This is a genomic window from Kitasatospora sp. NPDC057542 (assembly GCF_042801945.1).
Classification (GTDB): Bacteria; Actinomycetota; Actinomycetes; order Streptomycetales; family Streptomycetaceae; genus Kitasatospora.
The window spans coordinates 1-43,995 of sequence record NZ_JBHVFE010000017.1 but is presented as its reverse complement, the minus strand read 5'-3'; the positions used below and the strand labels follow the sequence as shown (position 1 = coordinate 43,995).

The following is a 43,995-nucleotide window of genomic DNA, read 5'->3' as shown; positions in this document are numbered from 1 at the left end:
CGGCGGAATCGTTTCCGCCGGGCCCTCCGGTGTTCCGGCTCTGTGGTGGGGCACCCGTGCGGGCGCCGACCGGGGGGTCGTAGGGTGAGCGGGTTCCGGATCGGGAGAAAGGTCGGTACGTGACTGTGGACGCCCCCCGCGTGGTCCTCGGCGTGAGCGGCGGGATCGCCGCCTACAAGGCGTGCGAGCTGCTGCGCCGCTTCACCGAGTCAGGCCACCAGGTCACCGTGGTACCGACCGCGGCCGCGCTGCACTTCGTCGGCGAGGCGACCTGGGCGGCGCTGTCCGGGCGCCCGGCCGCCACCGAGACCTGGGAGCGCGTGCACGAGGTGCCGCACGTGCGGATCGGGCAGCAGGCCGACCTGGTCGTGGTCGCCCCGGCCACCGCCGACCTGATCGCCAAGGCCGCCCACGGCCTCGCCGACGACCTGCTGACCAACACCCTGCTCACCGCCCGCTGTCCGGTCGTGCTGGCGCCCGCCATGCACACCGAGATGTGGGAGCACCCGGCCACCCGGGACAACGTGGCCACGCTGCGCCGCCGGGGCGTGATCGTGCTGGAGCCGGCCGTCGGGCGGCTGACCGGGAAGGACACCGGCAAGGGGAGGCTGCCCGAGCCGTCGGCGATCTTCGACGCCTGCCGGGCCGTGCTGCGCCGGGGCGGGGCGGTGCCGACCGACCTGGCGGGCCGGCACGTGGTGGTCTCGGCCGGCGGTACCCGGGAGCCGCTGGACCCGGTGCGCTACCTGGGCAACCGCTCGTCCGGCAAGCAGGGCTACGCGCTCGCCGTGACGGCCGCGGCGCGCGGGGCCAGAGTGACGTTGCTCTCGGCCAACGCGGAGCTGCCGGACCCGGCCGGGGTGGACGTGGTGCACGTCTCGACCGCGCTGGAGCTGCGCGAGGCGGCGCTGGAGGCGGTCCAGGACGCAGACGCCGTGGTGATGGCCGCGGCGGTGGCGGACTTCCGTCCCGCCGAGTACGCGACCGGCAAGATCAAGAAGGTCGAGGGGGTCGAGCAGGCGCCCGTCGCACTGGTCCGCAATCCCGACATCCTGGCCGAGCTGTCGGCCCACCGGGCCCGTTCGGGTCAACTCGTGGTGGGTTTCGCGGCGGAGACCGACGACGTGCTCGCCAACGGTCGCGCCAAGCTCGCCCGCAAGGGCTGCGACCTGCTCGTCGTGAACGAGGTGGGCAACGGCAAGGCCTTCGGCACGGACGTCAACGAGGCCGTGGTGCTGGGCTCGGACGGTAGTGAGACGGCCGTTCCGGTGGGCCCGAAGGAGGCGCTCGCGGACGTGGTCTGGGACCTGGTGGCAAAGCGGCTGGAAACGGGCGGCAACTGATCGGAACCGCTCGCGCGGCGGTCGAGAATTCCTGAAGCGGGTGACGTTCTCCGGAACCAGACCGTTAGACTCCAGGAATCAAGTCTTTCCGGAGTTCCCCGGTTCGCCCGGGGAACTTCAGTCAGCAGCCGCTGCAACCCCAGGGAGCGCTGTGTCTCGCCGCCTGTTCACCTCGGAGTCCGTGACCGAGGGACACCCCGACAAGATCGCTGACCAGATCAGCGACACCATCCTTGACGCTCTCCTGCGGGAGGACCCGACGTCCCGGGTCGCCGTGGAGACGCTCATCACCACCGGCCAGGTGCACGTGGCCGGCGAGGTGACCACCAAGGCGTACGCGCCGATCGCCCAGCTCGTCCGGGACAAGATCCTGGAGATCGGCTACGACAGCTCCAAGAAGGGCTTCGACGGCGCCTCCTGCGGTGTCTCGGTGTCCATCGGTGCCCAGTCGCCCGACATCGCGCAGGGTGTCGACACCGCGTACGAGGCCCGGGTCGAAGGCGACGAGGACGACCTGGACAAGCAGGGCGCCGGTGACCAGGGCCTGATGTTCGGCTACGCGTCCGACGAGACGCCCGAGCTCATGCCGCTGCCGATCACCCTGGCGCACCGCCTCTCCCGCCGCCTGACCGAGGTGCGCAAGAACGGGACCATCCCCTACCTGCGCCCCGACGGCAAGACCCAGGTCACCATCGAGTACGACGGCGACAAGGCCGTCCGCCTCGACACCGTGGTCGTCTCCACCCAGCACGCCAGCGACATCGACCTGGAGTCGCTGCTCACCCCGGACATCCGCGAGTTCGTGGTCGAGCCGGAGCTGAAGGCGCTGGCCGAGCAGGGCATCAAGCTGACCACCGAGGGCTACCGCCTGCTGGTCAACCCGACCGGCCGCTTCGAGATCGGCGGCCCGATGGGTGACGCCGGCCTCACCGGCCGCAAGATCATCATCGACACCTACGGCGGCATGGCCCGCCACGGCGGCGGCGCCTTCTCCGGCAAGGACCCGTCCAAGGTGGACCGCTCGGCCGCGTACGCGATGCGCTGGGTGGCGAAGAACATCGTCGCCGCCGGCCTCGCCCGCCGCGCCGAGGTGCAGGTCGCGTACGCGATCGGCAAGGCCGAGCCGGTCGGCCTGTTCGTGGAGACCTTCGGCACCGAGACCGTGCCGGTCCTCTCCATCCAGAAGGCCGTCTCCGAGGTCTTCGACCTGCGTCCCGCCGCGATCATCCGCGACCTGGACCTGCTGCGCCCGATCTACGCCCAGACCGCGGCGTACGGCCACTTCGGCCGTGAGCTGCCGGACTTCACCTGGGAGCGCACCGACCGGGTGGAGCAGCTGAAGGCCGCCGTGCAGGACTGACGTCCTCGGCTCCTGATCCGTAGCGCCCGAAGCGGCGTCCGCCCCCGAACGGGGACGGGCGTCGCTTCGTGCATTGTCGGTGTGACCTGGTAGTACTTGGTGGCGATGAGCAGCACAGGGGACAACGGGGCCGGCGAGCCGGAGCAGCTGGCGTTCATCCGGGAGACGGTCAAGCGGGCCAAGCCGCGCACCTGGCGCGGGGCCAAGCGGGCCGAGCACCTGCCGGTGGCCCGGGTCGTGGTGGACAAGGGCGTGCTCACCATCGACAAGTTCTTCGACTACGAGGTGCCGGCCGGCATGGCCGAGGAGGCCCAGCCCGGAGTGCGGGTGCGGGTGCGCTTCGGGGCACGGGTGGTGAAGGGCCAGCGCGAGGGCGGCGAGCTGCACGACGGGTTCATCGTCGCCCGGCTGGAGAAGAGCGACTTCCCCGGCCCGCTCGCCCCGTTGGCCCAGGTGCTCTCGCCCGAGCCGGTGCTCACCCCGCAGCTGCTGCGGCTGTGCCGGACCGTCGCCGACCGGTACGCCGGCACGCTGGCCGACGTGCTCCAGCTGGCCGTCCCGCCCCGGCACGCCAAGGCCGAGGCCGAACCCTCGCCGCCGCCACTGCCGCGCCCGGCCGCCCCGGCCCCCGGTGGCTGGCAGCGCTACCCGGCCGGGTCCGACTTCCTCGCCTCGCTGGCCGGGGGCGGTTCGCCGCGCGCGGTCTGGGCGGCGCTGCCCGGGCCCGGCTGGCCGTACGAGATCGCGCGGGCGGTGGCCGCGACGCTGGCGAGCGGGCGCGGGGCGCTGGTCGTGCTTCCGGAGGGGCGCTCGGTGGCCCGGGTCGACCAGGCGCTGACCGAGCTGCTCGGCCCCGGGATGCACGTGGCGCTGGAGGCCGACCTCGGCCCGCGCGAGCGCTACCGGCGCTGGCTCGCGGTGAGCCGGGGCTCGGTCCACGCCGTGGTCGGCACCAGGGCCACCATGTTCGCGCCGGTCCGGGACCTCGGGCTGGTCGTCGTCTGGTCGGACGGGGACGGCAGCCACAGCGACCCGCGCTCCCCCCACCCGCACGTGCGCGAGGTGGCGCTGCTGCGCGCCGCCGAGGAGGGCGCGGCGGTGCTGCTCGGCGGGCACGCGGTGACGGTGGAGGGCGCGCAGCTGGTCAGTACCGGCTGGGCGCGCCCGCTGGTCGCGGACCGGGAGACGGTGCGGCAGGTCGCGCCCAGGGTGCGGACCGTCACCGACCAGGACCAGCACCGGGACGCCGCCGCCCAGGCCGCCCGGCTCCCCTCGGTGGCCTGGGAGGCCGCGCGGGAGTCGATGGCCGCCGGGCACCCGGTGCTCATCCAGGTGCCCCGGCGCGGCTACGTGCCCCGGCTGGCCTGCGGGCGCTGCCGCACCCCCGCCCGCTGCCGGCGCTGTGAGGGGCCGCTGGAGGCGCCCTCGGCCGACGCCGCACTGTGCTGCGGCTGGTGCGGGGAGCCGGAGAACGACTGGCACTGCCCCGAATGCGGGTCCTTCCGGCTGCGGGCCCAGGTGGTCGGGGCCCGGCGGACGGCGGAGGAGCTGGGCAAGGCGTTCCCCCGCATCCCGGTGCGGACCTCGGGCCGGGAGGCGGTGCTGACCACCGTGCCGGACGAGCCTTCCCTGGTGATCTCCACGCCCGGCGCGGAGCCGGTGGTGGAGGGCGGCGGCGGGTACGGGGCCGCGCTGCTGCTGGACGGCTGGGCGCTGCTGAGCCGGCCGGACCTGCGGGCGGGGGAGGAAGCGCTGCGGCTCTGGCTCGCGGGGGCCGCGCTGGTGCGGCCCTCGACGGAGGGCGGGACGGTGGTCGTGGTCGCCGAGCCCTCGGCCCGTCCGGTGCAGGCGCTGGTGCGCTGGGACCCTCTGGGGCACGCCGGGCTGGAGCGGGACGAACGGGCGCAGCTGCACTTCCCGCCGGTGTCCCGGATGGCCTCGGTGAGCGGGAGCCCCTCGGCGGTGGCGGACCTGCTGAACCTGATCCGGCTCCCGGAGGGGGCGGACGTGCTGGGGCCGGTGCCGGTGCCGGCGCTGCGGGGGGAGGAGCAGGAACGCGCGCTGCTGCGGGTGCAGCCCGGGCAGGGGGCCGCGCTGGCGGCGGCGCTCAAGGCGGCGCAGATCGCGCGGATCGCGCTGCGGACGGCGGAGCCGGTGCGGGTGCGGGTGGATCCGACGGACATCGGCTGAGCGGCGGGCGGGGGCTTCGGCGCGGTTCGGGTGCGTGCTTCGGGTTCGGTGGCCCGGTGGCCTTCGTGCCCGGTGGCCCGGGGGGCTTCGTGCCCGGCGGTCCGGTGGGGCGGGGTGAGTGGGCCACCCCGCCCCGGACGGCCCGGCTGCGGCGGCTCGGTCAGCCGCGCAGCGGGATGCCGGGTCGGTCCGCCTGGGGGCGGTCGACGGGGGTGCTGCGGTCGGTCGTGCCGCGGTCGACGGGGGTGTGGTCCATCGGGCCGCGGTCCGTCGTGGTGCGGTCGATCGTGTTGCGGTCCAGGCTGCTGCGGTCCAGGCCGCCCTGGCGAGCCGCCGGGACGGTCGTGGCCAGACCGGTGCGCTCGGCGGCGGGCAGCTCCTCGGAGCGGTCCGGGCGGCTCTGGCCCGGGACGGCACCGCTCGCGGCGAGGAGCTCGCTGGTCGGGCGACGCATGCCGTAGCGCCGGTGCACGGCCTGCTTGGTGACCCCGAGGGCGGAGCCCACCGAGTCCCAGGAGAAGCCCAGCGCCCGGTCGAACTCGACCGCGGCCGCCACCAGGGTCTCCACGCTCTCCCGCAGCTCCTGCGCCAGACGCACGGTCGGCGCCGGCGCCCGCCCGTACACCACGAAGCCGGCCGAGGTGCTCGGTCGGCGCGGACGGTAGACGTTGCCCAGTTGCGCGGTGAGCGTCCGCAGCGCGTCGACCTGCCGCCTCACCCGCTCGATGTCCCGCACCAGCAGGTGCAGGCTCGCCCTCGCCCGGGCGTCGTGGTTGATCTGCTCGGCCATGGCCTACGTGCCACCTTCCGTACGGTTCAGCTCGGCCGGGGCGCGGTGTCCCGTGCGCCCGGCCCTGGTCAATCTCTCTTGACCAACGCCGAAGCGGGGGCCGGGGTAACGCCGCTCGGCACAGTCGGGCCGTGCCGGACGCCGATCCGGCCCCGGGGAAGCCCCCGGCGGACGGCCGCGCGGGTTGCATAGACTGGCGGGTGAACCAGCCCGACCGCAGCCCGCGCCCCTACGGACAGGAGCCCGTACCCCGTGGCGATCCAGCCGATCCGTCTCTTCGGAGACCCCGTCCTGCGGTCCACCGCCAAGCCGGTGACCACCTTCGACAAGGAACTGCGCAAGCTGGTCCGCGACCTCACCGACACCATGATGGACGCCCCCGGCGCCGGCCTTTCCGCGCCCCAACTCGGTGTTTCCCTGCGGGTGTTCACGTACCACGTGGACGGTGTCACCGGGCACCTGATCAACCCGGACCTGTCGCTGAGCGAGGAGGAGCAGGACGGCCCCGAGGGCTGCCTGTCGCTGCCCGGCCTGCGCTACGACACCAAGCGCTCGTACGGCGTGGTGGCCAAGGGCTTCGACATGTACGGCGATCCGGTGACCCTGGAGGGCACCCAGCTGCTCGCTCGGTGCATCCAGCACGAGACCGACCACCTGGACGGCATCATCTTCATCGACCGGCTCGACCGCGAGCAGCGCAAGGCTGCGTTGAAGGCGATCCGGGAGGCGGACTGGGGCGGCGGGCCGGCCCCGGTGGTCAAGGTCTCGCCGCACAGCACCTTCGGTTCCGCCCGCTGATCTCGGCCCGCTGACCTCCGCCGACTCCCGTCGGCTTCGCTGGTTTCTTGAACGTCCTTTTGCAGAAAGGCACTTGATGCGTCTCGTCTTCGCCGGCACCCCCGAGGTCGCCGTTCCCGCCCTGGATGCCCTGCTCGCCTCGGACCGGCACGAGGTCGTCGCGGTGGTCACCCGCCCCGACGCTCCGGCCGGGCGCGGGCGCAAGCTGGTTGCCAGCCCCGTCGCCCAGCGCGCCGAGGAGGCCGGGATCGAGGTCCTCAAGCCGGCGAAGCCCAGCGACCCGGACTTCGTCGCCCGGCTCACCGAACTCGCCCCCGACTGCTGCCCGGTGGTCGCCTACGGTGCGCTGCTGCGCCCCGGCACCCTGGAGATCCCCAAGCACGGCTGGGTCAACCTGCACTTCTCGCTGCTGCCCGCCTGGCGCGGCGCGGCCCCGGTCCAGCACGCGGTGATGGCCGGCGACGAGGTCACCGGCGCGTCCACCTTCCTGATCGAGCAGGGCCTGGACTCCGGCCCGGTCTACGGCGTGATCACCGAGGAGATCCGCCCGACGGACACCAGCGGCGAGCTGCTCACCCGGCTCTCGCTCTCCGGCGCGCGGCTGCTCGCGGCCACCATGGACGGCATCGAGGACGGCTCCCTGCACGCCGTGCCGCAGCCGGCCGAGGGCGTCACGCTCGCGCCGAAGATCACCGTCGAGGACGCGCGGATCGACTGGAACCACCCCGCGCTGCGGATCGACCGGGTGGTGCGCGGCTGCGCGCCGGCGCCGGGGGCCTGGACGGAGTTCCGGGGCGAGCGGCTGAAGGTCACCGGGCCGGTCAAGCTGCTGCCGGACTCCGCCGAGCTGGCGCCGGGCGAGGTCGCGATGGCGGGCAAGAACAGCGTCCGGGTCGGGACCGGCAGCCACGACGTCGAGCTGGGGGAGGTGCGTCCGCAGGGGAAGAAGGAGATGCGGGCCGCCGACTGGGCCCGGGGCGCGCGGCTGGAGGCCGGGGAGCGCTTCGGGGACTGACGCTCCGATTCGGCGCTACTGTTCGTTCGAGACCGTCCATGTTCGTCGGAGACCATCGAAGTTCGTCCGAGTTCGTCCGAGTTACTTCATCACCACCGTTCGTTTCATCACCACCGTTCGTTGATAGCCACCGCAGCACCTTGAGGCACCTGTGACCACCCCCAGCGCCAAGCGCGCCCCCCGCCCGCACCGCCGCCCGAAGAAGGACCCGGCCCGGATCGTCGCGTTCCGCGCGCTGCGCGCCGTCGACGAGCGCGACGCGTACGCCAACCTGATCCTGCCCTCGCTGCTCCGCGAAGCCGAGCAGAAGGGCATGGACCGGCGCGACGCCGCCCTCGCCACCGAGCTGGTCTACGGCACCCTGCGCCTGCAGGGCACCTACGACGCGATCATCGCCGCCTGCATCGACCGGCCGCTCGGCAAGGTCGACCCGCCGGTGCTGGACGTGCTCTCGCTCGGCGCGCACCAGCTGCTCACCACCCGCATCCCCAGCCACGCGGCCGTCTCGGCGACCGTCGAGCTGGCCCGGGTGGTGCTCGGCGACGGCAAGGCCAAGTTCGTCAACGCCGTGCTGCGCCGGATCAGCGCCCACGACCTGGACGCCTGGATCGAGCAGGTCGCCCCGCCGTACGACCGGGACGCCGAGGACCACCTCGCGGTCGTGCACTCCCACCCGCGCTGGGTCGTCTCCGCGCTCTGGGACTCGCTCGGCCGCTGGCAGCCCGACGCCTCCGGGCGCACCGCGATGGAGGAGCTGCTGCGGGCCGACAACGAGCGGCCCGAGGTCACCCTGGTCGCCAGGCCCGGCCGGGCCACCGTCGGTGAGCTGGCCGACGCGCTGCCGGAGGCCGAGCCGGGGCGCTGGTCCCCGTTCGCGCTGAGGCTCGCCGAGGGCGGCGACCCGGGCTCGGTCGCGGCGGTGCAGGAGAACCGGGCGGGCGTGCAGGACGAGGGCAGCCAGCTGGTCGCGCTGGCGCTGGCCTCGGCGCCGCTGGAGGGCCAGGACCGGCTCTGGCTGGACGGCTGCGCGGGCCCCGGCGGCAAGGCCGCGCTGCTCGGTGCGCTGGCCGCCGAGCGGGGTGCGGCACTGGTCGCGAGCGAGAAGCAGCCGCACCGGGCCCGGCTGGTGGCACGGGCGCTGGCGGGCAACCCCGGCCCGTACACCGTGATCGCGGCCGACGGGACGCGCCCGGCCTGGCGCTCCGGCGGCTTCGACCGGGTGCTGGTCGACGTGCCGTGCTCCGGCCTCGGTGCGCTGCGCCGCCGCCCGGAGGCGCGCTGGCGGCGCCGGCCGGCCGACGTCGCGGCCTTCGGCCCGCTCCAGCGGGACCTGTTGCGCTCGGCGATCGAGGCCACCCGGGTCGGCGGCGTGGTCGGCTACGCGACCTGCTCGCCGCACCTCGCGGAGACCCGGGCGGTCGTGGACGACGTGCTGCGGGGCGAGGGCGGCCGGGTCGAGTGGATCGACGCGCGCCCGCTGCTGCCCGGCGTCCCGGCGCTCGGCGACGGGCCGGACGTGCAGCTGTGGCCGCACCTGCACGGGACGGACGCGATGTACCTGGCGCTGCTGCGGCGCACCGCCTGACGTCGTTCCGATGTCGCCTCCCCGGCCGGGGCCGTCACCTCGGCCGGGGCCGGCGATCCCGGCCGTGTGCACCCTGATCTTCCTGCCTGCCTGCACCGGGGCGCTCCAGGCGGTCATCGGCGCGGCGGGCATCCTGTTCGCCGCCTGGCGGACGCCGCGGCGGTCCGGGCCGGAGGAGGACCGTCGGTGCGGGCCCCGGGGGGATGCGACGGCGTGCGGTGTGGTGACGGTCACGGCCGTGGGTGGCTTGCATCTCCCGCGGGGGGAGGTAGCAGGGTGGTGGCCATGAACGGCGACGTGACGTACACCATCGGTGAGCTGGCCAGGCGGACTGGGCTGACGGTCAAGACCGTCCGCTTCTACTCGGACCAGGGGATCGTGTCGCCGGCCGACCGCAACCCGGCCGGCCACCGGCGGTACGGCGCCGACGCCGTCGCGCGGCTGGAACTGGTCCGTACCCTGCGGGAGCTCGGGCTCGGACTGCCCGCGATCAGGCGGGTGGTGGAGCGTGAACTGACGCCGGCCGAGGTCGCCGCCGCGCAGGCGGAGGCGATCGACCTCCGGATCCGGGTGCTACGGCTGCGGCGGGCGGTGCTCGGGGCGGTGGCCAGGCTCGGGTCGACGCCTGAGGAGTTGACGCTCGTGCACCGGTTGGCCCGGCTCACGCAGGACGAACGGGGGCGCCTGATCGCGGAGTTCCTGTCGGGCGTGTTCGGCGGGACCGGTGGCGACGAGCGGTTCTCCGCCGTGGCGCGCTCGTTGACGCCGGAGCTGCCGGAGGATCCGTCGGTCGAACAAGTCGAGGCCTGGGTGGAGTTGGCGCAGCTGGCGGGGGACGCCGGGTTCAGGGCGCTGCTGCGCGGGCTCGCCCGGGCGGAGGCGGCGGAGGCGGTGGTGGGGGAGGCGCGGGCCGGCACGGGCTTGCCGAGGCCCGGACTGGCGGTGGCGGTGCGGGAGTTGGCCGGACCGGCGGTCGCGGCCGGGGTGGACCCGGGGTCGGCGGAGGCGGCGGCCGTCGTCGCGGAGCTGGTGGAGCGGTACGGGCAGTGGTGTGCGGGCGCGGTGCCGGGGGACGCCGGGGCGCTGCGCGACCGGTTGGCGGAGCGGCTGGGGGCGATGGCCGATCCGCGGCGGGAGCGGTACCTGGAGCTGCTGGCGGTGGTCAACCAGTGGGCTGCGCCGAAGAGTTGGGCGGCGGAGGTGGACTGGGCGGTGCGCGCCGTGGCGTGAGCCGGGTGCGGGGGCTGCGTGGTTGTGGCTGAGGTTGTTGCGGTTGCGGCAGTGGCTGGGCGGCTATCGGCGGGCGGGGTCGGGGAAGGTGGTGAGGAAGGCGTGGGCCTGGGCGCGGAGGTGGTCGACCGGCGGGTCCTCGCAGATCACCTCCAGGCCGAGTCCGGTTGCCCGGCCCAGGTCGTAGTAGGACTGGTAGGCGAGGTACGGGCGGTGGTCGTCGGTGGGGTCGAGGCCGACGGCGAAGGTCGCGAAGTGGGGCTGCGGCCCGCCCTCGGCAGCGGCCGATCCGGTGCGGGAGAGCTGCCACTCGAACTCGTACGGCTCGGGTTCGGCGGGCAGGTCCAGCAGGGCCTGGGCGAGTCGGCGGACCTCCTCCGGGTTCGCGAAGGGGATCGACTCCGACCAGGAGGGGGCCGAGGCGAGCAGCTCCCAGTCGTCGCCGGTGTGGCCGACGGTCAGGGCCCATGCGCCCTGCCGGTCCTGCCAGTGGCAGCTGATGATCGGGTCCACGGCGGTCAACCTCCCTGTGGTACCGGGTCGTTCGTACCTCCTCATCGTGGCACACCGGGCGGCCCGGGGCCTCGGCCGTGAGCCGTCCTCGGGCCCGCTGCCAGGCCTTCTGGAGCGTGTGATGGCCGGGGCGGCAGCGGGGTAGGCCCGGTCAGTCGGTGCCGGGAGCGGGGTGCCAGGGGCGGTCGGGGCGGGTCGGGACCGGGGCGGAGGTGAGGCGCAGCGCGTACACCTCGCGGTCGGTCGCCTCGTGCGGGACCTGGCCGAGGTACTCGTGGCCGGTCAGGTGGCACCAGGCGGGGAGGTCGAGCGGGGCGGCGGGGTCGGTGGTGTGGATGTGGACCACAGCGCCGGCCGGGAGGTGCGCGATCCGGGCGCGCAGCCGGAGCAGGAGCTGGACGCAGAGCAGGCCGGTGCCGTCGATGGCGAGGTCGGGGGTCTCTGCGGCGGCCTTGGGGGTGGCGGCGTCGGCTGCGGTCATCGGGGGGTCTCCTGGGTGATGCGCCAGAGGCGGCGGGGCAGTTCGCCTTCCTCGAAGGGGTGGACGTCGGTCAGGCGCCAGCCCTCGGCGAGCGCGTCCACCAGCTCGCGGGGGAAGAAGTGGACGGCGAAGCCGCCGTGCTCCCAGATGTCGTCCCCGTGTCCGGTCCCGGCGCCGTAGTGGGCGTCGCCGGTGTGGCGGACGGTGTAGACGAAGGTGCCGCCAGGGCGCAGGACCCGGTGGACCTCGGCGACGAGCGCCTCGATCTCCTCGGTGGAGAGCGCCATGCAGAGCAGCATGTGGGCGAAGACCGCGTCGACGGAGGCGTCGGGGAGTGGGAGCGGCTCGCGGACGTCGTGGGTGAGGACCGAGAGCCGGTCGGCCAGGCCCTGGTCCGCCGCGGCGGCGCGCAGCTGTTGCAGGCCGGTCGGGCTGAAGTCGGCGGCCGGCACGCGGAAGCCCGCGCGGGCGAAGTGCAGCGCGTCGCGCCCGTGGCCGGCGCCGAGTTCCAGCACGTCCCGCGCCCCGGCGGCGGCGAACACCTCGGCGGCGTACTCGGCGGGGGCGGAGGGCTGCTCGCCGTACATCCCGGGGTTGGCGGTGTAGGTCTGCTGCCAGTGCGCACGTTGGGTGTCGGCGAGGGTGTGCTCCAGGCCGGGCCCGGTGCCGGGGGTGTCGGTCATGGTGCTGTCCTTCGCGCGGGGTGGTGCGGGTGGTGCGGGCGGTGCGGGGTCAGCCTAGGACGTGGGGCGCGCGGTGGGTGTGCCGGGGTGCGGTGGGCGTGCGGCGGGGCCTGGCCGGGGCGGGCGGCTCAGCCGAGACGCTGACCGGGGGCGGTGCCGCCGAGGCGGGTGAGCAGGGTGGACAGTCGGCTGAGGTCCTCGGCGCTCCACTGCTCGGCCGCGAAGTGGTCGGCGGCGACCTGCCGGGCGGTGTACAGCATCTCGGCGAGCCGCTCGTGCCCGGTCGGGGTGAGGGCGGCGTAGGCGACCCGGGCGTCGCGGGCGGCGGTCTCGCGGGTGACCAGGCCGATCCGCTCCAACGGTGCGAGGCCACGGGTCACACCGGAGGCGGTGAGCCCGAGGGCTTCGGCGAGGTCGACCCGGCGCATCCGGCCGCCGGGGGCCTGGGAGAGGTGGAGCAGCATGGTGAAGTCGGCCAGGCTGACGCCGTGCAGGCCGCTGAGGCCGGCGTCGAAGCGCTTGACCACGGCCGTCTGGGCACGGACCAGCCGCAGGGCGGTATCCAGCGGGTCGGGGCCCGGGCCCGTCGTGGCCGGCGCGGTCGTGGCCGAGCCCGTTCGCCCCGTCTGTTCCGGCTGTTCTGTCATTGCCACCTCCTTGACTGCTCAAGTATATCCCGACGGGGAGCCGTCAAGGAGGTGGCGGAGGGGGGGAGGGGGCAGATCAGTGAGCGGTGTTGGCGGCGCGGCGCTGACGCTTGCCGAGCGGCGCCTGGGAGAGGTCCTCGGCCTGGGAGCGGAGGTTCTTGTAGCCGTAGCCGCGTTCGGTGAGCCAGTTCTGCGCCGACTGTTCGGCCCGCTCGGTGGCGTCCAGGATGTCCTCCTCGGCCTCGCCCTCGTCGAGGAAGCGGAAGGTGAAGGCGGCCCTCGCGGACAGGTCGTAGCTGAGGTGGCCCTCGTGCGTGAAGGCGGCGTGCAGCACGTCGTGCTCGGGTGCGGCGGCGAGCAGTTCGGAGCGCTGTTCGTCGGTGAGGCCGTCGAAGACGCCGCGCACCATGATGCGGAAGGTTCGAGTGGTCATCCCCCGACCATAGGCAGGACGGGACGCCGGCCGCCAACGCGATTTCGGGCGCCGCGGTGTCTCAGCCTGGAGACAGCCCACCTGGACGCCTACGGCATGGATCCCTTCACGATCAAGGCGGAGGGCCGGCGGGGTGACCGGCTGGTCTTCTGTGCCGGGGACACCGGGCGTGCCCTGGGGGTCCCGCAGACGCAGGAGGCCGAGCTGCGCGAGCGGTTGGCGGGGCTGGGGATCGGGGCGGGTGTGTTTCGGCACCCGTAGGCGGTCGGGTGTGAGGGTCAGTCGGGGGTGAGCGCTTCGGCGAGCCCGTCCGCGTACCGGGTGAGCCGGTCGAGCTCGGGGCCGCTCCGGGCGCGCCGGAAGCCGTGCCGTCGGCCCCGGAAGGCGGCCTGGACGGCGTGGAGTTGGGCCCAGCGGCGGGTGCGTTCGCGGTCCGGCTCGGCGGCCTCGGTGAAGACGTCGAGTGCACGGAGGAGGGTGCGGTTCACGTCCGTCGCGTCGAGCAGGGTCAGGGCGTGGACCTTGAGCAGAGTGCCGCCGTCGTAGGCTCGGTCGCCCGCGTAGCCCTTGGGGTCCACGGCCGGCCAGGGTTCGCGCTCCGCCCGCAGGATGTTGCGGGGGTGGAGGTCGCCGTGGACGAGCACGTCCGGCTGGCTGCGGGCGAGTTCGCGGACGGTCGCGAGGGCGGCGCCTACCGTGCGGGCCGGAAGGGCGTGGGCCAGGGAGGCCGCGTCGGCGCGCAGTCGGGCCTCCCAGTCCGCCGCCTGCTCGCTCAGCCGGGGCAGGCCCGGCGGTGCCGGGACGGCGAGTCGGCGGCTGAGCCGCCCGGCGACCGTCAGCACCTCGTCGCCGTCCCGGACCTCCGCGAGCGTTGCCGGGCTCGCCCGTTCGAGCAGCATCGCGAAGCGCTCGTCGTCCCGTTCGTACAGCCGGACGGCGCCCCGGCCCGCCCACACCGTGAAGGCGTCCGGCTCGTGGACGTTGCCCGGGTGGGGGAGCGAGACCTTCAGCACGGCCGCGCGCCCCGAGGCCTGCCGGACCGGGAGGATCAGGCCGACGCCGCCGTGGGTGGCCGCGCCGTCCCGTACGCAGCCCCAGCGGTCCAGCAGTTCGGCGGCGAGGCCGGGGAGTTCGGCGATCCAGGACGTGCCGGAGGCTCCTTCGCGGTCGACGGTGGTGCGGGCGAGCCCGTCGGGGACGATGATCACGCGGGTTCCTTGCAGGGCTGGGGGAGGGGCGGTGCGGGCTGGTGCGGCGGTTGGTTCGACCGGGCTCAGGGGGCGAAGGGGCCGAAGGTCGTGGCGGCGAGGCGGAGCGCCGGTGCCGGGGTGTCGGGCCCGGTGCCGACGGAGTAGACCAGCCGCTTGCGGAGGTCCGGGGTGGTGAAGAAGCCGCCGGAGTACCCGAGGTCGTGTCCGGTCTTGCCCCAGAGCACCGTGCCGTCCCGCAGGGCAATGGCCGTCAGCCCGGCGCTGTGGCAGGCCCGACCCTTGTCCGGACCGAACCGGCACTCGTCCGCCCCGCGTACCGGCAGCAGCCGGCCCGAGGCGTCCCGCGGCAGGGTGAGCAGGTCGTGCAGCTGCTGGGGCGGCAGGAGTTCGCCGTCCAACAGGGCGCGCAGGAAGCGGTCCAGGTCGGCCGGGGTGGAGACCATCGACTCCGGGTTGCCGCCCTGCTCGGAGACGTCCGTCGGGGTGCCCGCGTTGTCGGGGTAGTAGCCGGCCAAGTGGGGCTCGGGCATCGCGGGCCTGCCCTCCGTCACCTCGGTGTGCCGCAGGCCGAGCGGCTTCAGGATGCGGGCCGTCACCTCCTCCCTGATCGTGTGTCCGGTCACCTGCTCGATGATCCGGCCCGCCAGCCGGTAGTTGAAGCTGTTGTACTCCTGTGCGGTGCCCGGATCGAAGGCCGGGCTCGCCTCGGGCAGGCCCTTCTCCGGGTGCGGGCGGAGCGTCCGCTGGATGACCAGGTCGAGTGTCTCGTTCGCGAACCGGTGGGCTATCAGGCCGTCGTGGTCCTCGACCTCCGGGCCCTCGACGGCCTGCGGAAGTCCGCTGGTGTGGTCGAGGAGTTGGCGGACGGTGATCGGCAGCTTGAAGCTCGCGGGCAGGGTGCCGGGCAGGTACTGCTGGACAGTGCCGTCCAGGGAGATCCGCTGCTCGGCGGCGAGCTGGAGCAGCACCGCGGCGACGAAGGTCTTGTTGATGCTGCCGATCCGGAACGCGGCGTTCGGCGCCACCGGCCGCCCACTCACCGGATCGCCCGCGCTGCCGCGCCAGGCCCGGCCGTCGACCGTCACCCGGGCGACCGCGCCCGCCACCGGGTCGCCCGGCCGGGCGGTGATCGCGGCGTCGAGGGCGGCCGGATCCGGACCGGTGGGCGGTGCCTGGCCGACGGCGGGCGAGGGCGCGGGCTCGGCGGCGAGGGCGGGTGCGGCGGGCACCGCCGCGAGGAACAGGGCAGCGAGGCCACGTGCGAGGGTGGAGGGTTTGGTGACTGCCATGTGCTCTCCGATGCCGTTGGGGCGAGTGTGGCGCGGGCCGATCCGCCCAGGGGAACACGAAGCTGACGCTCGTTCAGTTGCACTCCGTCGGCACGGAGGTGGAGAGCTTGGTCGCGGAACACGGTGGAGACCCCCTTCCACGGCGGCCCGGATGGCCGCCGTCGCGGTGACTCCAAGACTGATCGCCGAGACCCCGGTCGCGCATGTGCCGATCGGCAGGAATCCCGCCGGAATGCGAGCGGCTCTCCCCTGTCGATCAGCAGGGGAGAGTTGCTCGCAATCCAGGAGGAGGGGGGTGGCTACACCCGTGCCGGGAGTCGGGTGCAGACCGTCCCCGCCACCAGCGGCGCCGGCTCGGCGCCCAGGGCGGCGAGGGTGAAGGCGGTGGTCAGCGCACTGATGTCGCGGGACTCGCGGATCAGGAGGTGGTTGGCGCCCGGGGCCTCGTACCGCGCGAGGTCCGGGACGACCCGCCGGGCGCGCAGCGCGTACTCCAGGGACTGGGTGGCGCCGGCCGTGCTGTGGTCCCCGGTGCCGTGGACGATCAGCACCCGCCGACCGGCCAGCTGGTCGACCGGGTCGCCGCTGGGCAGCCAGGGGGCGATCCCGGCCACGCCGACCACGGAGGGGTGTCCGGCGCACCAGAAGGCGGCGCGCCCGCCCAGCGAGTTGCCGATCAGTGCGACGGGGGTGCCCGGGTACAGCCGGGCGAGCTCGTCGAGCGCCCAGCGGGTGTCGACGGCGGTGTCGGCGTCGGCGCCGTTCCAGCCGCCGTGGCGGTAGCGCAGCAGGTGCACCGCGAGGCCGTGCGGCCGGCCGCGCTCGGTGAGCTCGGCGGCCAGGTCCCGCAGGCCCAGCTCGGCGAGCTTCAGGGGTGCGCGCCGACTGCGGATGAATCCGCCCGGCAGCAGCAGGGCGACGCCGTTGACCGGCCCCTCCCCCTGTCGCGGGGTCAGCTCTGCGGTGCGCGGACGCTGCGCTCGGAACACGCGAAATCCCTCCTGATGTGTACCGGCGGATTCTACGGTTCCGGCGAGGGGCCACGGTGCGCCGGCAGGGACCACAGGACCCAGCCGGAGACCCGGGTGCGCGCCGCCATGACCTTCGCCCAGCGGGCGCCGAGCGGCGAGGTCCAGGTGTCCACGACCTCGCCCCGGTCACCCGAACGGGTGAGTCCGATGACGGTTTCCCCGCCGCAGTGGTCGACCCGGACGTCGGCGGCGCCGGCCGACACCTCCCACCAGCCCGCGCCGAGCTCGGGCGGCAGGTCGGCGCGGGCCGGGACGGCCGCCGGGACGAGCGGGATGCCCAGCGCGACCACGGTGGCCGCCGCACGGCCGATCACGGCCACGGGAACCTCCCTGCGGTGTCGTGCGCGGCAACGGGGGCGGCGTCGGGATCGGGGGAGGCGCGTACAGCAGAACGAGCCGACCGGGCGTACGCGCACTGTCCGGCGCCGAGGTTCGCCCGGTCGGCTCGGCCCGGCGTGGAGATCGGGTGTGCCGGAGGCGCGGGGAAAACCTTCTACCTCGCCAACTGTCCCTCCACGGAGGAGGGTTGGGGTAGCCCGGCGGACGGCCGGCGCACCGATCGGCGCGCTCAGGCCGAGGCCGGGACGCGCTCCAGTGCCGCTCGGCCCGCCGGCCCCCAGGTGCGCCGCCCGCCGGGCCGTCCGCGCTCCCGGGCCGGGCTGACGGAGATCAGCGAGGGGCGGGTCGGCGGAGCGGGAAGTCGGTCGGGTCGACTTCCTGCTCCGGGCCGGGGGGCGGGTGGGGCCCGGTACCCGCCGTTCAGTGCGGGCCGGCGGCCGGTACGGCCCGGGGATCGGGGTGGCGCGGGGTCCAGTGCAGCTCGCGAGCGGCCTTGGCGTTGGAGACCCGCAGGGTGGTGTCGAGCATCAGCTCGCCGAGGTAGGGCACGGCGGCCCGCAGGGCCCAGCCGGGGAGGCGGAGGGCCGGGCGGCCGCGGCGGGTGGTGGTGGCCAACTCGCCGAAGCTCGCCGGGTGGTCGCCCGCGAGGTTGTACGCCTCGCCCGCGCGGCCGTGCTCCAGCGCGGCCAGCGTGGCGGTGGCGGCGTCCTCGACGTGGATCCACGGAACCACCCCGCCACCGCCCAGCGGAACCGGCATCGGGCGGGTGCCGGGGGTCGGGTCGAACCACGTGCCCGGGCCGTGGAACAGGCCGTAGCGCAAGGCGATCCCGGCGACGTGCGGAGCGTCGAAGGCCCGCTGCTCGGCCTCGACCAGGCCGGTGACGACATGGTCGGAGGCGGTGGTCCGGGGGCCCGTGCCGTACACGCCGAACGGGGCCTCCTCGCCGAGGAACCGGCTTCCGTGGTCGCGATAGCCGTACCCGAGGACCAGGGACTGGGTGAGGAAGCGTTCGGCGCCCATGGCCCGTGCGGCGGCCAGCAGATTGGCGGAGCCGCGGACGCGCAGCACGTTGGTCGGATTGTCGGCGGCCACCCTGCGGGAGGGCGTGCGGAGGGCGGTCAGCTGGTGGACCACCGCGTCCGCGGCCAGGCCGTCCACCGCGCGCAGCAGCCCCTCACGGTCCAGCGCATCGGCCCGTACGGGCGTGCAGCCCGCGGCCAGGACGGCCTGCGCCGAGTGCTCGGAGCGGGCGAGGGCCAGGACCTGGTGGCCCGCGCCGATCAGCACCCGGGTCAGCGGGGCGCCGATGGCCCCGGTCGCACCTGCCAGCAGTACGCGCATCGTCCGCTCCTTCGAGTTCTTCGAGTCCTTCGGGCCGGGCCGTGAGGCCGCCGCCAGCAGGGACCGGGCAGGCCGCCGGAACGTGACACGGCGGTGGGCGCAGGGGCTCGTGCAGGGGTTCGCGGGCGGGCTCGGGCCGTGTTCGCACCAAGGGCTGGTAACGCTGTTTCCCATCGGTTACGTTGTTACCCATGAGCACGCCCTACCAGGACGCGCAGCGGGTCGGCCAGGACGCCGTACGCGCCGTGATCCTCGACTGCGCCATCACCCTCCTCGTCGCCGAAGGCCCCGCCGCGCTGACCGTGCGCCGGATCGCCGCCGAGATCGGTTCCTCGACCAAGGTGCTGTACACGATGTTCGGCGGGAAGGAGGGGCTGCTCGACGCGCTGTACCGCGAGGGCTTCGCGCGGCTGCGCCGGGCGCAGGAACAGATCCCGCGCGGGGAGGACCCGTTGGCGTACCTGACCGAGCTCGGCCGGGCCTACCGCGAGCGGGCGATCGCCGAACCCGCCTACTACCGGGTGATGTTCGAGCAGCCGGTGCCTGGATTCCGGCCCGGCGCGGAGGCGCTGGCCGTGGCGGACAGCGCGTTCGGCGCCTCGGTGGCCGCCGTGGACGCCTGCATGGCGGCCGGAGCCTTCCGGCCCGGCGACGCCCAGGAGGTCTCCAGACTGTTCTGGGCGGCCACCCACGGCGCGGTGAGCCTGGAGCTCGCCGGCCACTTCGCACCGGCCGAGGCCGGGGCGCGCTACGAGGCGCTGATGGCCGCGCTGGGGCGGGCGTTCGGCGCAGACACCCCATCATCACCTGACGTGAGGTCGACACCATGAGCCGGGACACCGTGAGCAGCAACGGCACGAGCCGCGACGGCGCGAGCAGCAACGGCACGAGTCGTAACCGCTACCTGTCCGGGAACTTCGCCCCGCTGACCGAGGAGGTCACCGCCTACGACCTGCCCGTCACCGGCCGGATACCGGCCCATCTCGACGGCCGCTACCTGCGCAACGGCCCCAATCCGCTGGGCATCGAGGACCCGGCCGCGCACCTGTGGACCCTCGGCGCGGGCATGGTGCACGGCGTCCGGATCCGCGACGGTCGCGCCGAGTGGTACCGCAACCGTTGGGTCCGCTCCGGCGCGGTCGCCGACCGGCTCGGCGAGCCCCGCCGCGGCACGCCCGTCGACGAGCGGCTGGACATCTCCCCCAACGTGCAGGTCGCGGGCCTCGGCGGGCGCACCTACGCGCTGATCGAGGGCGGTATCCGCCCCTACGAACTCACCTACGAGCTGGACACGGTGGGGCCGTGCGAGCTGGGCGCCACGCCGGAGGGGTACAGCGCCAACGCCCACTCGATCCTCGACCCGCACACCGGGGAACTGCACTCGCTGGCCTTCCGCTACGGCTCGGACCACGTGCAGCACATCGTGATGGACGGCGGCGGCACCGTCCGGCGCAGCACGCTGATCGAGGTGCCCGGTAACCCGTACATGCACGACTTCGCGCTCACCGAGCGGTTCGTGCTGCTGTACGACACGCCGGTGGTGTTCAGCGCGGCGCACCTGGCCACCGGCGTGCCCTTCACCTGGGACGAGCGGCGCGCCGCCCGGGTCGGGGTGATGCCGCGCGAGGGCGGCGCGGTGCGGTGGTTCGAGCTCGCGCCGCACCTGGTCGGGCACACCCTCAACGCGTACGAGCGGTCGGCGGACTCGCTGGTCGTCGACGTCGTGCGCCACCCTCCGGGCATGGACCTGCGCACCATCGGTGCGAGCCGTCCCACGCTCGACCGCTGGACGATCGACCTGGCGGCGGGGACGGTGCGGGAGGAGCGGCTGGACGACCGGGTCCAGGAGTTCCCGCGCCTCAACTCGCGTCACACCGGCCGCCCCTACCGCTACGGATACGCGGCCGCCGTGGAGCTCTACGCGTCGCCGGCCGGCCCAGGGGACGACCGCCCGGCGGAGGGCTTCAGCAACGCCCTGCTCAAGCACGACCTGAGCCGGGGGACCGTCGAGGCCCACGAGTTCGGGCGCGACGGGGCGGTGGGCGAGGCGGTGTTCGTCCCCGCCGAGTCGCCGGCGGCGGAGGACGACGGATACCTGATGGCGTACGTCCTCGACCCGGACCGGGGCGCGACGGACCTGGTGATCCTCGCCGCCCAGGACTTCACCGGCGAGCCCGTCGCCCGGGTCCACCTGCCGGTGCGGGTGCCGTTGGGCCTGCACGGGAACTGGGTTCCGGGCGGGGAACCGGGGCAGGGGTAGGGGGGCCGGCAACGGGGTGGGCTCGGCGGAGCCGGAGGCCCGCGGTGGCGGCGAGGATCCGTCATGGTCCCGGTGGCCGGGGCCTGGTATGTGCGGGTCATGGCCGGGGTTTTCCCTGCTCTTTGTTTCGGATCATGGCGCGCTCTGCGACGATCCGATGATCGTCGCCCCGATGCGGTGGGCGGCGCGTTGCAGGGGAGAGACCGGCATGGCTGTTCGGCCCGAGGACAGTGTCGTCCGGGCGAGGCGGGGAGCCAGGTTCGCCTGGGACAGGGAGACCTGGATGGTGGTCTCCGGCGGGGTGCTGGGGGCGATGTTCGCGAGCATGGGGCTGGCGGTGCTGTTCGGCCCGGCGAACGGGTTCGGCGGCGACAGCCTCGCGTACATGGGGATCATCAGCATCCTCGGGCTGATGCCCTGCGGTGCGGGCTTCGTCTGGGCGCTGATCCACCCGAAGGCCGGGTTCCCCTCGGCCGCCGTCGGTGCGCTGCTGGGGCTCGGGATCTTCGTCGGCTTCGCCGGGGACGGCCTCAACGACTCCTGGAAGGCGCCGCTGGACCGGCCGTCCACGATCCGCGCGGTGGGCAGCTGGACCAGCGGGGACCTGGTGGTGCGGGCCAGGCCGGACCTGGTGGTGGCGTACCGCAGCGCCACCGGGGCCGTCGCCTGGCGCTGGACCCCGCCCGGGGAGGACTCGGTGTGCGCGATGAGCAGGGGCACCGGGCCCGACGGGACGGGACGCGGCGGCGCCGTCGGCCTGATCGGCCACTCGCCGCACGGCACACCGTGCTCGGCCGTCACCTCGCTCGACCTCGCCGACGGCACGGAGGGCTGGACCGCCACCGTGGACGCGCCCGCCCGGGACGGGGACGACGCGACACCGGACGTGGTCGCGGTGGCCGGGCAGCAGGCCCTCCTCCAGGAGAGGTCCGGCTGGCGCGCCGTCCGGCTGGCGGACGGCCGGGACGTATGGCGCAGCGCGGCCGATCCCGGCTGCTCCCCGTTGCAGGTCGCGGGCGGGCCCGGGGACGCCGTCACCGTCGCGCAGTGCGGTGACGCGGCGCCCGTACTGCGCTCGCTGGCGCCGGCGGACGGCCGGGAGCAGCAGCGGATCGCGCTGCCCGCGGCGGGCGGGCTGAAGAACCTCGCGGTGGTGTCGGTCGACCCGCTCGCGGTGTGGGTGGACGCCCAGGCCGAGCGCGGCACCCACGCGGTGCTCAGCTACGACCGGACCGGCCGGCAGCGGGCGGCGATACCGGTCGCCGGGGACGAGTACGACCTGGACGTGATGCTGGGCGGGCTGCACGCCTTCGACGAGTTCAGCGCCCGGCCGCTGTTCGGCGGGGTGGTGGTGGGGGACCTGTTCGTCGTGCCGGGCGAGAAGCCCGGCGACGTCGGCATCAGCGGCGGCAGGCACCCGAGCCGGACCGCCACCGGCCGGCTGCTGGCGTACTCGCTCACGGACGGCGGCAAGCGGTGGACGGCGGGACTGGACGACCAGGTGACCGGCCTGGTGGTGGACGGCGGCTCGGTGTGGGCGATGACCCGGGGCCGGGTGACCAGGGTGGAGGCGGCCACCGGGCGGCAGAGCGCCGTGCTGGACGTCAACGACACCGCGTCGCTCTACCCGGTGGACCTGTCGGTGTCGGGCTCGGAGCGGTTCACGGTGGTGGCGGAGGACGGGACGCGGGACGAGCCGCCGGTGCGGGTGATGAACTGACGGCGGCCGGCGGGCCGCCCCTGCCGTGTTCGCGGCTTGCCGTCGCCGCGCTGCGGTTTTCGTCCCCCGCCGCGTTCGCTGCTTGTCCCCGTCACGCTGCGGTTCGTCCCCGCCGCGTTCGCGGCTACCGGAAACCCGGGTAGCCGAGGACGAGGATCCGCTCCGCCGGGTTCCGGACGTAGGGGACCACCGTGCCGGTCGGCTCGAAGCCGAGCCGGCGGTAGAAGGCCCGGGCGCGCCCGTTGTCCTCGTGCACGCCCAGGGTCAGCGCCCCCACGGTGGTGTGCTCCCGGGCGTGGCGGACGACCGCGCGCACCAGGTCGGCGGCCGGGCCGGCGGCGCCGCGGTGCGCGGGGGTGACGTAGACCGAGTGGATGTGCACGTGGTCGGGGACGTCCGGCAGGGGCTCGACGCCGGCGATCCCGACCCAGGCGCCGGTCTCGTCACCGGCCGTGAAGGTGGCGGACTCCCGGGCCGTGGCCCCCTGGGCGGCCCGGTGCCGCCAGTAGTTCTCCGGGCGGGCGGCGGAGTCCGTGTACGAGGAGCTGAAGGCCTTCGGGGAGTCCCGCAGCGCCTCCAACGTGATCCCGCGCAGTTCCCGCCACTCCCCGGCGGCCATCCGGCGTACGTCGTAGTGCATGCGTCGAGCCTGGCACGGCTGTGCGGCGGCCGGATCACGCACGGGGATGATCTTCGCCACCCTCCGTGCCCCGTGACGGGGCCCGCCACCGGCGGATCTGAGCCTTCCCGGTGGTTGTGTCAGGCTGGTGGGGGAGCACCGCCGAGATCGGGAGACTCGTGATGGCCGAGATCAGGGTGAACGGGGTGGCGCTGCACTACGAGGCCCGAGGTGAGGGCCCCGGTGTCGTCCTGGTGCACGGTTCCTGGAGCGACGCGGACTCCTGGGCGCGGGTGCTGCCGGGCCTGGCCGAGTCCACCACGGCGGTCGCCTACGACCGCCGGGGGCACAGCCGCAGCGAGGACCCGCTCACCCAGGGTTCGGTGCACGAGGACGCGGCCGACCTGGCCGGGCTGATCCAGGGGCTGGGCCTCGCGCCGGCCTTCGCCTACGGCGACTCCTACGGCGCGCTGGTCATCCTCCGGCTCGCCGCCGCCTGGCCCGACCTGCTGCGCGGGATCGCCGTGCACGAGCCGCCGGGCACCGGCATCCTGCTCGCCGACCCGGACCTGCGCCCGATCGGCACGGCCTTCGCCGACCGGATCGCCGCCGTCCGGGAGCTGCTGGAGCGGGCCGAGTCGGCCGCGGCGGCCGAGTTGTACGTGGACAGCCTCGCCCTCGGCCCGGGTGCCTGGGATCAGCTGCCCGCGCCGGTCCGGCACACCTACATCCGCAACGCGCCCACCTACCTGGACGAGCTGCGCGACCCGGACGCGCTCGACCTCGACCTCACCGGGCTGTCCCGGTTCGGCGAACCGGCGCTGCTCACCCAGAGCGACGACAGCGCGCCGATGTTCGGCGAGGTGCTGGACCTGATCGACCTCACCCTGCCCAAGGCGGAACGCCACCTGTACGAGGGCGCCGGGCACGCCCCGCACGTGTCGCAACCGGAGGAGTGGGTGCGGGTGGTGCTCCCGCGGGCGTTGTTCTGAGGCTTCACGGTGGGCCGTCCAGGAGTCGACGGCCCACGGCCCGCCGTCGCATCAGTGTTCGGTGGCGCCCCAGCCGTCGTCCGGCAGATCGCGGTCCGGCTCGGGGCACTCGACGTGCTCGAAGCCCCACAGCACGGCCTTGTGCAGCACCCACTCCGGGGACGGCGGCTGGTCGTAGCTGTCGCGGTCGGTGAGCACCAGCTCGACCCGGACCTCCTCGGCCGGCGAGAAGAGCAGGTTCTTCTGGTCCTGGAGGTTCTCGTACGTCACCGTCTCCCAGGTCCCGCCGGAGGCGGTCAGCGCGGCCATCAGCTCCGTCTCGCCGACGTGGGTGTCGAGCGTCACCGAACCGCCGCCCGGCTGCGGGAGGTCCAGCTCGCCGTGCCAGACCGGCAGGGACAGCGAATGGAGCCGGCGGCAGCGGCAGAACACCGTCGGCACGTCGCCCCAGCCGAAGGCGTGCGGCCAACGCTTGCCCCGGTGGATGCGGCCGCCGTCCCACGGATCGCCGTAGTGGGCGGCGAGTTCGGGCAACGAGGCGCCGTAGCGCAGCTCGCCGAGACCGCCGGTGGTGGCCAGGCGGGTGACGAGCGGGAGGAAGCCCGTCAGCCCAGGCACCCGCGCACCGCCTCGATCAGGCGGTTCGCCCGGGCGTCGCCGTGGCCGATCATCCGGTTGGCGACGTAGCCGAAGCCGACGCCGAACTCGTCGTCGCCGAAGGCGAACTGGCCGCCGGCGCCGTCGTTGCCGAAGCTGCGCGCGCCGAGCAGCGGGCGGAAGGCGGGGGAGTCGAGCAGCAGGCCGGAGCCCCAGCGGGCGCCCAGGTCGAAGCCCAGGAAGCCCGCGCCGGAGGAGACTTCGCGCACCGCGTCGGTCACGGTGTCGGCGGAGAGCAGCCGCTCGCCGCCGTCCAGTCCGGTGGCCGCCGCCGCGTACACGCCCGCCAGGCCGGTGGCCGAGGCGACGGCGCCCGCGCCGGGCAGCTCGATCGCGTGCAGGGCCGGGTCGTTCCAGCCGTGCGGCACGTCCAGGCCGGGGAAGGCCAGGGCGCCGTTCATGGTGACGATCCGGGTGAGCAGGTGCTCCGGTCCGGGCATCGGGCGGCGGCCATCGGCTTCCACCAGCCGGGCCAGGCGCGGGAGTTCGCTCTCGGGAAGGCCGATCCAGACCGGCAGGCCGAGCGGCTCGGCGATCTCCTTGCGCAGGAACGCGCCCGGGGTCAGGCCGGTGATCCGGCGGATCACCTCGCCGACCGCGAAGCCGAGCACATGGCCGTGGTACTCGTAGGTCGTGCCCGGCTCCCAGAGCGGCTGCTGCGCCTCGACGGCCCGGATCACCGGCTCCCAGGCGGCGACTTCCTCGAAGGAGAGCGCCGCGTCCAGGGCCGGGATGCCGGCGCGGTGGCCGAGGATCATCCGGGTGGTGACGGCCTGCTTGCCGTTCCGCGCGAACTCCGGCCAGTAGCGGGCGACCGGCGCGTCCAGGTCGAGCCGGCCCTGCTGGGCGAGCAGGTGCGCGGAGATGCTCACCGGGCCCTTGGCACAGGAGAACACCGGGACCACGGTGTCCTGCGTCCAGGCCCGGCCGGTGCGCTCGTCGGCCGTGCCGCCCCACAGCTCGACCACCTTCCGGCCGCCGGCGAACACCGTGACGGCGGCGCCCAGTTCGGGGAACTCGGTGAAGTTGGCGGCGAAGACGTCCGCGACGGCGCCGAAGCGTTCGTCGGCCCAGCCCTGGTACTGCTGCATGATGTGGTGCCCCGTTCTGCCCTCAAGATCGACCGAACCACGCTACGGGAGCCTGGCGGCCGGGACGAGGGAATTTCGCCAGGCCGGGACTGGTGGGGCGGATGTGGCAGACTCGCCGGCCGTCGGGGAGGAGGAGCAGGCGGATTGCGAGGCACTGACGGCGCTCTGGGAGCGGCGGTGGCCCGGCACGGAACCCGTCGGGTACGAGATCAGCGACCGGTGGCGGGACGTCTGGGCGCGCTTCCACAGCCTGCCGGAGTCCAAGCGGTACCCCGACGACGAGCGGGAGTACGCGATCGTCCTGGAGCGCGGGGTGATCGTCACCGACACCGGCATGCGGCGGCTGTACCACCCGTACGACCGGGGCGCGGACGTCCACCTGACCACGACGGAGGAGCGCGACCGGCTGAAGGAGCGGCACGCCGACTGGCTGTCCCGCCACCCCGGCGGGTGGTGAGGGACGGGGCCGGCAAGGGCTTGCCGCCGACCCCGCCTGGTCCGGGCAGGGGCTTGCCGCCGCCCCCGTCCGCCCCGCAGAGTGTCCGGAGCGCGTTGACGATCACGTGCCTCGGCAGCCCCGGCTGCCGCAGCGAGCGAGGGAGCGACACATGGCCGTCAGTCTGAGCAAGGTCGAGCAGAGCGCGCCCGCGCTGGTGAGCCTCTACAAGACGGCCGGCGCCTCGGTCGAGCGCCGTGGGCTGAGCGGTCAGCGCGTCTCGGTGTACCTGGTGATCGACTACTCCGGCTCGATGAAGCCCTACTACAAGGACGGCAGCGTCCAGGCGCTCGCGGACCGGGTGCTGGGGCTGGCGGCCAATCTGGACGACGACGGGAGCGTGCCGGTCGTCTTCTTCTCCACCGAGGTCGACGCCCAGGTCGAGGTCGCCCTGGCGGACCACGCGGGCTGGATCGAGCGGATCGTCGCGGGCCTCGGCCACATGGGCAAGACCAGTTACCACCTGGCGGTGGACGCGGTGGTCCGGCACTACCGCGAGAGCGGCTCCACGGCGCCGGCCCTCGTCCTGTTCCAGACGGACGGCGGGCCGATCGACAAGGGTGCGGCGGAAGCGCGCCTGTGCGGGGCGGCGAAGCTGCCGATCTTCTGGCAGTTCATCGGCTTCGGCGACCCGGACAGCCGGCAGTTCGACTTCCTGCGGAAGCTCGACGAGCTTGAGGTCCCGGCGAAGCGGCCCATCGACAACGTCGGCTTCGTCCACCTGGGGCGCGATCCCCGGACGGTCTCCGACCGGAAGCTGTACGACCTGTTGCTGGCCGATCTCCCCGTCTGGCTCGCGGCCGCGCGGGCCCAGGGCATCGCACCGGAGGGCCCGGCGCTGCGGGTGCCGGCCGCTCCGGGGCCGGAGCAGCCGGAGCAGCAGGAGCGGTCGGAGCGCCGGGGCCTGTGGGCCGCTCTGACCGCGTGGCTGGGCGGGCGCGGCCGTACCGGCCGGGGAGCGTGAGCCCGGCGCGGTCAGGCGGTGAAGCGGGCGTCGCGGGCTTCGACGGCCCGGACGCCACGGCCGACCCGACGGGGCGGCCCTGGAGGGTGCTGGTGCGCGATGTGGAGTGCGGCAGAACCAGCGGGCGCGAATGCATCACCATGCCCCCTGCTTCACGCCCCTGACGCAGAGGCGGGCGCGGCCACCCGGGCCCGCGCCCCCTGCGTCTGTCCGCGCCCGCTCGCGGCCGTCGTCCACTGTGTCGACCGGATGAGGAACGGTGTCGCTGCCGTCTACCGAACTTCCGGGCTGGGCAGGCTCGGTCGGACAAGTGCCGACGAAAGGGGCCGACGATGGCCGCAGTTCACGAATCCGTCCTGGACGCGATCGGCGGGACACCGCTGTTCCGCCTCGCCCGGCTCGGCGCCGGCCTCGCCGCGCCGATCTACGCCAAGGCCGAGTTCCTCAACATCGGCGGCAGCGTCAAGGACCGCGCCGCGCTGTCCATGGTCCTGGCCGCCGAGCGCGACGGCCTGCTGAAGCCGGGCGGGACGATCATCGAGGCGACCTCCGGGAACACCGGCATCGGCCTGGCGATCGTCGGCCGGCAGCGCGGGTACCGGGTGATCGCCGGGGTGGCGGACAGGTCGGCGCCCGAGAAGGCGGACATCCTGCGGGCGTACGGCGCGGAGGTGGTGCTCGGGCCGACCGCGGTGCCGCAGGAGGACCCGCGGCACCTGTTCAAGGTGGTCGAGCGGCTCACCGAGGAGATCCCCGGCGCCTGGCTCGCCAACCAGTACGACAACCCGGCCAATCCCGAGGCCCATGTCCGGACCACCGGTCCCGAGATCTGGGAGCAGACCGGCGGGCGGGTGACCCACTTCGTCGCGGGCGTCGGCACCGGCGGTACCGTCACCGGCACCGGCGGCCATCTGAAGGAGGCCTCCGGCGGCACGGTGACGGTGGTCGGCGCGGACCCGGAGTCCTCCTCGTACGGGGGCGGGGACGGCAGCCCGTGGTTCGTCGAGAGCATCGGGCACTTCCTCCACCCCGGGACGGTGGAGGACCGCTGGCCGCAGGCCTACCGGTCGGAGGTGGTCGACTCCTTCGAGCGGATCCCGGACCGCGAGTCGCTGCTGACGGCGCGCCGGCTCGCGCGGGAGGAGGGCATCCTGGCCGGCCCGTCCTCCGGTACGGCGGTGGCGGCGGCGCTGCGGGTGGCGCGGCGGCTGGGCCCGGAGGACCTGGTGGTCGTGCTGCTGCCGGACTCGGGGCGCTCCTACCTGTCCAAGGTGCACAGCGACTCCTGGATGCGGGAGTGGGGCTTCCTGGAGGAACCCGGGGAGACGGCGGTGCGGGACGCGCTGGCGGCGGCGGGTCCGCTGGTGGCGGTCGACGCCGACGCGACCGTCGGTGACGCGGCGGAGGCGCTGCGGGACGCACCGGGCAGCGTCGCCCCGGCGGTGCTGGCGCGGGCGGTGCGCCCGTTCGGGGTGAGCGCGACCGAGGTGGTCGGTTCGGTGTCCCGGGAGGTGCTGACGGCGGCGCTGGCGAACGGCGCGGCCAAGCCGGGCGACCCGCTGGGCGCGCTGCTCGGGCCGGCGCTGCCGACGGTCGGCGTCGGGCAGTCCGCGGCCGAGGCCCGGGGGGTGCTGGCGGGCGGGCGCCCCGCGGTACTGGTGCTGGTGGACGGCCGGGTGGCGGGGCTGCTGACCAGGGAGGCCCTCGCTACCTGACGGTGCGTCAGGTGTCGCCCGCCGGCGCCAGGACGGCGGAGATCACCCGGTCCAGGGTGCGGTCGAACGCCCGGTCCGGGTCGGCGGGCGGGCCCGCGGTGGCGAAGGCCTGGGCCAGGTGCGGGAATTCGCCGCTCGCCGCCGCCTGGCCGAGGTAACCGACCATCTCGGCCTGCCACTTGGCGCCCGCGGCCGCGGTCTGCTCGTACTGCGCGAACTGGGTGATGAAGCCGTTGAACAGCGCCATCGCCTCCATCCGGGCGCCGCCGCCGAGGCCGGTGGGGGCGGTGGCGGCGAGGAAGTGGTCGGTGTAGCGCAGGGCGTTGGGGCCGATGCTGGGGCGGACCAGCAGCAGTGCGGGCAGCCAGGGGTGGCGGCGGGAGATGCCGAGCTGCTGGTGGGCGAGGTCGACGAGATCGGCTCGGACGTCGCCGCTCGGCGCGGACGGCAGTCGGTACTCGCCGGCGACCGCGTCGAGCATCAGGTCGAGCAGGTGCTCCTTCTTCGGGACGTAGTTGTAGAGCGACATGGTGCCCGCGCCGAGCGCCGCCGCGACCCGCCGCATGGAGACCGCGTCCAGGCCCTCGGCGTCGGCGATCCCGATGGCCGCGGCGGCGATCGAGTCGCGGCTGTGGGCCGGGCGCGGGCCGCGGCCGGTGCGCTCGGGGCGCAGCCAGATCACTTCGGGCGCCTCGGGAGGCGCGGGCTTGTTGGACGCCGGCGCCGGCCCGCTGGGCGGGGGCGCGGGCTCGCCCGGTGCGGGCGCGCTGGACGGCGTGGGCTTGCTGGACGGCGTGGGCTTGCTGGACGGCACTGGAAGATCACCTCGCTCTGCCCATCTTAGATACGTACGGCGTACGTAGTAGGATGCGCTTGCGCGCGCTTCTACGTACGCCGTACCTAGAGAAGGGGCAGAGCCATGTCCGACACCGCCCGGCCCGCCATCGAGATGGCGGGCGTGGAGAAACGCTTCGGCGCCACCGAGGCCCTGCGCGGCCTTGACCTCACCGTCCCGGCCGGCACCGTCTGCGGCCTGCTCGGCCCCAACGGCGCCGGCAAGACCACCGCCGTCCGCGTCCTCGCCACGCTCGTCGCCCCCGACCGCGGCACCGCCCGTGTCGCCGGGCACGACGTCGTCCGCGCCGCCGAGGAGGTCCGGCGCGCCATCGGCCTCGCAGGACAGCACGCCGCCGTCGACGAGGGCATCACCGGCCGCGACAACCTCCGGCTGCTCGGCCGGCTGCACCACCTCGGCGCCCGCCGGGCCCGGGAGCGCGCCGACGAACTGCTCGCCCGCTTCGACCTCACCGAGGCCGCCGACCGGCTCGTGCGCACCTACTCCGGCGGCATGCGCCGGCGCCTCGACCTCATCGCCAGCCTGGTCACCAGCCCGCCGGTGCTCTTCCTGGACGAGCCCACCACCGGGCTCGACCCGCGCAGCCGGCAGGCGATCTGGGACACCGTCGAGGAGCTGGCGGACGGCGGCACCACCGTGCTGCTCACCACCCAGTACCTGGAGGAGGCCGACCGGCTCGCCGACGACATCGTGGTGGTCGACCACGGCGCCGCCATCGCCACCGGCCCGCCGCACCGGCTCAAGGCCGCGATCGGCAGCCAGGTCTCCGTCACCCTGGCCGACCCCGGTCAACTCGCCGCCACCGCCGTGGTGTTGTCCTCGCTGACCGGCGGCGACGCGCAGGTGGACGTCGCCGAGCGGACCGTCACGGTGCTGACGACGCCGGGCGTGTCCGTCCTGCTGCCCTCGCTGGTGCGGGAGTTGGACGGTGCCGGGGTCGTCGCGCAGGACGTGGCGGTGCGGGCGCCTTCGCTGGACGACGTGTTCCTCGCGCTCACCCAGGAGTCCGCGGACGCGGGGAGGGCCGCCTGATGGCCGTCGCCGCGTACGCCGCCCCGCGACCGTCCGCCGTCGGCCGGCTGCTCTCCGACACCTGGACGTCGATGATCCGCGTCCTGCTCAACTACCGGCGTTCGCCGGGTCTGCTGGCCGCATCGCTCGGCGTCCCGGTGGTCATGGTGGTGGTCTTCGGGTACGTCTTCGGCAGCGCCATGCAGGTACCGGGCGGCGGTGACTACCGGGAGTTCCTGATGCCCGGCCTGTTCGCCATGGTGGCCACCAACGGCATCATGCCCACCATGGTCGGCGCCGCCCGCGACGTAGGGCGCGGGGTCACCGACCGGCTGCGCTCCATGCCGGTCTCCCGCACCGGACTGCTGCTCGGGCAGACCCTCGCCGACCTGCTGGTCAGCGTGGTCGTCCTGGCGCTGCTGGCCCTGGTCGGGCTCGCCGCCGGGTGGCGCGCCCGGCACGGACTCGCCGACGCGGCAGGGGCGTTCGCACTGCTGCTGCTCTTCCGCTTCGTGATGACCTGGGTCGGCACCCTGCTCGGCCTGGCCGTCGGCAAGGAGGAGGCGGCCGGCCAGCTCTCCGTCGCGGTCTTCCCGCTGGCGATGATCACCAACGCCTACGTGCCGACCGGCGGCATGCCCGGCTGGCTGCGGATGCTCGCGGACTGGAACCCGATCAGCTCCGTCGTCCAGGCCTGCCGGGATCTGTTCGGCAACCCCTCGGCGGCCGGTTCCGCCTGGCCGACGCAGCACGCCACGCTCGCCGCGCTGCTCTGGAGCGCCGTGCTGCTCGCGCTCTGCGTGCCGCTCGCCGTAAGGAAGTTCGCCACGCACGGGCGGTGACCAGGGGGCCCGGCACGCCCGTGAAATGTGCTGGACAGCGGGGTCGGTGTGGTCTTGGGTGGGGCGCCATGGAGTACACCCACCTCGGCCGCACCGGCCTGACCGTCTCCCGCCTCTGCCTCGGCACCATGAACTTCGGCCCCCACACCGAGGAAGCCGAGGCCCACCGCCTCATGGACACCGCCCACGAGCGCGGCATCAACTTCTTCGACACCGCCAACAGTTACGGCCGCGACAGCGAGGGCCGGCTGCGGGGCCGTACCGAGGAGATCATCGGCCGCTGGTTCGCCAAGGGTGGCGGCCGCCGCGAGCGCACCGTCCTCGCCACCAAGGCCTACGCCGACATGAGCGACTGGCCCAACGAGGGCAAGCTGTCCGCGCTCGCCATCCGCAAGGCCGTCGAGGCCAGCCTGCGCCGCCTCCAGACCGACCACATCGACCTCTACCAGATGCACCACATCGACCGGGCCACGCCCTGGGAGGAGATCTGGCAGGCGATGGAGGTCCTGGTCGCCCAGGGAAAGATCATCTACGTCGGCTCCAGCAACTTCGCCGGCTGGCACATCGCCCAGGCCCAGGAGGCCGCCCGCGCCCGCCACTTCCTCGGCCTGGTCAGCGAGCAGTCCCTCTACAACCTGCTCGACCGCACCGTCGAGCTTGAGGTCATCCCCGCCCTCCAGCACTACGGCCTCGGGCTGATGCCCTGGTCCCCGCTGCGCAGCGGCCTGCTCGGCGGCGTCCTGCGCAAGGAGCGCGAGGGCACCCGCGACCGCAGCGCCATGGCCTACGCGAGCGAACTCCTCGACCGGCACCGCGACCGCATCCAGGCCTACGAGGACTTCGCCGCCGAGCTCGGCGCCGACCCCGCCGACCTCGCCCTCGCCTGGCTCCTCTCCCGCCCCGCCGTCACCGCCCCCATCATCGGCCCCCGCACCCCGGCCCACCTCGACGCCGCCATCGGCGCGCTCGACCTCAAGCTCGACCAGAAGACCCTCGACCACCTCGACGACCTCTTCCCGGGCCGCCGGCCCGCCCCGGAGGACTACGCCTGGTAGGCCACTCGCGCCCGGCCCCGGCCCCGTCCCCCTGGCGCGGGCCGGGGCCTCGCCGCGGACCCGCCCCGGCGGCCACGCCCTCCGCCGTCCGGTGGCCGCCGAGGCGCGGCTGACGGGTGGACGGGGGCGGACGTCGGGCCCCGTCCGGGTGCGTGACGGGGACGGGGGACCGCCCCGCTGTGGTAGCAAGACAGGCATGAGGGAGCGGGAACGGGAGCAAGCGCGGGAGCGGGGCGGCGGCCGGGGGGCGTACCACCACGGGGCGTTGCCGGAGGCGTTGGTGGCGGCGGCGTTCGAGGTGCTGGACGAGGAGGGCCAGGAGAAGGTGAGCGTGCGGGAGGTGGCGCGGCGGGCCGGGGTGTCGGCGGGGGCGCCGTTCCGGCACTTCGCCGACCGGCAGGCGCTGTTGACCGCGCTGGCGGATCGGGTGCTGACGGACCTCGTGCGGTGGCAGGAGGCGCAGGTCGCGGCGGCCGGGCCGGACGGCGGGTCGGTGATGCGGGCGGTCGGGCTGGGGTTCGTCCGGTACGCGCTGCACCATCCGCGGCGGTTCGAGCTGTTGCGCTCGCGAGTGTTCGCGGCCTCGGGGGAGCCCGAGCTGCGCGCGCAACTGGACGGCATCGACCGGGCGTTGATGGACGTGATCGTGGCGGACCAGGAGGCGGGCCGGCTGCGCCCGGGGGATCCGGCGCTGGTCGGGCTGGCCGGGCAGGCACTGGTGTACGGGCTGGCGCAGATGATCGTGGACGGCTACCTGCCGGCCGGGAAGGCGGAGGAGCTGGCCGGGCAGGTGCTCGACACCTTCGGCCAGGGGATCGCCAACCAGCGTGCGCGGTAGCCGAATTGTGCTTGTGGTGAGCCTTGACCGGGTCATCCGGCACTGATGTAATCACCGCTTACATGGGTATGGGCGCGGGGAGGCAGAGATGTCCTGGTTCGCCAAGCCGCAGCCGGGCTACACCACCGCCGCCGCCACCGGCGACACCGTGGTGCTGCTGATCGGCATGCGGATCAACCGGTTCTGGGCCGTGCACCACTGGGGCCCGGTGATGTTCGCGATGTTCCGGATGCTGTACGAGCTGGGCCGGGGCCCCGAGCGCGGCCTGCGCGGACGCATCCTGCTGACCGCGTCGCCGCGCACCTACTACGTCGTCCAGTACTGGGAGTCGAAGGAGAAGCTGTACGGCTACGCGAGCGCGCCGGACGGCTTCCACCACACCGTGTGGGGCATCGCCAACCGCAAGCTGCGGGAGGGCAGGGCGCGCGGGCACGTCGGGCTCTGGCACGAGACGTACATCGTCCCCGAGGGCGGCTACGAGTCGATCTACTTCGACATGCCGGCGTTCGGCCTGGCCGGCGCCACCGGCCAGCTGCCGGTGGAGGAACGCGGACGGCACGCCGCGCAGCGCCTGGCCTACCGGTCGAGCGGGACCGGCGGCGCGGGGGAGCCGAGCGGCGCCGGGAAGCGGGACGGCGGGGCCGTGGGGGACGGCGCGGCGGGCGCGTAGGCGGCGGTGGCGGTGCGGCGGCGGGCGGCCCCCGTGATCTCCGCCGTGATCTCCGTCGTCGGCGTGATCACGTGAGGCGGGCCGGTCGGGCGAGTGCCTGAGTACGGGTACTCAAGGAGTGTCGTGAGTCGTCCGGGCGCCCCGGTGTGGGAGCGTCGGGGGATGGTCGATCAGGGCGGCGCCGCGCGGCCGGCGCGGGTGGTGCACGAGGTGCCGTACCGGGCGCAGTGGGAGTCCGCGGAGCTGGTGCGGGCCATCGTGGACGGCGAACTCGACGCGGCGCGGGACCCGCGCTGGGGGCAGTCGGGGGCGGCCAGCCCGGAGGAGTACGCCTGGTGGTCCTGGCGGCTGTGCGGGGTGGCCTGCCTGCGGATGGCGCTGGAGCACTGGTGGGGGGTGACCCCGACGGCGATGGCGCTCGCGGCCGAATGTGTGGCGGCCGGCGCGTACCTGCGGGACGGCGAGAGCCTGCGCGGGCTGGTCCACGCGCCGTTCGCCGACTACGTCCGGCACCGGTGGGGACTGGCCGCGCAGGCACGGGAGTTGACGCCCGGGGAGGTGTCGGCCGAGGTGACCGGCGGCCGGCTGGTGATGGTCTCGGTGCACCCGTCGATCCGGGAGCCGTACGGGCCGGAACCGGTGCGGCGCGGCGGGCACCTGGTGCTGGCGGTGGGTGCCACGGACACGGCGCTGCTGATCCACAACCCGTCCGGGTTCCCGGGGGAGTCGCAGGCCTTCGCGCGCGTGCCGTGGCGGTCGTTCGGGCAGTTCTACGCCGGACGGGGGATCGTGCTCGGTCCGCCCGGGGCGTCCTAGCCCTGACGTCGCGGACCCGTCACCGGGTGTCCGGCAGTCCCATCGGGTTGACCGGCAACTGGCTGCGACAGAGCGCCGAGATCGGCTTCAACGCCGCGGCCAGCCGGTCGAGTTCGGCGCGCGGGTAATCCTCCCAGACCCGGGCGGCGGCCAGGTCGGTGGCCGCCTCCAGGGCCTGGTGGCGGATCCGGCCGAGCTCGGTCACCGAGCCGGCCGCCGTCAGCCAGCCGCGCTCGACCAGGCGTTCGGCGGCCGCCTCCCACTCCGCGTCCGTCCACCCGCGCAGCGGTTGGATCATCTCGCGCCGCATGTCCATCGCGCAGCGGACCACCAGCGCCTCGCAGCCGTCCAGCCCGGCCGCCACCAGGGCGGCCACGTGGCCGTCGCCGCGGTGCTCGCGCATCACGGTGGCGGCCTGCCAGAGCCGTTCGTACAGTCCGCTCGGGCGGGGCAGCGCGGCGTTGGCGGCGGCCAGGACCCTGCCTGCGCAGTCCAGCCGGGCGGCGGCCTGTTCCAGGGTCTCGGCGACCAGCTCGACCTGGTCCTTGTCCACGTGCTCCAGCAGTCGGCCCAGGATCGTCGCCGAGGCCTTCAGCCTGGCGGTCAGCGCCTCCTGAGGACTCGCGTGGTTCCACACCTCCGGCAGGGCGCGCTCGACCATCGCCGGGGCGAAGTTGAAGAACGCGGCGGTCACCGGCGCGGCGTCCACCGCGCCGAGCGGGGCCGAGCGAGTGCCGAAGTAGCCGTGCAGGCGGCCCTGCAGACCCGCCTCCTCGAAGGCGGCGCGGCCCTCGGGCAGGAAGTAGGTGACGGCGTGCACCGGCTCGAAGAGCCACCACAGCGCGCGGGCGGGGTGGACGAGATCGGTCATCGGGAGACCTTCCTCGGACGGAGCTCCGGGCGGGCCGGGGAGCTCGGCTGGTCGGAGCGGCCCGGCAGGAGCCGCGGCGGGTGCGTGGACCGCACAAGGGCTGATGACCACGGCGACGGCCCCGGTAACCCCGGAAGGGGTGTGATGACGGTCACGTGGAGGCGGTGCCGTGCGGTCGGCGCAGATGCGGCGCGGGATGATGGGATGAGGTGCCCGCTCCGGGGGCGCCCAGCCCTCGCACAGCCCTCGCACGAAGGTAGTCGGTCATGGCCCAGATCAACCCCAGCATCCTGTCCGCGGACTTCGCCCGGCTTGCCGACGAGGCCGAGGCCGTCCGGGGTTCCGACTGGCTGCACGTGGACGTCATGGACAACCACTTCGTGCCCAACCTGACCCTCGGCGTCCCGGTGGTCGAGTCGCTCGCCCGCGCCACCGACATCCCGCTCGACCTGCACCTGATGATCGAGGACCCGGACCGCTGGGCCCCGCAGTACGTCGAGGCCGGAGCCGGCTCGGTCACCTTCCACATCGAGGCCGCCGCCGCGCCCGTCCGGCTCGCCCGCGAGATCCGCGCCAAGGGCGCCCGCGCCTCGATGGCGCTCAAGCCCGGCACCCCGATCGAGCCGTACGAGGACCTGCTGCCCGAGCTCGACATGGTGCTGATCATGACCGTCGAGCCCGGCTTCGGCGGCCAGGCCTTCCTGGACATCATGCTGCCGAAGATCCGCCGCACCCGCGAGCTGATCGCCAAGCACGACCTGGAGATCTGGCTCCAGGTGGACGGCGGCGTCGCGGCGAACACGATCGAGCGCTGCGCGGAGGCGGGCGCGGACGTGTTCGTGGCCGGCTCGGCGGTGTACGGGGCCGAGGACCCGGCCGAGGCGGTCCGCAGCCTGCGTGAGCTCGCCGGCAAGGCGACGGCGGACGCCTGGTGGGCCTGCGGGCACTGAGCCTGCCGCTGCCGCAGCCGCCGACCGCCGGATGGCCGGGCGCGGATGGAGGAACGTCGCACCGTGACGGATGATCGGTGACGACGAGCCCCTCTCCGCCCGGCCTTCCTCGTACGGTGGTGGAACCGCGCGCCGCGGGCCAGACCCTTCGCCGCCGACCAGGACTGACCCGCCGTCGGCCGGGCTGCCCGTCACGGGCAGTGTGAACGAGCGGACGGGGTCTACCAGCTCGCCCAGGGGAGGTTCCAGCCGCCGAGCCCGTTGTCGGGGGCGACGGTCTTCTCCTTCGTGTTCACGACCGTGACGACGTCGCCGATCAGCGAGCTGTTGAAGAACGCCCCCGCGGCGGAGGTGTCGCTGCCGCCCTCCGTGTCCTTGAGCGCGACGCAGCCGTGGCTGGTGTTCGCCTTGCCGAACGGGTCGCCCTTGTACCAGTAGTTGCCGTGGAGGTAGGTGCCGCTCCTGGTCAGCCGCATCGCGTGCGGGACGGCGGGGATGTCGTACTCGTTGCCGAGGCCGACGGTCTGGGAGTTCATGTGGGTGACCTTCTCCTTGGACATGATCACCATGGTGCCGCCCCACGACGGGTGCTTGTCGTCGCCGAGCGTGGCGGGCACGGTGGTGGTCTTGCCGTCCCGGACGATCGTCATCTGATGCGTGGCGGCGTCCGCGGTGGAGACCTGGGAGCGGCCGATGCTGAACGGCTCGTCCTTGTCGACGTCGCCCCACACGCCCGGGGCGACCTCGACGTTCTTCAGCCGGTAGTGGATGGTGACCTTGGTGCCCGGCTTCCAGTACTCGGCCGGGCGGAAGTCCAGCCGGTTGTCGTCGAACCAGTGGCCCTTCACCTCGGTGCCGTTGTCCGTCTCGAAGGTGATCGCCTTGGCGACGGAGTCCTTGTTCACGATCTTCGTGCTGAAGTCCACCTTGACGATCATGCCTACGCCGTACGTCTGGCCGTCGCCGACGTTGTCGTTGGTGGACACCTGCTTGTCGGGCGTGAGCGTGGTGAAGGCGGAGGTGGACGCGGCCACCAGGCCGTCGGCGTCCGCCGCCTGGGCGTTCACCGTGTACGCCGTGCCGGGCGTGAGCGCGGCGGAGGGCTTCCAGCCGGTGCCGTCCGGGGTGATCGAGCCCGGGACGGACTTGCCGTCCTTGTCGGTCACGTCGACGGTGGTGAGCTTTCCCTTGGAGACGGACACCCGCAGAGCGTTCGGCGCGACGCCACGGGCGCCGTCCTTCGGTTCGACGTCCAGCACCGCGGCCGACGTCCTCGGCGCATTCGCATTCGCGGTCCCGGTCCCGCCGGGGGCGGCGGAGGCTGCGGCGCCCGCTGTCCCGGCCGCTTCACCGCCCTTGCCCTGGTCGTTCCCGCAGGCCGCGGTCATCAGCAGTACCCCGCCCATCGTCAGTGCCACCGCGCCGCGGTTGAAGCGGTCGGTGGTGCGTATTGCGGCTCGGGCCGCCCGAACAGTGCTCACAGTTGCTCCCTCTCGGTGTTGGCCGCCAGCTTGTCCGCCCGCTCGTCCCGGCCACAACGGCAGGCCTGCGATCAGGGACCCGGGGACGCCCGTACATGCTCTGAGCTGGGAAGACGTAAGCTTCCTGGGACGCGTTCGCGGGACGGGGGAACCGCAGGACGGCGTGCCGCGTGCTTGTCTGCCGAAGCTCGCGTCATGGTCATCCGGTCGCCGGGGGACGGGACGGCGCCGAGCCCGACCGCCGGCAGCGGCCGGAGACGGGGCGCGGTCACGACGGGCGTCACGAGCGGGTGAAGGAACAGTGCCGAAGGGAATCGGGAAGTTGAGGGAGACGGACGAGGTCGCGCAGCTGCTGCGGGAGCTGAAGAGCCGGTCGGGGCTCAGTTACGGCGCGCTGGCGAAGCGGCTGCACCTGAGCACGTCGGCCCTGCACCGCTACTGCAACGGCGATGTGATGCCGACGGAGTTCGCCCCGCTGGAACACTTCTCGCGGCTGTGCGAGGCGACGCCGCAGGAACGCGTCGAGCTGTACCGGCTGTGGGTCATCGTCCGCGCGGCGCGTGGGAACAGGCCGCCCGCCGCCCCCGAACCGTCGGCGCCGCCCGCGCCTCCGGCGATATCCGAACCGCCGGCGCCTCCGGCGGTACCCGAACCGCCCGCGCCTCCGGCACCGGCACCGGAGCCTGCGCCGGAAGGCGCCGCCGAGGCCGATCCGGCCCTCGATGTCACCCGCCCCGTCCCGGACCGCGCCCTCGCGGTGCCGCCGCAGCGGCGCACCCGCCGCCGGGGCGTCCTCGCCGCGGTGACGGCCACCGCGGTGCTGGTCGCCGTCGGGGCCGTCACCACCGGTCTGAAGACCCACCTGGACGGTGACACCGACCCCGCTCGCGCCGCCGACGTCAGGTCATCCGCCGGATCCCCGGTCCCGTCCGTGGCCCCGCCCCTGTCCGCTGCCGTCGCTGCTGCCGGGGCGAGCCCGTCCGGGTCGACCGGCGGGACGGACCCGAGCACCAGCGCCCCGATCACCGTCGCCGTCCACCCGTCCGGCTGGACCACCAGGTGCGACCAGTACGTGGTCAACCGCCCGCCGTCCGAGGTCCCCCGACCGCCCGCCGTGCCGGACGTGCCGGGCTGGGCCTCCCAGGTCGGTGCGGTGCCAGGCCGCTACCAGTCGGTCAAGCTCACCGTGCAGGGCACCGGCTGGGACACCGTGCTGCTGACGGGCCTCAACGTCCGGATCACCCGGATCGCGGCCCCCCTCGCCTGGAACGTCTACTCCATGGGCGAGGGCTGCAGCGGTGGAGTCGGCGTTCGCTCCTACTCCGTCGATCTGGACGCGGCCCGCCCCGTTCCGGTCGTGGCCAAAGGCAGCAGCGCCAGCCTGCCGGTCAGGGTGACCGAGAGCGACCCCGTGGTCATCGAGGTCACCGCCGAGACCGCCTCCCACGACGTCAGCTGGTACCTGGAACTGGAGTGGGCCACCAGTAACCGGAGGGGGATGCTGCCCGTGGACCTCGGCCATGGCACCCCGTTCCGCACCAGCGCGGTGAAGGACCGGCCGCTGTACGCCTACCCGGCCGGCGGGCAAGCCTGGGAGCCGGCCCCGTCCCAGCAGTGACGACGACGCGGCCGGGGACGGGAACGGTCCGGCCGGCCCACGTCGACTCCGGTGAAGCCGTGGAGCGTGCTCGCAGGGTGCTACGGGGTTGGGGACGAGCGTGTTGTGGGGGAGGCCCTGCGAGCGCCTGCCCCGGGGCTCGCCGGCGTCGTCCCGGCGGCCTTCGGCGGGCAACACGCCGAGCGGGTGGGGCAGGTTGCACAGCACCTGACGGCGGTGGCCGCCCAGATGGTGGAACAGGGCTTCGTGAACGGCGCGTTCACGGCCGCCGCGTTGGAGGAAGCTCGTTCTGCCTGTGAGTTGTGGTCGCGTTGCCTCGTCGAACGGCGCCGAGGCCTTCGGTAGCCACTCCACCGAGGACATCGCGGCCGATGGCCTCGCCGGGTGCGCGCGCACCGGGTGACGGGCCGGGCCGTCCGCGGGGCCCGGGCCGTCCGCGGGGCCCGGGTGTCAGGCGGTCAGGCCGTCCAGTTCGGCGGCCCAGTCGATCAGGGTGTCCTCCGACCCCTGCGGCACCAGCGTGAAGGTCTCCCGGCGGAGCCAGCGCCGGACCTGTCGGGACGGGAGGTCGACGAGGACGACGCTGCCGCATCCCCGGAGCATGATGCGCAGGGAGGCACGGCCGTGGCAGGTGCAGGGCGGCCAGATGCGGACGTTGCCGAGGCCCGCGGGCTTCTGCAGGCCCTCCCACAGGAGGTCGCGGGAGAACTGCCAGGTGCCCGCTTCCGCTGCGGGGCCGAGGAACTCGAGTGCGACGGCGAACGGGTCGTCGCTGCGGTAGCCGAAGCGCACCGGGATGTCGACGGACTCGTGCTCGCCGAGGACGAGCCGGGCGTCGAGGACGATGCCGGTGCTGGTCACCTCCGGGCGGGGCTGGGGGCTGGAGAGGGAGTGGTGCGGGGGCATGGGTTCTCCTGGGCGGTGTAGGGGCGGGGCCGAGAGGGGCCGCCGTCCGGGCCGGCGTGGGCCGGGCGGTGCGGTGTCCGATCGGGACGGGGCACGCCGGACGGTCGGGGTGTCGGTGCCGGTGACGGTGCGACGCTCTCGCCTCGGGCCCTGGGAGCTGCCGAGGAGCAGGGGGAGGCGGAATCGCTCCTCAGGCTAGGAAGAGGTGTCGGCACGGATGTTCCGGCCGTGCACCGCGAGGTGACGATCCGCGCACCCTTCGCCCGGCGTACCGGACGGGGTGCGGGCTGAGGCTGTGGGACCTGCTGCAGGTTCCCCCGGAGGGACCGGCCTGACCTGGGGCGTCGTCGAAGCGCCGTTGCTACAGAGTGATGAAGCTTCGTCCGGCAATCCCTACGTCGGTCGGTGGTCAACGGTTCGGTGCGCGGCGAGAATGTCCACTACGAGCTGCCGCTCATCCCCCCGGCGACCTGTGGGTTCCGGACACGCTGAACCCGCGAGCCGACACGAACGGACAAGAACGAGCACCATGCACGAGCTGACGACGAACGACGGCGTGCGCCTGGCCTACCGCGACAGCGGAGGCGACGGGGTCCCGCTGGTGATGCTCCACGGCTGGGGGCAGACACAGGAGATGTTCCGCCACCAGGTCGAGGGGCTGGCGGCGGGCCGGCGCGTCGTGACGGTGGACTTCCGCGGCCACGGCCGTTCCGGCAAGCCGCGCCACGGCTACCGCGTCGCGCGCCTGGCCCGTGACGTCCTCGGCCTGGTCGACCACCTGGGCCTGGACGCCTTCGACGCGCTGGGCTGGTCGATGGGCGCCTCGGTGTGGTGGAGCTTCGTCGACCAGCACGGCACCGGCCGCATCCGCCGGCTCGTCCTGGTCGACCAGCCGGCCGCGGTGGCGGCGGTGCCCTGGATGACGGAGACGGAGCAGCACGAGAGCGGCGCCCTCTTCGACGTCGCCGGGCTCCTGGAACTGGGCGCCGCGCTGGCCGGCCCGGACGGCGCCGAGGCCCGCGAGGACTTCGTCCGCTCGATGTTCAGCGGCGACACCGACCCGGACCTGATCGCCTTCGTGACCGAGCAGATCCGCTCGACCCCGGCGTACGCGGGCGTCCCGCTGCTCTTCGACCACTGCGCCCAGGACTGGCGCGACGTGCTCGACCGCATCGACGTGCCGACCCTGGTGATCGGCTGCGGGAGAAGCCACGTGGACCCCGCCTCCCAGCGCTTCATCGCCGAGCGGATCCCCGGCGCCCGCCTCCACGTGTTCCCGGCGAGCTCGCACTTCCCGTTCCTGGAGAACCCTGGCGCGTTCAACGCCGTCGTGGAGGAGTTCCTCTCCTGATCCCTCCGCCGCCGTGACCGCCCAGCGGCGCGGCGGGCCGCCCTCCCCGTACCTGAAACGATTCGAACCGGTCGGAGCCTCCCGTGATCCCGTCGGGTCCCTCACCCATGCCCGAAACCCAGTACCACCAGCTCGACCAGACCGCCCCTGAAGGTGGCAGCGGCTGCATCGACATCCTCTCCCCACCGCCCGGAACCGACCCCGAGGACTGCCTCTACGTCGCCCTGCACGTCCACGGCGCGGCCTCCGTCCGGCGCCACGGTGTCAGCACCGTCCTGGCGCCCGGGGACCTGCTGATCGGCACCACCGCGCACCCGGCGGGCCTGCTGAAGGACGCCGAGTGCCGGATGGTCCACTTCCGCGTCCCCTGCTTCTACCTGGGCGTCCGGCACGGCGACGTCCGGCGCACGGGCGGGCTGATGGCGCGGGGGAACGCGGGCATCGGCTCGCTCGCCTCGCAGGTGCTGCGGACGCTCGCCACCCAGGCCCGGGCGCACCGCGCCAGGCCGGGCAACCACCTGGCGCGCAGTGTCTCCGACATCGTCGCGATCCTGGTGAGCGAGCTGCTGGAGCGGGAGGGGCCGGAACAGCCGAGCGGTGCGGCGGAGCTGCTGGCGCGGATCCGGGCCCACATCGAGGAGAACCTCGCCGATCCGAACATCGCGCCCGAATCGATCGCCCGCTCGCAGCACATCTCGGTGCGCTACCTGCACAAGCTCTTCCAGCAGGACGGGACGACCGTGGGCCAGTGGGTGCGGCAGCGCCGGCTGGACGCCTGCCGCAGGGAACTGGAGCGTCCGTCCCGCCGGCAGACCAGTGTCTCCGCCGTCGCGCACCGGTGGGGCTTCGTCAGCCACTCCCACTTCAGCCGGGCGTTCCGCGACGCCTACGGGGTGTCGCCCCGCGAGTGGCAGGCCTACGCCGCACAGGCCGACGACCGCAGTCCGGCCTCCTGACTCCTCCGCCGCGGCCTCCTCCACCGAGACCTCCTCCGCTACGACCTCCTCGCCACCCCACCGCCTGGCGACAACGCCTGCCCGTTGACCGTGCGCCTCGCCGTCCGGCGCCATCCGAAAGGCCGCCATGCCCTCCACCAGGCCCACCGTCATGCTCGTCCACGACGGCTGCTCCGACGCGACCACCTGGTTCGGCGTCATCGCCGAACTCCACAGACGAGGCCTGACGGTCCTCGCCGTCGCGAACCCGCTGCGCGGACTGGCCCACGACGCCGCCTACCTGGCGTCCGTCGTCGCGGACATCGGCGGCCCCGTCGTCCTGGTCGGCCACTCCTACGGGGGAGCCGTGATCACGGAAGCCGGGGCCGCCCCGAACGTCGTCGCGCTGGTCTACGTGGCGGCCTACCTCCCCGACGTGGGAGAGAGCCACAACGCGCTCGCGAGCCGCTTCGACCCGTCGCCGCTCATCCCCCGGCTGCGGCGTACGGAGTTCACCACGGACGGCACCGAGCGGGCGACGGAGCTCAGCGTTCCCCGGGAGTGCTTCCGGCCGTTCGTCGCGGCCGACCTCGACGCGGAGGTGGCCCAAGTGCTCGCCGTACTCCAACGCCCCGTCGCTGAGCGGGTGCTCACCGACGCACCGACGGTGGCGGCTTGGCGCGCCACGCCCTCGTGGGCCCTGGTGACGGGGGCCGACCAGGCGCTGCCCCCGTCGATCCAGCGCTTCACGGCACGGCGCGCCGGCGCCACCGTCCTCGAACTGCCCGACGCCTCCCACGCGGTGGCCGTCTCCCGGCCGACCGCGGTCGCGGAACTCATCCACGACGCCGCCAGGTCGCCTTCCGTACGACGGTGACGCACCCGAGCGCGGGAGCGGCACCCGGCGGGCGGTGAGACGGACAGGCCGTTGCCCGGGTGCGGGTGCGGACCGGAGAGCCGCACGCGCTGGTGGGCGGCCGGGCAACGAGGGGCCCGGCC

43 protein-coding genes and 1 pseudogene are annotated in these 43,995 nt (G+C 74.2%); 26 read left to right on the top strand and 18 right to left on the bottom strand.

The features are described from left to right. Positions 1-125 precede the first annotated feature (125 nt). From coaBC to ACFU7Y_RS04600, 3 genes are all read left to right on the top strand, one after another. Positions 126-1,343 carry a bifunctional phosphopantothenoylcysteine decarboxylase/phosphopantothenate--cysteine ligase CoaBC gene (gene coaBC / locus ACFU7Y_RS04610; protein WP_224276704.1) on the top strand — a complete coding sequence of 406 codons (1,218 nt, stop codon included), beginning with the start codon at positions 126-128 and terminating at the stop codon, positions 1,341-1,343. Positions 1,344-1,494: 151 nt separating this feature from the next. Then, positions 1,495-2,703 (top strand): methionine adenosyltransferase, encoded by a 1,209-nt coding sequence (gene metK / locus ACFU7Y_RS04605; RefSeq protein ID WP_224276700.1) that lies wholly within the window; start codon positions 1,495-1,497, stop codon positions 2,701-2,703. Between the two features lie 105 nt (positions 2,704-2,808). Continuing rightward, positions 2,809-4,893, top strand: coding sequence for a primosomal protein N' (locus ACFU7Y_RS04600; protein ID WP_380766461.1), 2,085 nt, complete (start codon positions 2,809-2,811; stop codon positions 4,891-4,893). 160 nt (positions 4,894-5,053) lie between these two features. Here the strand turns inward: ACFU7Y_RS04600 and ACFU7Y_RS04595 are convergent, their stop codons facing one another. Beyond that, positions 5,054-5,683, bottom strand: coding sequence for a hypothetical protein (locus ACFU7Y_RS04595; protein ID WP_380766460.1), 630 nt, complete (start codon positions 5,681-5,683; stop codon positions 5,054-5,056). Between the two features lie 252 nt (positions 5,684-5,935). Between ACFU7Y_RS04595 and def the strand changes: the two genes are divergently transcribed. The 4 genes from def to ACFU7Y_RS04575 all read left to right on the top strand — a co-directional run bounded on the left by def (position 5,936) and on the right by ACFU7Y_RS04575 (position 10,311). Continuing rightward, positions 5,936-6,481 (top strand): peptide deformylase, encoded by a 546-nt coding sequence (gene def / locus ACFU7Y_RS04590; RefSeq protein ID WP_380766459.1) that lies wholly within the window; start codon positions 5,936-5,938, stop codon positions 6,479-6,481. Positions 6,482-6,557: 76 nt separating this feature from the next. Then, on the top strand, positions 6,558-7,496 hold the full coding sequence (fmt, locus tag ACFU7Y_RS04585) for a methionyl-tRNA formyltransferase (RefSeq protein ID WP_380766458.1): 939 nt from the start codon (positions 6,558-6,560) through the stop codon (positions 7,494-7,496). A gap of 151 nt (positions 7,497-7,647) precedes the next feature. Beyond that, entirely contained in the window at positions 7,648-9,081 is a 1,434-nt protein-coding gene (locus ACFU7Y_RS04580; RefSeq protein ID WP_380766457.1) for an RsmB/NOP family class I SAM-dependent RNA methyltransferase, read from the top strand. Between the two features lie 285 nt (positions 9,082-9,366). Beyond that, positions 9,367-10,311: a MerR family transcriptional regulator gene (locus tag ACFU7Y_RS04575; RefSeq protein ID WP_380766456.1), complete on the top strand. Its 945-nt coding sequence runs from the start codon at positions 9,367-9,369 to the stop codon at positions 10,309-10,311. Between the two features lie 63 nt (positions 10,312-10,374). Here ACFU7Y_RS04575 and ACFU7Y_RS04570 read toward each other — a convergent pair whose 3' ends face one another. The 5 genes from ACFU7Y_RS04570 to ACFU7Y_RS04550 all read right to left on the bottom strand — a co-directional run bounded on the left by ACFU7Y_RS04570 (position 10,375) and on the right by ACFU7Y_RS04550 (position 13,068). Then, complete coding sequence (locus ACFU7Y_RS04570; protein ID WP_224284170.1) at positions 10,375-10,824, bottom strand: hypothetical protein; 450 nt, start codon at positions 10,822-10,824, stop codon at positions 10,375-10,377. Positions 10,825-10,975: 151 nt separating this feature from the next. Continuing rightward, positions 10,976-11,305, bottom strand: coding sequence for a sulfurtransferase TusA family protein (locus tag ACFU7Y_RS04565; RefSeq protein WP_224284171.1), 330 nt, complete (start codon positions 11,303-11,305; stop codon positions 10,976-10,978). Beyond that, on the bottom strand, positions 11,302-11,988 hold the full coding sequence (locus tag ACFU7Y_RS04560; protein WP_224284172.1) for a class I SAM-dependent methyltransferase: 687 nt from the start codon (positions 11,986-11,988) through the stop codon (positions 11,302-11,304). The genes ACFU7Y_RS04565 and ACFU7Y_RS04560 overlap by 4 nt, the downstream gene beginning before the upstream one ends. Before the next feature lie 128 nt (positions 11,989-12,116). Beyond that, positions 12,117-12,635: a MarR family winged helix-turn-helix transcriptional regulator gene (locus ACFU7Y_RS04555; RefSeq protein WP_380766455.1), complete on the bottom strand. Its 519-nt coding sequence runs from the start codon at positions 12,633-12,635 to the stop codon at positions 12,117-12,119. A gap of 76 nt (positions 12,636-12,711) precedes the next feature. Further along, a complete protein-coding gene (locus ACFU7Y_RS04550; RefSeq protein WP_224284174.1) occupies positions 12,712-13,068 on the bottom strand; it encodes a DUF6204 family protein in 357 nt (118 codons plus the stop codon). A 96-nt stretch (positions 13,069-13,164) separates the two neighbouring features. Here ACFU7Y_RS04550 and ACFU7Y_RS04545 point away from each other — a divergent pair, with 96 nt between their 5' ends. Beyond that, entirely contained in the window at positions 13,165-13,329 is a 165-nt protein-coding gene (locus tag ACFU7Y_RS04545; protein WP_224284175.1) for a hypothetical protein, read from the top strand. A gap of 17 nt (positions 13,330-13,346) precedes the next feature. Here the strand turns inward: ACFU7Y_RS04545 and ACFU7Y_RS04540 are convergent, their stop codons facing one another. From ACFU7Y_RS04540 to ACFU7Y_RS04520, 5 genes are all read right to left on the bottom strand, one after another. Continuing rightward, complete coding sequence (locus ACFU7Y_RS04540) at positions 13,347-14,276, bottom strand: aminoglycoside phosphotransferase family protein (protein WP_380766454.1); 930 nt, start codon at positions 14,274-14,276, stop codon at positions 13,347-13,349. A gap of 65 nt (positions 14,277-14,341) precedes the next feature. After that, a complete protein-coding gene (locus tag ACFU7Y_RS04535; RefSeq protein ID WP_380766453.1) occupies positions 14,342-15,568 on the bottom strand; it encodes a serine hydrolase domain-containing protein in 1,227 nt (408 codons plus the stop codon). 299 nt (positions 15,569-15,867) lie between these two features. Further along, complete coding sequence (locus tag ACFU7Y_RS04530; protein WP_224285410.1) at positions 15,868-16,557, bottom strand: dienelactone hydrolase family protein; 690 nt, start codon at positions 16,555-16,557, stop codon at positions 15,868-15,870. A gap of 32 nt (positions 16,558-16,589) precedes the next feature. Beyond that, positions 16,590-16,919, bottom strand: coding sequence for a hypothetical protein (locus ACFU7Y_RS04525; protein WP_380766452.1), 330 nt, complete (start codon positions 16,917-16,919; stop codon positions 16,590-16,592). A 439-nt stretch (positions 16,920-17,358) separates the two neighbouring features. Then, on the bottom strand, positions 17,359-18,282 hold the full coding sequence (locus ACFU7Y_RS04520; RefSeq protein WP_380766451.1) for an NAD-dependent epimerase/dehydratase family protein: 924 nt from the start codon (positions 18,280-18,282) through the stop codon (positions 17,359-17,361). 191 nt (positions 18,283-18,473) lie between these two features. On the opposite strand from ACFU7Y_RS04520, the gene ACFU7Y_RS04515 reads away from it, so the two are divergent. The 3 genes from ACFU7Y_RS04515 to ACFU7Y_RS04505 all read left to right on the top strand — a co-directional run bounded on the left by ACFU7Y_RS04515 (position 18,474) and on the right by ACFU7Y_RS04505 (position 22,262). Then, entirely contained in the window at positions 18,474-19,112 is a 639-nt protein-coding gene (locus ACFU7Y_RS04515; protein ID WP_224282164.1) for a TetR/AcrR family transcriptional regulator, read from the top strand. Beyond that, positions 19,109-20,542 (top strand): carotenoid oxygenase family protein, encoded by a 1,434-nt coding sequence (locus ACFU7Y_RS04510; RefSeq protein ID WP_224282165.1) that lies wholly within the window; start codon positions 19,109-19,111, stop codon positions 20,540-20,542. The genes ACFU7Y_RS04515 and ACFU7Y_RS04510 overlap by 4 nt, the downstream gene beginning before the upstream one ends. Before the next feature lie 208 nt (positions 20,543-20,750). Next, positions 20,751-22,262 carry a hypothetical protein gene (locus tag ACFU7Y_RS04505; RefSeq protein WP_380766450.1) on the top strand — a complete coding sequence of 504 codons (1,512 nt, stop codon included), beginning with the start codon at positions 20,751-20,753 and terminating at the stop codon, positions 22,260-22,262. A gap of 124 nt (positions 22,263-22,386) precedes the next feature. On the opposite strand, the gene ACFU7Y_RS04500 is transcribed toward ACFU7Y_RS04505, so the two are convergent. After that, positions 22,387-22,902 (bottom strand): GNAT family N-acetyltransferase, encoded by a 516-nt coding sequence (locus ACFU7Y_RS04500; RefSeq protein WP_380766449.1) that lies wholly within the window; start codon positions 22,900-22,902, stop codon positions 22,387-22,389. 161 nt (positions 22,903-23,063) lie between these two features. On the opposite strand from ACFU7Y_RS04500, the gene ACFU7Y_RS04495 reads away from it, so the two are divergent. After that, complete coding sequence (locus ACFU7Y_RS04495) at positions 23,064-23,873, top strand: alpha/beta fold hydrolase (RefSeq protein WP_224282168.1); 810 nt, start codon at positions 23,064-23,066, stop codon at positions 23,871-23,873. Positions 23,874-23,924: 51 nt separating this feature from the next. Here ACFU7Y_RS04495 and ACFU7Y_RS04490 read toward each other — a convergent pair whose 3' ends face one another. Both ACFU7Y_RS04490 and ACFU7Y_RS04485 read right to left on the bottom strand, forming a co-directional pair. After that, positions 23,925-24,491, bottom strand: coding sequence for a hypothetical protein (locus tag ACFU7Y_RS04490; RefSeq protein ID WP_380766448.1), 567 nt, complete (start codon positions 24,489-24,491; stop codon positions 23,925-23,927). Next, positions 24,479-25,621: a serine hydrolase gene (locus ACFU7Y_RS04485; RefSeq protein WP_224282170.1), complete on the bottom strand. Its 1,143-nt coding sequence runs from the start codon at positions 25,619-25,621 to the stop codon at positions 24,479-24,481. Before ACFU7Y_RS04485 ends, ACFU7Y_RS04490 begins: the two co-directional genes overlap by 13 nt. Positions 25,622-25,724: 103 nt before the next feature. Between ACFU7Y_RS04485 and ACFU7Y_RS04480 the strand changes: the two genes are divergently transcribed. The 3 genes and pseudogenes from ACFU7Y_RS04480 to ACFU7Y_RS04470 all read left to right on the top strand — a co-directional run bounded on the left by ACFU7Y_RS04480 (position 25,725) and on the right by ACFU7Y_RS04470 (position 28,796). After that, the gene (locus ACFU7Y_RS04480; RefSeq protein ID WP_224282171.1) at positions 25,725-26,078 is read left to right on the top strand and encodes a hypothetical protein; all 354 of its coding nucleotides are present in this window, start codon (positions 25,725-25,727) and stop codon (positions 26,076-26,078) included. A 151-nt stretch (positions 26,079-26,229) separates the two neighbouring features. Beyond that, positions 26,230-26,937: pseudogene (locus ACFU7Y_RS04475) on the top strand (VWA domain-containing protein); the annotation flags it as partial. A gap of 476 nt (positions 26,938-27,413) precedes the next feature. Beyond that, positions 27,414-28,796: a pyridoxal-phosphate dependent enzyme gene (locus tag ACFU7Y_RS04470; RefSeq protein WP_380766446.1), complete on the top strand. Its 1,383-nt coding sequence runs from the start codon at positions 27,414-27,416 to the stop codon at positions 28,794-28,796. Between the two features lie 7 nt (positions 28,797-28,803). Here ACFU7Y_RS04470 and ACFU7Y_RS04465 read toward each other — a convergent pair whose 3' ends face one another. After that, the gene (locus tag ACFU7Y_RS04465; protein WP_380766445.1) at positions 28,804-29,610 is read right to left on the bottom strand and encodes a TetR/AcrR family transcriptional regulator; all 807 of its coding nucleotides are present in this window, start codon (positions 29,608-29,610) and stop codon (positions 28,804-28,806) included. Between the two features lie 105 nt (positions 29,611-29,715). Between ACFU7Y_RS04465 and ACFU7Y_RS04460 the strand changes: the two genes are divergently transcribed. The 6 genes from ACFU7Y_RS04460 (at position 29,716) to ACFU7Y_RS04435 (ending at position 34,884) form a co-directional block, all read left to right on the top strand. After that, the gene (locus tag ACFU7Y_RS04460; RefSeq protein ID WP_224284977.1) at positions 29,716-30,684 is read left to right on the top strand and encodes an ATP-binding cassette domain-containing protein; all 969 of its coding nucleotides are present in this window, start codon (positions 29,716-29,718) and stop codon (positions 30,682-30,684) included. Continuing rightward, positions 30,684-31,505, top strand: a complete 822-nt coding sequence (locus tag ACFU7Y_RS04455) for an ABC transporter permease (RefSeq protein WP_224284976.1) — start codon at positions 30,684-30,686, stop codon at positions 31,503-31,505. Before ACFU7Y_RS04460 ends, ACFU7Y_RS04455 begins: the two co-directional genes overlap by 1 nt. 68 nt (positions 31,506-31,573) lie before the next feature. Continuing rightward, a complete protein-coding gene (locus ACFU7Y_RS04450) occupies positions 31,574-32,560 on the top strand; it encodes an aldo/keto reductase (RefSeq protein WP_224284975.1) in 987 nt (328 codons plus the stop codon). 196 nt (positions 32,561-32,756) lie between these two features. Next, a complete protein-coding gene (locus tag ACFU7Y_RS04445; protein ID WP_224285505.1) occupies positions 32,757-33,398 on the top strand; it encodes a TetR/AcrR family transcriptional regulator in 642 nt (213 codons plus the stop codon). An 88-nt stretch (positions 33,399-33,486) separates the two neighbouring features. Then, positions 33,487-34,068 (top strand): DUF4188 domain-containing protein, encoded by a 582-nt coding sequence (locus ACFU7Y_RS04440; protein ID WP_380766443.1) that lies wholly within the window; start codon positions 33,487-33,489, stop codon positions 34,066-34,068. A gap of 162 nt (positions 34,069-34,230) precedes the next feature. After that, a complete protein-coding gene (locus ACFU7Y_RS04435) occupies positions 34,231-34,884 on the top strand; it encodes a C39 family peptidase (RefSeq protein ID WP_224284364.1) in 654 nt (217 codons plus the stop codon). A gap of 19 nt (positions 34,885-34,903) precedes the next feature. Here the strand turns inward: ACFU7Y_RS04435 and ACFU7Y_RS04430 are convergent, their stop codons facing one another. Next, positions 34,904-35,755 carry a hypothetical protein gene (locus tag ACFU7Y_RS04430; protein WP_263455686.1) on the bottom strand — a complete coding sequence of 284 codons (852 nt, stop codon included), beginning with the start codon at positions 35,753-35,755 and terminating at the stop codon, positions 34,904-34,906. Between the two features lie 266 nt (positions 35,756-36,021). Between ACFU7Y_RS04430 and rpe the strand changes: the two genes are divergently transcribed. Then, positions 36,022-36,705: a ribulose-phosphate 3-epimerase gene (rpe, locus tag ACFU7Y_RS04425; RefSeq protein ID WP_224284365.1), complete on the top strand. Its 684-nt coding sequence runs from the start codon at positions 36,022-36,024 to the stop codon at positions 36,703-36,705. Positions 36,706-36,926: 221 nt separating this feature from the next. Here the strand turns inward: rpe and ACFU7Y_RS04420 are convergent, their stop codons facing one another. After that, positions 36,927-38,186: an Ig-like domain-containing protein gene (locus tag ACFU7Y_RS04420; protein ID WP_224284366.1), complete on the bottom strand. Its 1,260-nt coding sequence runs from the start codon at positions 38,184-38,186 to the stop codon at positions 36,927-36,929. Positions 38,187-38,508: 322 nt separating this feature from the next. Between ACFU7Y_RS04420 and ACFU7Y_RS04415 the strand changes: the two genes are divergently transcribed. Beyond that, positions 38,509-39,804 carry a helix-turn-helix domain-containing protein gene (locus tag ACFU7Y_RS04415; protein ID WP_380766442.1) on the top strand — a complete coding sequence of 432 codons (1,296 nt, stop codon included), beginning with the start codon at positions 38,509-38,511 and terminating at the stop codon, positions 39,802-39,804. 450 nt (positions 39,805-40,254) lie between these two features. Here the strand turns inward: ACFU7Y_RS04415 and ACFU7Y_RS04410 are convergent, their stop codons facing one another. Continuing rightward, positions 40,255-40,710 (bottom strand): SsgA family sporulation/cell division regulator, encoded by a 456-nt coding sequence (locus ACFU7Y_RS04410; protein WP_224282278.1) that lies wholly within the window; start codon positions 40,708-40,710, stop codon positions 40,255-40,257. Between the two features lie 529 nt (positions 40,711-41,239). Here ACFU7Y_RS04410 and ACFU7Y_RS04405 point away from each other — a divergent pair. From ACFU7Y_RS04405 to ACFU7Y_RS04395, 3 genes are all read left to right on the top strand, one after another. Next, positions 41,240-42,061 (top strand): alpha/beta fold hydrolase, encoded by an 822-nt coding sequence (locus tag ACFU7Y_RS04405; RefSeq protein ID WP_380766441.1) that lies wholly within the window; start codon positions 41,240-41,242, stop codon positions 42,059-42,061. A 107-nt stretch (positions 42,062-42,168) separates the two neighbouring features. Next, on the top strand, positions 42,169-43,017 hold the full coding sequence (locus ACFU7Y_RS04400; RefSeq protein ID WP_380766440.1) for a helix-turn-helix domain-containing protein: 849 nt from the start codon (positions 42,169-42,171) through the stop codon (positions 43,015-43,017). Between the two features lie 127 nt (positions 43,018-43,144). Further along, on the top strand, positions 43,145-43,873 hold the full coding sequence (locus tag ACFU7Y_RS04395) for an alpha/beta fold hydrolase (RefSeq protein WP_380766439.1): 729 nt from the start codon (positions 43,145-43,147) through the stop codon (positions 43,871-43,873). Positions 43,874-43,995: the final 122 nt, after the last annotated feature.

What these genes read in the sequence shown, in the direction of transcription:
- ACFU7Y_RS04485 (WP_224282170.1), bottom strand. Translation starts at nt 25,621, where the DNA reads ATGCAGCAGTACCAGGGCTGGGCCGACGAACGCTTCGGCGCCGTCGCG.
- ACFU7Y_RS04455 (WP_224284976.1), top strand. Translation starts at nt 30,684, where the DNA reads ATGGCCGTCGCCGCGTACGCCGCCCCGCGACCGTCCGCCGTCGGCCGG.
- ACFU7Y_RS04400 (WP_380766440.1), top strand. Translation starts at nt 42,169, where the DNA reads ATGCCCGAAACCCAGTACCACCAGCTCGACCAGACCGCCCCTGAAGGT.
- ACFU7Y_RS04515 (WP_224282164.1), top strand. Translation starts at nt 18,474, where the DNA reads ATGAGCACGCCCTACCAGGACGCGCAGCGGGTCGGCCAGGACGCCGTA.
- ACFU7Y_RS04575 (WP_380766456.1), top strand. Translation starts at nt 9,367, where the DNA reads ATGAACGGCGACGTGACGTACACCATCGGTGAGCTGGCCAGGCGGACT.
- ACFU7Y_RS04450 (WP_224284975.1), top strand. Translation starts at nt 31,574, where the DNA reads ATGGAGTACACCCACCTCGGCCGCACCGGCCTGACCGTCTCCCGCCTC.
- ACFU7Y_RS04550 (WP_224284174.1), bottom strand. Translation starts at nt 13,068, where the DNA reads ATGACCACTCGAACCTTCCGCATCATGGTGCGCGGCGTCTTCGACGGC.
- ACFU7Y_RS04410 (WP_224282278.1), bottom strand. Translation starts at nt 40,710, where the DNA reads ATGCCCCCGCACCACTCCCTCTCCAGCCCCCAGCCCCGCCCGGAGGTG.
- ACFU7Y_RS04445 (WP_224285505.1), top strand. Translation starts at nt 32,757, where the DNA reads ATGAGGGAGCGGGAACGGGAGCAAGCGCGGGAGCGGGGCGGCGGCCGG.
- ACFU7Y_RS04500 (WP_380766449.1), bottom strand. Translation starts at nt 22,902, where the DNA reads ATGCACTACGACGTACGCCGGATGGCCGCCGGGGAGTGGCGGGAACTG.
- rpe (WP_224284365.1), top strand. Translation starts at nt 36,022, where the DNA reads ATGGCCCAGATCAACCCCAGCATCCTGTCCGCGGACTTCGCCCGGCTT.
- ACFU7Y_RS04565 (WP_224284171.1), bottom strand. Translation starts at nt 11,305, where the DNA reads ATGACCGCAGCCGACGCCGCCACCCCCAAGGCCGCCGCAGAGACCCCC.
- ACFU7Y_RS04470 (WP_380766446.1), top strand. Translation starts at nt 27,414, where the DNA reads ATGGCCGCAGTTCACGAATCCGTCCTGGACGCGATCGGCGGGACACCG.
- ACFU7Y_RS04510 (WP_224282165.1), top strand. Translation starts at nt 19,109, where the DNA reads ATGAGCCGGGACACCGTGAGCAGCAACGGCACGAGCCGCGACGGCGCG.
- ACFU7Y_RS04560 (WP_224284172.1), bottom strand. Translation starts at nt 11,988, where the DNA reads ATGACCGACACCCCCGGCACCGGGCCCGGCCTGGAGCACACCCTCGCC.
- ACFU7Y_RS04505 (WP_380766450.1), top strand. Translation starts at nt 20,751, where the DNA reads ATGGCTGTTCGGCCCGAGGACAGTGTCGTCCGGGCGAGGCGGGGAGCC.
- ACFU7Y_RS04440 (WP_380766443.1), top strand. Translation starts at nt 33,487, where the DNA reads ATGTCCTGGTTCGCCAAGCCGCAGCCGGGCTACACCACCGCCGCCGCC.
- ACFU7Y_RS04495 (WP_224282168.1), top strand. Translation starts at nt 23,064, where the DNA reads ATGGCCGAGATCAGGGTGAACGGGGTGGCGCTGCACTACGAGGCCCGA.
- ACFU7Y_RS04555 (WP_380766455.1), bottom strand. Translation starts at nt 12,635, where the DNA reads ATGACAGAACAGCCGGAACAGACGGGGCGAACGGGCTCGGCCACGACC.
- ACFU7Y_RS04430 (WP_263455686.1), bottom strand. Translation starts at nt 35,755, where the DNA reads ATGACCGATCTCGTCCACCCCGCCCGCGCGCTGTGGTGGCTCTTCGAG.
- ACFU7Y_RS04595 (WP_380766460.1), bottom strand. Translation starts at nt 5,683, where the DNA reads ATGGCCGAGCAGATCAACCACGACGCCCGGGCGAGGGCGAGCCTGCAC.
- ACFU7Y_RS04395 (WP_380766439.1), top strand. Translation starts at nt 43,145, where the DNA reads ATGCCCTCCACCAGGCCCACCGTCATGCTCGTCCACGACGGCTGCTCC.
- ACFU7Y_RS04405 (WP_380766441.1), top strand. Translation starts at nt 41,240, where the DNA reads ATGCACGAGCTGACGACGAACGACGGCGTGCGCCTGGCCTACCGCGAC.
- fmt (WP_380766458.1), top strand. Translation starts at nt 6,558, where the DNA reads ATGCGTCTCGTCTTCGCCGGCACCCCCGAGGTCGCCGTTCCCGCCCTG.
- ACFU7Y_RS04520 (WP_380766451.1), bottom strand. Translation starts at nt 18,282, where the DNA reads ATGCGCGTACTGCTGGCAGGTGCGACCGGGGCCATCGGCGCCCCGCTG.
- ACFU7Y_RS04535 (WP_380766453.1), bottom strand. Translation starts at nt 15,568, where the DNA reads ATGGCAGTCACCAAACCCTCCACCCTCGCACGTGGCCTCGCTGCCCTG.
- ACFU7Y_RS04545 (WP_224284175.1), top strand. Translation starts at nt 13,165, where the DNA reads ATGGATCCCTTCACGATCAAGGCGGAGGGCCGGCGGGGTGACCGGCTG.
- ACFU7Y_RS04435 (WP_224284364.1), top strand. Translation starts at nt 34,231, where the DNA reads ATGGTCGATCAGGGCGGCGCCGCGCGGCCGGCGCGGGTGGTGCACGAG.
- ACFU7Y_RS04600 (WP_380766461.1), top strand. Translation starts at nt 2,809, where the DNA reads ATGAGCAGCACAGGGGACAACGGGGCCGGCGAGCCGGAGCAGCTGGCG.
- ACFU7Y_RS04460 (WP_224284977.1), top strand. Translation starts at nt 29,716, where the DNA reads ATGTCCGACACCGCCCGGCCCGCCATCGAGATGGCGGGCGTGGAGAAA.